Below are 55,487 nucleotides of genomic sequence, written 5' to 3' on the forward strand. Positions count from 1 at the left end.
GCCTCCACTCCAGCCAGCATCTTGAATCACAAAACAGATAAATCTGGAATCCCCTTTGATTCCGTCAAAGGGGGAACCGCTCTAGGCCGGCCTGCCCGCAACAGTGCCAAGTGGCGAACCAACTCTCAGGCCGCTTCCGACAGCGATTTGTGAGCGTCGGCCAGAATCTCGAACGAGCGCACCCGCGCCGCATGGTCGAAAATCTGCGCCGTGACCATCAGTTCGTCGGCCCCTGTGCGGCGCACAAACGCCTCGATGCCTTGCCTGACCGTTTCGGGAGAGCCGACGACGGCGCAGGAAAGCGCTTGGCCGAGCATGGTCTTGGCCATCGGATCGAGGTCGCGCTCATATCCTTCGACGGGCGGCGGCAATCGGCCGGGCCGGCCGGTGCGCAGATTGACGAAGGCCTGCTGCAGCGAGGTGAACAACAGCCGCGCCTCGGCATCGGAAGGAGCGGCGAAGACGTTGAGGCCGAGCATCACATAGGGCTTGTCGAGCTGCTCCGAAGGCTGGAAACGCGAGCGGTAGATCTCCAGCGCATGGTCGAGCTCGGCCGGCGCAAAATGCGAAGCGAAGGCGTAGGGCAGGCCGAGCATGGCGGCAAGCTGCGCGCCGTAGAGGCTGGAGCCCAGGATCCAGATCGGCACTTTTTCGCCTTCGCCGGGCACCGCGCGGATGCGTTGGCCGTCTTCGGCCGGCTGCAAGTAACCGATCAGCTCGACGACGTCCTGCGGGAAATTGTCGGCGCCAGCCTCGAGGTTGCGGCGCAGCGCCCGTGCCGTGGCCATGTCGGTGCCGGGCGCCCGCCCGAGGCCGAGATCGATGCGGCCGGGATGCAGAGCGTTGAGCGTGCCGAACTGCTCGGCGATGACTAGCGGCGAATGGTTGGGCAGCATGATGCCGCCGGCGCCGACGCGTATCGTCTTGGTGCCGCCGGCGACATGGGCGATGACCACCGAGGTGGCGGCGCTGGCGATGCCCGGCATGTTGTGGTGCTCTGCCAGCCAATAGCGCCGGTAACCCAGCCGCTCGGCATGACGGGCGAGATCGAGCGAATTGGCGAGTGACTGCGAAGCGTTGCTGCCTTCGACGATCGGCGACAGGTCGAGAACGGAAAGAACGGTCATCGGCGCGGGTTTCCTGTGGGCCGAAGGGATGTAGGAAGCCGTTGCCGAGGCGGCAAATTCAAAATGTTGATGGAGCACTGGGGGCACACAACGGACGTGCGGCCGATGCAAGGTCGTGATCTGCCCCAATCGGGGGACGCTTTTGACCCTTTAAGTCGCTACTTTTTCACCTCGGGAATCTCTTCGTCCTCGAGCACCGTCGTGTGTTGCGCCGCCAGGAAATTGCCGACATGGCTGAGACCGTCGAAATGATCGCAGAACACCTTGATGACGACCAGCAGCGGCACCGCCAGCAACGCGCCGACGAAACCCCACAGCCAGGACCAGAAGGCGATGGCGATGAGGATCGCCACTGCGTTGATCTCGAGACGGCGGCCGACCACCGTCGGCGTCACGAACTGGCCTTCGACGACATCGCACATAAGGACGAAGGCCGGCGCCAGCAGCGCATAGGAAATCGTGTCGAAGCTTATCAGCGCGATGATCGTGACCAGCGTGATGGTGGTCAGCGCCCCGATATAGGGTAGGAAATTGAGCAGAGCCGCTGCCGCGCCCCAGACCTGCGCGTTGGGCACGCCGAGCGCCCACAGGCCGAGCCCGATGACCACGCCGAGACATGTGTTGATGACCGTGACAGTAAGCAGATAATGCGAGATTTCACGTTCTACGTCGTAGACGACGCGCAGCGCCCGCTTCTTTTCGCTGAGACTGGGGAAGGACTGGACAATCTTTTCATAGAACATCGTGCCCGAGGCGAGCAGGAACAGCGACAGGACGAAGACGATGGTAACGCTGGCGCCGGCCGACAGCACATTGCCGGCGGCCTGCGAGAGAATACCGGATGGCGCCATCGCCACCCTCTGGACGCCCGGCTCCTGGGATGTCTGTGTCAGGCCCTCGATCTGGCGTGAAATCTCCACGATCCTTTCGAGCGGACGGCGCAGTTGTGCCAGACGTTCGGTAAGCTGCTGGCCGATCGTCGAGGTGTTGTTGATGAGGTCGATGACCGGGCCGCTGAGCAGATATCCCGCGACGGCGACGAGGCAAAACGAAAGCAGCACCAGCAGTGTCGCCGAAATGACATCGGGCATGCCATGCTTGCGCAGGAAGCGAACGATCGGCGTCAGCGTCAGCGCCAGCAGGAAAGCCAAAATGACCGGCATGAAGAAGGCGCGGGCGAAGTAAAGCGCGTAGATCGCCATGAGGATGAAGATGCCGACGAGCAGCGAACGCATCAGATGCGCATCCGCCCGCGCCTCGGCGCGCGGATCCGGGCTTTCGGCAGCGCTTGCGCCCGAAGCGGCGGGTTCGGCTTTCATTCTGACCCTCGGCGGTACACCGCGATTGGTGCAGACCGTTGGCGAAAACGCCTCTGTGGCTTCAAGGTTCCGTTAGCCGGCGTCACCGGAAGGGCTGCCTCGCGGCCTTGCCGGTGAATCAGGCAACCGGCGTCGCCACGGCGGGAACGGCCTTCGCCGTTTCCCGGCGCACGATCGGCGCCACCTTGGTGCCGTAGAGTTCGATGGCCTTCATCACCTTGGCGTGCGGCATGGCGCCGATCGCCATTTGCAGCAGGAAGCGGTCGTTGCCGAATATCCTGTGCTGGGCAATGATCTTCTCGGCCACCTGTTCTGGATTGCCGACGAACAGCGCGCCGTTCGGGCCGCGCGATTGGTCGAAATGCGCCCGCGACGTCGGCCCCCAGCCACGCTCGCGGCCGATGCGGTTCATCGCCTCGGCCTGCGGCCCGTAAAAATCGTCGGCTGCCTGGTCCGGGGTCTCGGCGATGAAACCGTGCACGTTGAGGCTGGTGGCAAGGCTCGCCGGATCGTTGCCGGCCCGCCTGGCTGCATCCCTGTAGATGTCGAACAGCGGTGCGAACCGCGCCGGCTCACCACCGATGATCGCCAGCGCCAGCGGCAGCCCGAGCACGCCCGCGCGGGCGACAGATTGCGGTGTTCCACCGATCGCGATCCAGATCGGCAATTTGTCCTGCAAGGGCCGGGGATAGACGCCGCGATCGTTGATCGGCGCGCGCAGACTGCCCGACCAGGTCACCTTGACATGATCGCGGATGGCGAGCAGCAGGTCGAGCTTCTCGGCGAAGAGCTCGTCATAATCTTCGAGATTGTAGCCGAACAGCGGAAAGGATTCGATGAACGAGCCGCGCCCGGCCATGATCTCGGCCCGGCCGCCGGACAGAAGATCGAGGGTGGCAAACTGCTGGAAAACGCGCACCGGATCATCGGAGGACAGCACGGTGACGGCGCTGGTCAGCCTTATGCGCTTGGTCCGTTCGGCAGCCGCCGCCAGCGCCACCACCGGAGCCGAGGCAGCATAGTCGGGACGGTGGTGCTCGCCGAGACCAAACACGTCCAGCCCGACCTGGTCGGCCAGCTCGATCTCCTCGATCAGGTTGCGCAGCCGCTCATGCGCACCGATCGCACCGGGACCCGGTTCCGGGCTGACGTCGGCGAAGGTGTAGAGACCGAGTTCCATAGTGTGTCATCCCAGCGTTTGTCTTGGCGCTACAGGTAGCGATCAGTCCGTCGCCCCGCCAGAGGCCTGGATGGTGAACAGTGCGGGTGGCTTTCAGTCGAATTCAATCGAAATGGCGTCTCCCGGTTGCAACAGATCAGAATTTCATGGCTGGCATACCGTTTTGGCGCTTGAACTCTCGGTTTTCACGCGTATGTAAGCCTCGCAAATTGACTCCAGGGAAGTGGACTTGGCTATCTACAGGGAAAAAGACGTTTTCGAGCGGCGCAATGCCGCAAACGAGGCAAAGAAGGCGCTTCTGGAGCGCTTTAAGGCAAAGCCGGCGGCAGATGATCCAGCGGTGCTGGCACGACAGGCGGAGCGCAAGGCGATCCTCGAGGCCCGCGCGATACGCGAGGCCGAAAAGGCCAGGCTGAAGCAGGAAAAGCTGGCGCGCGAAGCAGCAGAAAAGGCCGAGCGCGAGGCAGCTGCCGAAGCGGCACGCATCGCCGCGGAAGAAGCCGCACAGGCCGAAGCGAAGATCCGGGAAGCTGAAGAGAACGAGCGCATCGCCCGTTTTCTTGCCGACGAGGCCGAACGCAAGGCCAAGCGTGATGCGCGCTATGCCGCGCGCAAGCAGCGCACTGGCAGGACGCCGCCCGGCTTCTCCGCCCGATAGCGCCTTCCGGCGCTGATCAGCCGAATTCAAGAATCAGGGCCGCCTTGCAGCGGCCCCGAGCGCGTTCGTCTGTCAGAATCGGCTAAGCCGCGAGCTTCAGTCCCATGATGCCGCAGACGATTAGCGCGATGCAGGCCAGCCTGATCGCCGTCGCCGGCTCCCCGAGCAGCCATATCCCCAACAGCGCCGTGCCGACGGTGCCGATGCCGGTCCACATCGCATAAGCGGTGCCGACCGGCAACGCCTTCAGCGCCAGGCCGAGCAAGGTCAGGCTGACGATCATCGAGGCTACCGTCAGGACGGTCGGCAGCGGCTTCGAGAATCCGTCGGTGTACTTGAGGCCGATCGCCCAGCCGATCTCGAACAGGCCGGCGAGGAACAGGAAAATCCACGACATCGGAACGCTCCGTTTCGATGGCTTCCGGCCGATTTCTTGAACGCGCAAAACTGTCTTCGCCCCATCCATAGGGGATGCGCGTGCGCTTAATGAACAATCATACCGGCCGCGTTTGCGGCCGGTCGAAATCAGCCGAAACGGTAGCTGCGGCCCTACTTGTCCTTCAGCTTCATCGCCTTCACCGGCGGTGCCTTCAGGGCCGGCGCCGGAGCGGGTTTCTTCGCGTCCTTCTTCGGCTTGCGGGCTTCCTTGCCTGCCTTCATCGCACCCTTAGCCATGATTCGTTCCTCCAGTTGATGTCTGGCGAAGTGAAACAAGAGAAAACGCTCGACTGCAAGAGGCCGCTGCCGTGCAGTCGCCCTGGCCGATGGCTGTCAACCGGTTTCTAATTCCCTCGTAAACCGCAGCGGTCCGTGCCATGGTCTTCTTCGCCCTGCAGCATCAGCCCTTGCGATTCGCCGGCTGATGATCAGGCAGGCCGGTCAGGACGACAATGCGGATCCACATCGGTTGCCAGATGAGCTTCGATTTCCCGCAGGAAACACCGCTGATCGCGATGCTAAATGTCCATTATTCGCGCGCATCCGATCTTGAGCGGCCGGACTTCCTGACGTCGAACCCGCCGGTGCCGATCGAAAGCTACCGCGACAGTTTCGGCAATTGGTGCAACCGTCTCGTTGCGCCGGCCGGGCGCTTTGCGTTCGGCACGGACGCGGTCATCCGCGACCCCGGCTCCTTCGAGACGCGCGAGCTGACGGCGTGGCAGCACGAGGTGCGCGATCTGCCGTCGGAGACGCTGCTGTTCCTGCTGCCCAGCCGTTATTGCGAGAGCGACGTGCTGGCGAATGAAGCGTGGCGGCTGTTCGGCAGCACCCCGCTCGGCATTCCGCGCGTCCAGGCGGTCTGCGACTTCGTCCACAACCACATCGTCTTCAACTATTTCAATGCGCGCCCGACGCGCACCGCCGCCGAGGCCTATCGCGAGCAGAGTGGTGTGTGCCGCGACTTTGCCCACCTCGCTGTTGCCTTCTGCCGCGCCCTGAACATTCCGACCCGCTACTGCACCGGCTATATCAGTGATATCGGCCTGCCAAAGCCGTGGTCGGACATGGATTTCGCCGCCTGGATGGAGGTCTATGTCGGCGGCCGCTGGCACGCGTTCGACCCGCGCAACAACGCGCCGCGCATCGGCCGTATCCTGATTGCCTCCGGACGCGATGCCGCCGATGTGCCGCTGACCCACATTTTTGGGCCGGGCGCGCTGGCTGGCTTCAAGGTCTGGACGGACGAGGTCGTCGAATAGCCCCGCGCCGCCCTTTTGAACAACTGACCTTTTGAACAACTCGACACTTCGGGCGTTGTGGGAACTGTGGAGCGTGGGCGGGCGCTCCGCCAATCTCGGTGCATCAACCAAGGCAGCACACCATGGCGGCGCATGGCGGGTCGAAAAAAGTGATCTATGCGGCGCTCGCCGGAAATCTTGCGATCGCACTGACCAAATTTGCCGCTGCCTTGTTCACGGGCAGCTCGGCAATGCTCTCGGAAGGCGTCCACTCGCTCGTCGATACCGGCAATGGCAGCCTGCTGCTTTACGGCATGCACCGTGCCGCCCGGCCGGCCGACCGCACGCATCCGCTCGGCCATGGCCGCGAGCTGTACTTCTGGAGCTTCATCGTCGCGCTCCTCGTCTTTGCACTGGGCGCCGGCATATCGTTCTACGAAGGCGTGACGCACATCATGGCGCCGGAGCCGATCGCCAACGCCAAGGTGAACTACGCTGTCCTTGGCCTTTCCTTCCTCTTCGAAGGCACCTCTTGGCTGGTGGCGCTGAAGGAATTCCGCCACCAAAAAGGCAGCCACGGCTGGCTCGAGGCGGTGCAGCTCAGCAAGGATCCGAGTGTCTACACCGTACTCTTCGAGGACAGCGCGGCACTTCTCGGCCTCGTTGTCGCCTTCGCCGGCATATTGGCGGCGGAACGGCTGGACATGCCGAAGCTCGACGGCGCCGCGTCGATCGGCATCGCGCTCATCCTGGGCGCGACCGCGATCTTCCTGGCGCGCGAAAGCAAAAGCCTGCTGCTCGGTGAGCCGGCCTCGCCCGAGGTGCAAACAAAGGTGCTGGCCATCGTCCAGCAGGACCCGGCGGTGCAACGCGCGAATGGCGCACTGACGCTGCATATGGGTCCGCAGGAGATCGTCGCCGCTTTGAGCATCGAGTTCGAGGACCATTTGTCGGCGCCCGAGATAGAGACCTGCGTCGAACGCCTCGAGACGCGGCTGAAGGCAGAGATGCCGGAGGTGACGCGGCTCTTCGTCAAGCCGCAGACCACCGGCACCTGGGAACGCCGGAGCAAGGCCTTGGCGGCGTGGGGAGGGGAACCGGCCTGAGGAAAATGGCTGCGCCATCGGGCAGTCCCGGTTATGATTGCGGGCAAAAGCTCCAGGAGGAACGAAGATGAAAATCGACGGCGGGTGTCATTGCGGCGCCATCACTTACGAGGCCGAAGTCGATCCGGAAAAGACCACCATTTGTCACTGCATCGATTGTCAGAAGCTAACCGGAACGGCGTTTCGCGTCACCGTGCCGGCGTCAGAGAACAATTACAGGATTACCAAGGGCACGCCGAAAATCTACATCAAGACCGGCTCGAGCGGCGCCAAGCGCGCCCAGGCATTTTGCGGTGAGTGCGGCTCGCATCTCTACGCCACGTCGGCGGGCGAGGGACCGAAGGTTTACGGCATCAGGGTCGGCACGGCGCGGCAGCGCGATCAACTGGTGCCGAGAAAGCAGATCTGGCATCGCTCGGCGCTGCATTGGCTGCCGGAATTCGAAGGCACGACCATCATCGAGGAACAGTAGCGCCGGACCCGGGCGAAGCGCTCGCCTCCGGTTCCGGCGTAGCTCTCAATCGTCGCCTTCGACGACCCTTAACCTCAACTGCCCGGTTTTCGAATCGGCGACGCGCGGGCTGCTTTCCGCTTTTGCTCCGCTGCCATTCGAACCAGCGGTGTCCTCCGCCGGCTGCACGCCAAACTCCAGCGCCTCGATCTTTTGTCCGCGCCTGGTCACCTTCGATGTCGAGACCAGAATGTCGTCGATATCCTTGGCCGATTGACCGAAATGCGTCTGCAATTTGCGCACCCGCTCGTCGAGCCGAGAGACGTCTTCCATCAGCCGGATAACCTCGCCCTGGATCAGGTGCGCCTGCTCGCGCATACGGGCATCCTTGAGGATCGCCTGAATGACCTGGATCGACAGCATCAAAAGCGATGGCGAGACGATGACGATCCGCGATCGATGCGCCTTTTGGACAACGGCCTCGAAATTCTCATGGATTTCGGCGAACACCGATTCCGAGGGCACGAACATGAAGGCGGTGTCCTGCGTCTCGCCCTGGATCAGGTATTTTTCGGAAATATCCCGGACATGTACCTCGATGTCGCGGCGGAAAGCCTGTGCGGCGGACTTCTGCAGGTCGGCGCCTTCGGCGGCCCGAATGGCATTCCAGGCCTCGAGCGGAAACTTTGCATCGATGGCAAGCGACGGTGCGCCGTTCGGCATCTTCACCAGGCAGTCGGGCCGGCTGCCATTCGACAAGGTCGCCTGGAATTCATAGGCGCCGTGCGGCAATCCGTCGGCGACGATGGCTTCCATGCGCGACTGGCCGAAGGCGCCGCGCGTCTGCTTGTTGGAAAGGATCGCCTGCAATTGCACGACCTGGCCGGCCAGCGACTGGATGTTGCCTTGCGCGATATCGATAATCGCCAGCCGTTCCTGCAGCTTGGCGAGGCTCTCATGCGTCGATCTCGTCTGCTCGGTCATGGTCTGGCCTAGGCGGCCGGTCATGGCATCGAGGCGCTGGCCGATCGACTGTGTCAGTTCCGCCTGGCGCGCCCCGAACACTTCTGCGATGGCGCCCATGCGGCCCTGCATTTCCGCCTGGCTTGCCAAGATGCCGGCCATCCGCACCTCGGCGTCGCGGGCGTGGTCGGCGGCTTCGGCGGCCGCCACCGCACGCGCCTTGGCCGATCGCCAGAGCGCAACGACGAGCGCCACGAACAGTCCGAGGAACAGCATTGCGCCGAAACCCAGGGCATGGCCGAGCGTGATCGTGGTGGCGCCGAGCCGGGCGACAGGTTCGGACAGGATGGTGGCCAGATCGTTCATGCCGACAGCATAGATGATTCGGTCTACCGGCACAGATCAAAACGTGAACGACCCGAAGGCGCCCCGGTTGACGCTTTTCCTGCGAGGTCTTAGGTGAGACGCCATGTCGATCAAGCCGCTTATCATCCTCCCCGATCCCGTCCTGCGCCAGGTTTCAAAACCGGTCGAGCGTGTCGACGGCGACTTGCGCAAACTGGCCGGCGACATGCTGGACACCATGTATGACGCGCCCGGCATTGGCCTCGCTGCCATCCAGGTCGGCGAACCCTTGCGCATGCTGGTCATCGACCTCGCCAAGGAGGACGAGACGCCGGCACCGCACGTCTTCATCAATCCCGAAATCCTCGAAAGCTCCGACCAGCGTTCGGTCTATGAGGAAGGCTGTCTGTCGATCCCGGACTACTACGCCGAGGTCGAGCGTCCGGCAGCGGTGCGGGTGAAATATCTCGATCGCGACGGCAAGCTGCAGGAGATCGAAGCCGAGGGGCTGATGGCGACCTGCCTGCAGCATGAAATCGACCATCTCAACGGCGTGCTGTTCATCGATTACATCTCCAAGCTGAAGCGCGACATGGTGGTCAAAAAGTTCAAGAAGCTCGCCAGGGACAAGGCGCCAGGCAAGATGGTGGGATAGGGGTCGACGAATGCCCCTGCGTGTCATCTTCATGGGTACGCCTGAATTCTCCGTGTCGACGCTGCGGGCGATTGCCGAGGCCGGGCATGAATTGGCAGCCGTCTACACGCAGCCGCCGCGCGCCGGCGGCCGGCGCGGGCTCGAACTGACGCCGTCGCCGGTGCAGCGCGAGGCGGATCGGTTGGGCGTCGAGGTTCGCACGCCGGTGTCGCTGAAGGGCGAGGCGGAGCAGGAGGCGTTCCGCGCGTTGGGTGCCGACGTCGCCGCGGTAGTCGCCTACGGGCTGCTTCTGCCGAAACCCATTCTCGGGGCGCCGCGGCTCGGTTGCCTCAATGGCCACGCATCGCTGTTGCCGCGCTGGCGCGGCGCCGCCCCTATCCAGCGCGCCATCATGGCCGGCGATACCGAGACGGGCATGATGGTGATGCGGATGGAGGAAGGCCTCGACACCGGGCCGGTGGCAATGGTTGAAAAATGCGCCGTTGGACCCGACATGACGGCCGGCGATCTGCACGACCGGCTGATGGTGTTGGGTGCGGCTCTGATGGTGCAGGCGCTCGAACGGCTGGAACGGAATACACTGACATTTACCACACAGGCCGAGGTGGGGGTGACCTACGCCAAGAAAATCGATAAATCGGAGACTCGCATAGACTGGCTGCGACCTGCCGGCGACGTGCACAACCAGATTCGCGGCCTGTCGCCCTTTCCCGGTGCATGGTGCGAGGCCGAAATCGGCGGCCGCATGGAGCGGCTGAAACTGCTTCGCTCGACGCTCTTGCAAGGCGCCGGCGAACCGGGAGGAATTCTCGACGATCGGCTGACGGTCGCCTGCGGGTCAGGCGCGATCAGGCTGGTCGAAGTTCAACGTGCGGGCGGAAGGCCCATTGCCGCGCAGGAGTTTCTGCGCGGGGCCAAGCTCGAAAAAGGAATGAAATTGTCATGAGCATGATGTCCATACGCGCGGCGACGCCGCGGGACCGCGAGGCGATCCGCCTTGTCGAAGAACACGCATTCGGCCAGCAGGCGGAGGCCGGACTGGTCGACGCGCTGGTCACCGGCGGTGATGCCGTCGTCGAACTGGTGGCGGACGAAGACGGGCAAGTGGTCGGCCATATCCTGTTTTCACGGCTCTTCGTGCAGAATGGCGGCAAGAGCTTCCCGGCGGTGGCTTTGGCGCCTCTGGCGGTCGAGCCGTCGTTCCACGGCACCGGCATCGGCGGTGCGTTGGTCCGCGAGGCTCATATCCGCCTGAAAGCTGCCGGCGAGACGCTCGCCGTGGTGCTCGGCGATCCGGCCTATTATGGCCGCTTCGGCTACAACCGCGCCCGTGCAGTAAAATTCGAGAGCGAGTACCAAGGCGAGGCTTTGCAGGCGCTTGCCTGGGGCGAGGCGCCGGAGACCGGCAGGCTGGTCTACGCCTCGGCCTTCGGCTCAGCCCTCGCCGCCTGATTTCGCCTCGATCCGGGAATGCCGCGTTTTCGCCTCGACATCGAATATGACGGCAGTCTCTTCGCCGGCTGGCAGCGCCAGGCCAACCAGCCTTCGGTGCAGCAGGCGATCGAGCAGGCGATCGAGAAGTTCTGTGGTGAGCAGGTTTCGCTGCGCGCCGCCGGCCGCACCGATGCCGGCGTCCATGCGACCGCTCAGGTGGCGCATTTCGATCTGATCAAGGCATGGCCCGGCGACAAGGTGCGCGACGCCGTCAACGCGCATCTGCAAGCGGCCAAGGTGCGCATCGCCATCCTGAAGGCCGCCGTCGTGCCGGATAGCTTCGATGCGCGTTTCTCGGCGATCGGCCGCCATTACCTCTACCGCATCGTCAACCGCCGCGCGCCGGCGGCGCTCGACAAGGGCAGGATCTGGTGGGTACCGAAGCAGCTCGATGCCGGTGCCATGCACGAAGCGGCAAAGGTGCTGCTTGGCCGGCATGATTTCACCACCTTTCGCTCGACCCAGTGCCAGGCCACCAGCCCGGTCCGCACGCTCGACCGGCTGGATGTCAGCCGGGCGGGCGATTTCATCGAAGTCCGCGCTTCGGCGCGGTCATTCCTGCACAACCAGGTGCGCTCGATGGTCGGCTCGCTCAAACGTGTCGGCGAAGGCGGCTGGACCATTGCCGACCTCAAGGCGGCGCTCGAGGCGCGCGACCGTGCGGCCTGCGGTCAGGTGGCGCCGCCCGACGGGCTGTTTCTCGTCGGCGTCGATTATCCTACGCCTGGCTGATCCGGCACGCTGATACCGAGCAGCGCCTGCAGGCCGAACAGGACGATCAGCGACGCCACGAACATACCGGCAAAAACAGCGCTGCCGACAGCCGCACCCCTGCCGATCGCGACGTTGGTCATCCGCCAGGTCAATACCATCGACAGCGCGAACAGCAGCAGCGACACCAGTCCGGAGACTTCGTTGGCCGACGTCAGGAAAAGCCGGATCAACGCTGATGGCAGCATCATCCAGGCGATGATCGCCGAGGCCCAGTTGCTGGCCACGACATAATGGACGAAACGGCCGCCGACGCCGACCCGCGGCGCCACCAGGGCGAGGCCTATGAGCGGCAGCACCCAGGCGCCGATATCGACAGTGGCCAGGCGGATCAACATGCTGAAACGGCCGACGAATGCGTTGGGATCGCCGATCTCGTTGGCAATACCGACCCAGCCGACGATCAGTGCCGGCGCCGCGACGACGATGGCAAAAAAGGAGTTCCAGAAACCGTCCGCCGAAAGGTCGAGCAGGCGAAATCCGTCGGCCTTGCCGAGCATCAGCCGCCAGGCGCCGGCAAGCGAAGCGTAGGTTTCATCCGCTGAAAGCATCACTAGGATATGTCCTGCGCAAACCAGTCTTCAACGAAGCGCAGATAAATCTGCGTCAGCGTCTCGAGGTCGGCAATCGCGACGCGTTCGTCGACCATGTGCATGGTCTTGCCGACAAGGCCGAATTCGACCACCGGACAATAATCCTTGATGAAGCGGGCATCGGAGGTGCCGCCGGAGGTGGAGAGCACCGGCTTCCTGCCGGTCACCGCCTTGATCGAGCCGCCAAGCGTCTCGATCAACCTGTCGTCGCGTGTCAGGAAAACATGGCTCGGCCCGTCGCGCCAAGCGATGTCGTAATCGACCGGCGTCTTCTTGCCGGCGCGGTATTTCTTGCGTTTCGCCGCCCGGTCGAGGCGATTGTGGATCTCGGCCTGGATTGTCTCGGCGGTCCATGTGTCGTTGAAGCGGATATTGAAGGTAGCTGCTGCCTTCGCCGGGATGACGTTGGTGGCAGGATTGCCGACATCGATGGAGGTCACCTCAAGATTGGTCGGCTGGAAATCCCTTGTTCCGTCGTCGAAGACGGGATGCAGCAAGGCGTCGACCAGCGTCACCAGGCCGCGCACCGGATTGTCGGCTAGCTGCGGGTAGGCGGCGTGGCCCTGGCGGCCGTTGACAACGACCGTGCCCGAGAGCGAGCCGCGCCGGCCGATCTTGATCATATCGCCGAGCGCGTCCGGATTGGTCGGCTCGCCGACGATCGCAGCATTCCATTTCTCGCCCTTGGCAGCCGCCCATTCGAGCAGTTTCGTCGTGCCGTTGATCGCCGGCCCTTCCTCATCGCCGGTTATCAGCAGCGAGACCGACCCCTTCGGGCCGCCCTTCTGCGCAATATGTCGCGCTACCGCCGCGACGAAACAAGCAATGCCGCCCTTCATGTCGACGGCGCCGCGGCCGAACATCTCGCCATTGGCGATGTCGGCGGCAAAGGGCGGGTGCGTCCAGGCTGTTTCATCGCCCACCGGCACCACATCGGTATGGCCGGCAAACATCAGATGCGGGCCGTTGCCGGAACGCCGCGCGTAAAGGTTCTCTATGTCAGGTGTGCCGGATTCGGAAAACACCGGGCGCTCGACGGCAAAGCCGAGCGGCTTCAACATTTCTTCCAGCGCGCTCAGCGCACCGCCTTCGGCGGGCGTCACGGAAGCGCAGCGAATGAGAGCAGCCAGATTTCGGGTCGGATCGGTAGGCAGCGTCATGGGCAAAAGCGATAGTCGAAAGCGCAAGGCCTGTCACGGCCAGACATAGGGGCCAGCCATGCCGCCGACATTATGGTTTTCATGTCGTATAACTGCGGCAAGGCCTCTCGACCAGGACAGGGCCATCGCATGGTCACGCGTGGCAAGACGATCGTAATCGCCGGCGCCGGCAGTATCGGATGCTACGCCGGCGGCTGCCTGATACTTGCCGGGCGAAAGGTGGTTCTGCTGGCGCGACCGCGCATCGAGCAGGCGCTGCAAAAAGGTGGATTGCGCATCACCGACCGTGATGGCCGCGAGCGTTCCGTCAAGTCGGAGGCATTGTCGGTCACGGCTGATCCGGCCGCGGCGTTCCCCGGTGCCGATGTCATCCTGGTAACGGTCAAGAGCGGCGCGACGCAAGACATGGCCGGGCTTATTGCCGCCCATGCCCGACCGGATGCGGTGATACTCAGTCTGCAGAACGGCGTCGACAACGCCGATAAATTGCGAGCCCATCTCACCGCCCGGCCGGTGCTCGCGGGCATGGTGCCGTTCAACGTGGTCCAATCGCCGGAGGGCGAATTGCCGCTTCGCCTGCACCGCGCCAGCGGCGGCAAGGTGATGATCGAACAGGGTCCGACAGGCCTTCACGAACTGCTTGACGTCGAGGGGTTTGCCGTCGCCACGCATGGTGACATCGAAGCGGTGCTATGGGGCAAGCTGCTACTCAACCTCAACAACGCGCTGGTGGCGCTTTCCGGCCTGCCGTTGACGGCAGAGCTTGCCGATCGCCGCTGGCGGCTGATCCTGGCCGGCCAGATCGACGAAGCGTTGGCGGCAATGACGGCGACAGGCATCGAACCCGCTCGCATCGCCGGCCTGCGTCCCGCACTGCTGCCAAAGGTGCTTCGCCTGCCCGACTGGCTGTTCAAGTTCTTGGCGCGGCGGATGCTTGCCATCGACCCGGCCGCGCGTTCGTCGATGTGGGATGACCCTTCAGCGCCGCCGGCCGACGGAGATCGGCGAACTGCAAGGCGCGGTCCTGCGCCTGGCCGAAAAGGCCGGCACGCCGGCACCTTTGCTGAAGCGTGTGACGGCACTGGTGCGCGCGGCCGAGCAGGAGAGGCGCGGATCGCCCTGCCTGACGCCGGAAGTCGTCGTCGCGACCGTCAGATCGTAGCCCGCACAGGCGCCCAGTAACGGCCCTTGCCGGTGCGCTTGGCTTCGTAGAGCGCATGGTCGGAACAGCTGAGCAGGATTTCCGGATCGCCGCCGTCGGCGGGTGCGAAGGCGCTGCCGACGCTCAAGCCGACATGGATGGCGGAACCGACCCCGAGGTCGAAAGGCACCGAGACCTTTTCGATGGCCCGCTTTGCCAGGTAGGTGGCCTCGATCTCCGAGGTTGCGGGCAAAAGGATGACGAATTCATCGCCGCCGATGCGGAAGACCACGTCCCCCGGCCGGAAGCCGCGCTTCAATCGTTCGGCCACCTTGCGCAGCAGCACGTCGCCGACGGCGTGGCCAAAACGGTCGTTGACCTGTTTGAAGCCGTCGAGATCCATGCTGAGCACTGCAAACGGCTTGCCGCCATTGGCGGCCGGCGCCGCAAGGTCGCGGCACATGTCGCGCAACTTCTCCTGCAGGAAGATGCGGTTTGGCAGGCCGGTCAGCGCGTCCTTGATCGCCAGGTCGCGATTGTCCAGCTCGGCGCGGATCATGCGGGCGTTGATCGCGTGGTTCTGAAGCAGCACGATGATGACGCCGGCAACATAGAACGGCGTCTGAATTCCGACGATCGGCATTCCGGGCGCCGCAGAAAACAATGCACCGACCACGTAAGGCAGGCTTACGGCCAACATGACGAATATGGCGAAGCGCGGGGTCGCCGCATTGCGTGACGACACCACGCCAACGACACCTGCGACATTCAAGGCAGCCAGTACGGACAGCGCCATATTCCCGCTGGCAACACAGCCATAGCAGCCGAGGCCGAAGACGACCGACCAGACGCCGCTGGCTGCCATCAGGCCTGCCAGCGGCCCTTTCGAGCCGCGCCTGCGGGCCCGCTCGCATTCCCGCATCAGCAGAACGCGGACGACGAAAAGCATCAGGTCGGCTGCGATCCAGGCGTAGGGCCACCAAACCTTGGTGGCAAGTGCGGCGCTGACCGCAACCACCAGAACGCTGATGGTGCCGAACAGGACTGCGAATTTGCGGTCGAAAGTGGTGTCGAGCAGCCGGGCGCGGACGGCTTCCGGTTCCAATCTCATCGGCGAAGAGAACCAGGCAAACAGGCGAGCGCCGGCGGTCCACGTTTTGCGCGGCTCCTTGGTGGTCAGAGATAGGTCGCTTGTCAGTCGAGCGCTCCGTGCCGGTCGACACAGTCTTCGCCGGCATGCTGGGCGAGGGTGATTAACATTCGCTTAGAGCATCCGGCGCAAAACCGGGGTTTCGGAACTCCCCGCTCTGCCGCTCTAGCGGATCTGCCGCCGGCTCGCGGGTTTTAGCTTGCCGGCCCCGGTTGTTTGCGGACCGCAGGCCGACGCGGCGGACCCGGCTCGGGATCGGTTTTCGCCGCACGTGCCGGCTGCCCATGAGGGGTTTCGATCAGCGTGATCTTCTGCCAGATCTTTCGCGACAGGTTCGAAGCCAGGTTCTCGATGTCATTGACGCCGTCGATGACCACGGCGTCGTTCACCGATTGCGCGAACAGCGCGGCGATCTTGCCGGTGATCGACAGCATTTCGGAGCAATAGTCGAGATAGCGGGCAAGGTCGGCGGCGTTGGTGATGCGGGCTGGCGAATGCGCAGTCGGCTTGAAACTGGCTGAAAGTGCTGCCGGATCCTTGGTCAGCTGGTGCATGTCGATGACGTGGATCAGCGACCGCAGCCCGTGGAGCTGGCGGAACACCCGCTTGCGCTTGATCCGCTCCTCGGAGCGAATCAGGGCCAGGAAGCCCAGCACGGCGAGGATGATCATGTTGAGGGAGGCTTCGATGCCTTGCACCGACTGGAAGGCATCGTGGTTTCCCGAGATGCGGCCAAGCGGCAGGATTGTGCCGACGAACAGGAACATCAGCGCTCCGACGACGAAGGCGGCGATGATGAGGCCGCGCAGCCACCAGATCGGCGCCTCCAGCGCCTTGGCTGCCTTTGCCAGATCGCGCGACAGCGACACGAGCTCGGCGGCGACGCCGCGCAAGCCTGCATCGGGAAAGCGCTCGGCGACACGCCCTTCCAGCCGTTCGGCGGTTTCGAGGATCAGTTTCGGATCAAGCGAGCGGTAGCGCATGACGAAATGTCCAATCGGCGCTCAGGGTTCGGCCGGTGCATTGGTGCGCTTGCCATAGCGGTTGGGGCCGGGTTGCCCCGGAAACAGGCAAAGCACGAGGAAAGCGATGATCGAGACAACCGGTACGAACAGCACCAGCGCCGCAACACCCGGCTTGTCGAGGTCATGCAACCGCTTCACCGCCAACACGACGTTCGACCAAAGCGAGGCAATGAAGGCGATGAAGAAAATGAAGGACCACATGTTGCTCTCGGCAGTGCCTTCCGGCACCAGCGTGAAACGATAGAGCGGGAAGGCCTGGATGATGGCCACCAGCAATCCTCCAAGAAAATAGGCCGCACGGCTGACGCGGCCCGAAGCTCTAAAGAAAAGCCAGATGAGGTCTGATCTGTAAGGCAAGCGAATTCCGTCCGTATTCGTTGAGAAAGATCAATCGCGCAGCAATTCGTTGATCGAGGTCTTGGAACGGGTCCTGGCGTCGACCCGCTTGACGATGACGGCGCAGTAGAGGCTGGGGCCGGGCTCGTTGTTTGGAAAAGGCTTGCCCGGCAGCGAGCCGGCGACGACGACGGAATTAGGCGGCACCTCGCCGTAAAACACCTCGCCAGTGGCGCGGTCGACGATCTTGGTCGACTGGCCGATGAAGACACCCATGCCGAGCACCGAGCCCTCGCGCACGATGCAGCCTTCGACCACTTCGGAACGGGCGCCGATGAAGCAATTGTCCTCGATGATGGTTGGGCCGGCCTGCATCGGCTCCAGCACGCCGCCGATGCCGACACCGCCCGACAGATGCACATTCTTGCCGATCTGGGCACAGGAGCCGACCGAAGCCCAGGTGTCGACCATGGTGCCGCTGTCGACATAGGCGCCGACATTGACGAAGGACGGCATCAGCACGGCGCCGGGCGCGACATAGGCGGAGCGGCGCACGATCGACGACGGCACGGCGCGGAAGCCGGCCTTCTCGAAATCGACGGCGCTCCAGCCGTCGAATTTCGAGGGCACCTTGTCCCACCATACTGCCTGACCGGGACCGCCCTTTATGATCTCCATCGGGGTAAGCCGGAAGGACAGCAGCACCGCTTTCTTCAGCCACTGGTTGACATGCCATTTGCCGTCGGCCTGCCGCTCGGCAACGCGGGCGACGCCCCGGTCGAGCAGGTCGAGCGCCGATTGGATGGCCTCGCGCGTCTCGCCGCGGGTTGCGGTCGAAATCGTGTCGCGTTCCTCGAAGGCGTTCTCGATAATCTCCTCGAGGCTCGCGAGATCGGGCTTCGACATGAATTCGCTCCATTACCAAGCTGTTAAGGGCCGGCGCCTTAACCTGTTTGAAAGTCGCGCGGACCCTATGTGAAGGCTTGGGGAGGGTCAATCGCGGCAGCGTCACGGGACGGCGCAAGTGAATGATTGGACGGGTAAAGCAAATATGACTCCCATGGAAAAGGCGGGATGGACGCCGCTGCCGCATTCGGACGAGGATCTGGAGCGGTCGAGAAGCGTGCCTGACACGCCGCAAACGCGCGCGGAGACATATCGGCTGGCCTGGAACGATCCCGATTTCATGACGCGGCGCGAGTTGCGCGCGGTCAGGCTGCAGCTCGAACTGCTGAAACCGGAGATGATCCTGGCCGAGCGCGGCATCCAATCGACCGTCATCCTGTTCGGCGGCGCCCGCATTCCCGAACCCGGCGGCGAAGCCTGGGCGGCCAAGAACGAGACGCAGAAGAAGAACCTCGAGCAAAACAGCAAATACTACGAGGAGGCGCGCAAATTCGCCCGCCTCTGCTCACAGCAGTCGGCCACCTCGTACTATCGCGAATTCGTCGTGGTGACCGGCGGCGGGCCCGGCGTCATGGAGGCCGGCAATCGCGGCGCCGACGATGTCGGCGCGCCGTCGATCGGTCTCAACATCGTGCTGCCGCACGAGCAGGCGCCAAACGCCTATGTGACGCCGGAACTCTGCTTCAACTTCCACTATTTCGCGGTCCGCAAGATGCATTTCGTCATGCGTGCCAAGGCCGTTGCGGTATTTCCCGGCGGCTTCGGCACGATGGACGAGTTCTTCGAAACGCTGACCCTGATCCAGACCGGCCGCATGGAACGCGTGCCGGTCATTCTGTTCGGCAAGGCTTTCTGGGCAAGGGCAATCGACCTCGATTTCCTCGCCGAGCAAGGCACGATCACCCCCGGCGACCAGGATATCATCGATTTCGTCGACACCGCCGACGAGGCCTGGGGGATCATTAGCCGCTTCTATAAACTTTGACATGCAAGCAAGGACTTGAAGCGCGCCGGCTGCCTCAAGCAGGGACTTCGACGATCGCCGTGAGAAAGCCGGCGAGATCGTCGGTGACGAAGTCCACATCGTCCTCGTTGGCCGGGTCGCGTTCCCAGATTTCCGAGAAGGTCGGCTCGAAATTGCGCGGCACCACCAGCACCGTGGTCATGCCCAGCGATTTCGGCACCGACAGGTTGCGGGCGAGGTCTTCGAACATCACCGCATTTTGCCCGGTAACGGCGTGGAGTTCGGCAAATTTCTCATAGGATTGCCGCGCCGGCTTGGGGTTCAGTCCGGCTGCGACGATATCGAAAATATCGTCGAAATGCTCAAGAATGCCCAACTGCCGCGCGGTGCGTTCGGCATGCCGGCGATCCCCGTTGGTGAAGATGAATTTACGGCCGGGAAGCTGGCGTATGGCGGTGCCGAGGACGGGATCTGGAACCAGCCAGGAATAATCGATGTCGTGGACCTTCTCGAGAAAATCATCGGGGTCGATGCCGTGGCGCGTCATCAATCCGTTCAGCGTCGTGCCGTATTCGCGGTAGAGCTCCTTTTGCAGCTTGCGTGCTTCCTCGCGCGGCAGCGTCAGCAATTCTCCGACGTAGGCGGTCATCTTCACATCGATCTGCGAGAACAGATTCGAATGATGCGGATAAAGCGTGTTGTCGAGATCGAACACCCAGTCGGTGACATGGGCAAAGCGGGCGGGGTCGGGAAGTGTGGTCATACCGTCCTTATGGCACGAAACGATCTTTCTAACAGGAGGTTTATCCACAACCTATGCGCGCCCTGGGTGGTGAAAATGGTGCCATAATTAAAATCTTAAGCATCGCCGAAAGGCGACATTCAGCGCTTGCTGTGACCAAGACGGATCAGTGGGAGCCAGCGATGAATCGCATATTTCTAAAGTCTGCCGCCATCGCTTTCGCCTCTGTCGCGGTCTCGCTTTTGCTGACGCTGATCGTCGTGCCGGCAATGGGTTTTCCGATCAATCGCACCATCTGGCTGACATCCACCGTCTGCCCGCTGGCGCTTGCCTGGGGCGTCGGCGCCTATACGTTCTGGCAGGGCGAAAGCTTGCAGACCGCCCATCGCGAGCTCGCCCGCGCCCATGCCCAACTAGCCGCCGCGCACAGGCGCTTGGCGGAAAAGGCGAGCCGCGACGACATGACCGGCATGCTCAACCGCGAAAGCTTCTTTGCCGCGCTCGACGGCTCCCGGCGTAATTTCGATCGCGGAGCATTGCTGATCATCGATGCCGATCATTTCAAGACCATCAACGACAGCTACGGCCATCTGATCGGCGACGATGCGCTGCTCCTGATCGCAAACGCGATAGAGCGTGGCGTGCGCAGCGGCGACGTGCTTGGCCGCATCGGCGGCGAGGAATTCTGCGCCCTTCTGATCGGCGCTACCGAACACGAGGCCAGGCGCGTCGCCGAGCGCATCCGCCGTGAAGTCGAGCGTATCCGTTTCCGGCCCGTCGACGAACGAACGGTTCCGCTGACAGTCAGTATTGGCGGCATCACCTGCGACAAGGACGCCGCAGTGTCGGAGCTGATGCGCGCCGCCGACCAGCGGCTTTACGAGGCCAAGCATCGCGGCCGCAATCTGTCGATCATCGACCGCGATATTTCCGAAGCCGCCTGAGCCTTGGCGGTCGCTAACAAGAACTAACCTTTCAGACCTTTGCCGGATCGAGCGCCGGCTCGCCTTTGCGGCGCGCCACGATCGCCGCAAGATCGGCGGTCTCGAAAGCATCACGCAGGGCGTCGAACGACGGCAGCACGAAATAAGCACGCTGAAACTTGTCGATCTCGTAGCCGGTGCGCATTACGGTTTCCAGGTCGAAGGCGACATGGTGCGCCTCGCCGCTTTCCACCGCGAACTGAAGCTCCGTGAAGGATGACATCAGCCCAGCGCCGAACGCCTTCAGCGGCTGGCCGGGTTCGCGCATCAGCCCGTATTCGACGGTGTACCAGTAAAGCCTGGTGATCATCTCGTCGCCGCCGAGCGCAATCACGCTGTCGGCCTTCTTGCCATACATCTGCATGAAGTCGGCAAAGACCGGTTGCGTCAAGATCGGCACGTGACCGAAGAAATCGTGGAACATGTCGGGCTCGACAATGTAGTCGAGCTCCTTTTGGGTTCGCAGCCAGTTGGTGACCGGGAAACGGCGGTTGGCGAGGTGGTCGAAGAACGGCTGGGCGGGAATGAGCCCCGGCACGGCGACGATCTCCCAGCCGGTGAGCTTGCGCAGCTTCTCGCTGACCTCACCGAAATCCGGGATCTTGTCGAGAAGGCCGAGAGCCGCAACGCCATCGAGATAGGAATGATGGGCGAGCTTCCTGGTCAGCTTCGTCTGGCGGTCGCACAGCGTGCGCCACACCGCCTGTTCTTCGTCGCTATAATTGTAGCCCTGCGCCACGGTGAAATCGGCACGGCAGACCGAATAGTCGCCGCGAAGGCCTCGCGCGGCGCATTCGCGGGCATAGTCGGCAACGTTCATGGTCATGGCTGCTCTCCCTGGAAATCATGATCAGCGGATTGCCGGCAATTCTAGCGGAATGGCGGGAGGCAAATCAGCTTTGATGGTGGCTCAAATGCGGGGTTGGAGGTAAAAGACTCCACGATCGAGCTTTGGGAGAGTGAAAATGCCTCAGTTTGACGAATTCGAGATCAAGATGCTCGACATCCTGCAGCGCGACGGGCGCAAGCCGGTATCCGAACTGGCGCAGCAGATCGGCCTGTCGACGACACCTTGCGCGCGGCGCTTCGAGGCTCTTCAGCAGGCGGGCATCATCAAGTGCTTCGCCGCGGTGCTCAGCCGTCGCGCTGTCGGGCTGATGGTCGAGGTGTTCATCCAGGTGCGCCTGACCAGCCACAGCGACGGCTCGCCCGAAAGCTTCATCGCCGCCGTCCAGCGCATGGACGAGGTGTCCTCATGCTGGACCATGACCGGCGACCATGATTTCCTGCTGCACGTGATGGTGCCGTCGGTCGACGAGCTCAATGCTTTCGTCATGCACCGTCTGATGCGGCTCGAAGGCGTGCGCGACGTCCACACCCAGCTTGTGCTGCAGAACATCAAGGGGCCCGGCCATGTCCCGCTTGCACATCTCAGACGATAGGCATTTCTGCGGAAAGGCTGCACAAAAACTGCTGAAGCTGGCCAATCTCCAGAGCTAGATCGCCGACTACGACATGCGGACCGCCATAGCACAGGGCCCGCCATGAAAATCGTCCTGATCAACCCGCCACATACAGCCATCGGCAGCCGTGTGCCGGACGACCATCTGCCGCCGCTCGGTTTGCTGGCACTGGGCGGTCCGCTGATCGACGCGGGACATCAAGTGCGGCTTGTGGACGCCGAATTCGGGCCGATGGCGCTTGCCACGCTGGTCCGGGACGCCTTGAGCGACCATCCCGACTGCATTCTGATCGGCCATTCCGGCTCGACCTCTGCACATCCGACAGCCCTGCTGATCGCCGGCATGGTCAAGGACATCGAGCCGGCGACAATCCTGATTTATGGCGGCGTGTTTCCGACTTATCACTGGCGCGACATACTGGCCGAAACAGATGCCTTCGACTTCATCGTGCGCGGCGAGGGCGAGGCGACAATCGTCGCGTTGGTCGAAGCGCTGGAAAAACGCAAGCCGCTGTCGGATGTGACGGGCATTGCCTTTCATGATGATTTGCGCCGGCCTTTTGCCACCCGGCCGGCAAGGACGATCGCCAATTTCGACGATTACCGCATCGGCTGGGAACTGATCGACTTCAGTCGCTACAGCTATTGGGGAGGCAAGCGCGCGGTGGTCATGCAGTTCTCGCGAGGCTGTCCGCATCTGTGCAACTATTGCGGCCAGCGCGGCTTCTGGACGCGCTGGCGGCACCGCGACCCCCTGAAGTTCGCGCGGGAGATTGCCTGGCTATACCGCGAGCATGGCGTCGAGCTGATCAACCTTGCCGACGAGAACCCGACGTCGTCCAAAAAAGCCTGGCGCGCCTTTCTCGATGCGATGATCGCCGAGAACGTGCCGGTGCTGATCGTCGGCTCCACCCGCGCCGACGACATCGTCCGCGACGCCGACAGCCTGCATTTCTATCGCAAGGCCGGCGTCATCCGCTGGCTGCTTGGCATGGAAAACACCGACGAGCAGACGCTCCAGTTGATCCGCAAGGGCGGCAGCACCTCGTCCGACCGCGAGGCGATACGGCTGTTGCGCCTCAACGGCATCTTGTCGATGGCGACCTGGGTGGCCGGTTTCGAGGACGAAAGCTTTCGCGACCTCTGGCGCGGCTTCCGCCAGCTGATCGCTTATGACCCCGACCAGATCCAGGCGCTCTATGTGACGCCGCATCGCTGGACGCCGTTCTTCAGGATTGCCAGGGACCGCAAGGTAGTCCAGTTGGACGCCCGCCTGTGGGACTACAAGCACCAGGTGCTGCAGATGACCCGCCTCAAGCCGTGGATGCTGTTCTTCGCCGTCAAGCTGATCGAACTGGCCGTGCAGTCGCGGCCCAAGGCCCTGGTGCGTATCCTGTTCCACAAGGATCCGGAGCAACGGCATTCGATGCGCTGGTACACCAAAATGGGCCGCCGCGTCTGGTTCCGCGAAGTCTGGGGCTTTCTGGTCCGCGACCGCCGCCTAAAAAATGGCCCGACGCTCGCCGAATTCTGGGGCGCGCCGCAAGACGAGGAAGAGGAATCGATGGTTGTCGAACGCCTGTCGCGTAAGTCCGTGACCGCTATTTCGCCAAACGCTTGAGCCCCTCAGACACCCGGCCTCACGGCACGATCAGCGTGCCGGCGCCGTGTTCGGTGAACAGCTCGAGCAGCACCGCATGCGGCGTCTTGCCGTTGAGGATGACGACGCCTGCGACGCCGCGCTCGATTGCCTCGATGCAGGTCTCGACTTTGGGGATCATGCCGCCCGAGACAGTGCCGTCCTTGATCAGGGCCTTGGCCTCGGCCACGGTCAACTCGTCGATCAGCTTCTTGTCCTTGTCGAGCACGCCGGGCACGTCGGTGAGGAACAGCAGGCGCGTCGCCTGGCAGGCGCCTGCGATGGCGCCGGCAAAAGTGTCGGCGTTGATGTTGTAGGTATGGCCGTCGCGGCCGGGCGCCACCGGCGCCAGCACCGGGATCATTTCGGACCGCGCCAGGAGGTCGAGCAATGTGCGGTCGACCTCGACCGGTTCACCGACGAAGCCCAGGTCGAGCACCCGCTCGATGTTGGAATCAGGATCGATCATGGTCTTGCGCGCCTTTTCGGCAAACACCATGTTGCCGTCCTTGCCGCACAGGCCGATCGCCCACTCGCCCTCGGCATTGATCAGCGCGACGATCTCCTTGTTGATCGACCCGGCCAGCACCATCTCGACGATCTCGACGGTCTTCTGGTCGGTGACGCGCAAGCCGCCCTCGAATTTGGATTCGATGCCCATCTTGCTGAGCATGGCGCCGATCTGCGGCCCGCCGCCATGCACGACGATCGGGTTGACGCCGGATTGTTTCAAAAGCGCGATGTCGCGGGCGAAAGCCTTGCCGAGCGCGATGTCGCCCATCGCGTGGCCGCCATATTTCACCACGACCGTCTTGTTTTCGTAGCGTTGCATATAGGGCAGCGCCCTTGAAAGCAGCGCGGCCTGCATTTCGGCGGTGGCGGCGACATCCGTCATCGGCGTGGTTCCCAGCTTGGCATGAACGGCGGCGTCTTAGCGGGAATTGGACGAGGGGGCAAACGGCTTTGCTGTCACGATCGATCAAATCACCGCCTATGCCGGCACCTGCAGCGGCGCCCGCCGGCCCAGCCATCCCGAGATCTTTTCCATCTGCGCGGCGAACGACAAAAGCGTCTCCTCGTCGCCGGGGCGGCCGGCGGCCTGGACGCCGAGCGGCAGGCCGGCATCGGTCATGTAAACCGGAAGCGTGATCGACGGTTGCCCGCTGACGTTCTGGATCGCCGGCCAGTGGGTGAACCAAAGGCTCTTGTCCATCAGCTGGCCGAATAGCGGCTTGAACTTCAGCAGGCCGGCGAGGCGCAGTCTGTCCAGGACATTCTCGATGAATTCGTCGGCGCCTTTCGGGTCCATGGTGCCGCAGGCGAGCGGCGGGTGCGCGATGACAGGCATCAGCACTGCATCATAATGCGCGGTTTCGGTGATAAGCCGGCGCGAGGTTGCGTGCAGCCGCTGCAGGCCGGCATAGATTTCGCCGGCCGAGAGGATTTCACCGAATCGGCTCATCACGCGCGTGGCGCGTTCGATGTCGCCTGAGATGGAGCGGCCGACGCGTAAGGCCTCGCCACGCATCGTGCCGGCCACCGCCGCGGCGACGGTTCTGGCGAAATCGGCGATGAAATCGCGATCGATATAGGGCAGGTCGATCTCCTCGACGCTGTGCCCACCTTCGCGCGCCAGCCCGATCGCCGCATCCAGAGCTTTCAACGTCTCTTCCGATATCGGCAGGCCGAGCGGCGATTTTCGATAGAAGGCGAGCTTGAGCTTGCCCGGATCGCGCCCGGCCGCCGCAGCGAAACTGCCGTTCGGCGACGGTGCCGCGTAGGGCGACAGTGGGTCGGGCCCGTGGGTCAGGTCGAGCAGCAGGGCCGTATCGCGCACCGAGCGGGCCAACGCATGGTCGACGACAAAGCCGTACCAGCTTTCGGTGATGAGCGGCGTCAAGGGCACGCGGCCGCGCGAGGTTTTCAGCCCGACCAGCCCGGTGCAAGCCGCAGGCACCCTGATCGAGCCGCCGCCGTCCGAGGCATGCGCCACCGGCACGACACCGGCCGCGACCAGCGCAGCCGCACCGCCCGAGGAACCGCCGGTCGTGTGCGCGGTGTCCCATGGATTGCGGGTGACGCCGTAAGCCACCGACTCGGTCACCAGTCTCAGCCCGTGTTCGGGTGCGGTGCTGGTGGCGATCGGGATCAGGCCGGCGGCCAGATAGCGTTCCGTCATGACCGAGTTGAAATCGGGGGTGTAGGCTGGGATGCGGCTGCCGCCATGCGTCGGCACGCCCTTCATGGCAATGCCGAGGTCCTTCAGCGCAAAGGGCACTCCGGCAAGCGGCAGCTTGTGGTCGACGGTTTTCGCTCGCGCCCGCGCCGCCTCAAAAAGCGGTTCGGCGATGGCGTTGATCTCCGGCCGGGTGGCCTCGGCTCGGGCGATCGCCGCATCGACGAGATCTTGCGGTGTGATCTCTCCCTTGTGCACGAGTGCGGCCTGGCCGGTCGCGTCATACTCCCACAGAACCCGCTCGATCGACATGGTCGCCCTCCCTCTCATGGCAAGCTAGCGGGCGGCGATTTCCTTGGCAATCGAGGCCGGCGCTGCCGGTGCGCAAGACCATTTCAGTCGTTGCAAATACATTGCAATCGCCTAATTTGGCGGCCGATGACGCCGCAGGACATCAGCAACCTGATTGTCCGGACTTCGATGAAGGACCGGGCTGCGTTCGATCTGCTGTACCGGCAGACCAGCGCGAAACTTTTCGGCGTCTGCCTTCGTGTATTGAAGGATCGGGGAGATGCAGAAGAGGCGCTTCAAGAGGTCTTCGTCAAGATATGGACGAAGGCGGACCGTTTCGCAGTTTCGGATCTGAGCCCGATCTCCTGGCTGGTGGCCATTGCGCGCAATCACGCGATCGATCGGATCAGGGCGCGGCGAGAGCCTGCCGCCTATATCGATGCCGCGCTCGACGTGGCCGATCCGGCGCCGGGGCCGGAGGCCATGGCCGTGGCGGGCGGTGAGTCCGAACGCATTTACCATTGTCTCAAAGAATTGGAGAAGGACCGGGCGGCGGCCGTCCGGGGCGCCTATCTGGATGGCAAAAGCTATGCCGAACTGGCGGAGCGCTATGGCGTACCGCTGAACACGATGCGGACCTGGCTGCGGCGCAGCCTGTTGAAACTGAGAGAATGCCTGGAAAGATGACGCTGGCCGACGACAATGGACCGGAACGTGGGGGCGACGACCTGTTCGCCGCCGAATACGTTCTTGGCGTTCTGGCCGCCGATGAACGCGAGATCGCGTCGCGCCGCATCGATGCGGACGCCGCCTTCGCGCGCCTTGTCGATGCCTGGGAGGCGCATCTTTCGCCGATGGCCGCCGCCTATCCGGAGACAGAGCCTCCGATCAGGGTCAAGGAAGCATTGGACCGCCGGCTGTTCGCTGCAGAGCCGCGCGCCGGCCTATGGTCGAGCCTTGGCTTCTGGCGCGCTCTTGCCGCCGCCGCCATTGCGGCGCTGGCGATCTACATCGCCGTGCCTTACTTCCGCCCGCCCACCGAACCGCCGCAGACTCGGCTTGTCGCCTCCCTGGCGGCCGAAGGCAGCGACGTCAAATATCTCGTCGTCTACGATGCCGTCCGTCACGATGTCGGCCTTTCCCACGTCTCCGGCGAGCGGGCCGCCGGCAAGGACTTCGAGCTGTGGATGATCGAAGGCAAGAATGCGCCGGTGTCGATGGGCGTCATCCCGGCCGGTGCGACCGCGCATTTGGCCATCCCGCCCGCCGTCCAGGAGAAATTGGCGCAAGGCGCCGTGCTTGCGGTCAGCGTCGAGCCAGCCGGCGGTTCACCGACCGGCCAGCCGACTGGACCGGTGGTCGCAGCGGGCGATCTGAAGAGCGTCTGACCGCTTCTTGCCTCTAGAAGCAGACCTGAAATCTATCTCCCGCGATTTAAACGCCTGCAAAGTTTGTTGGCGGCTGCCGATCCGCACTGGGCAAATTGCAGCGACACAATATTTTTTGCGGAGAGGGCGAAACTCCCACATTTCTGTCGCGTATCTCCTTGCGTTCCCGAATGAGGCGAACGATAACCCGAGGAGATTGAAATCATGCGTAAATTCGCCACCCTTTTGCTTGCCGGAACGGTCGCCATTTCTGCGCTCGCCACCATTGCCTATGCCCAAAATCCGATGGTCGGCGGCGCCGCCATGTATGCCCAGAAAAACATCGTCGAAAATGCTGTCAACTCGAAGGACCACACGACGCTGGTCGCTGCCGTCAAGGCAGGCGGCCTGGTCGATACGCTGCAAAGCGCTGGCCCCTTCACCGTGTTCGCGCCGACCAACGAGGCCTTTGCGGCACTTCCAGCCGGCACGATGGGGACGCTGCTCAAGCCTGAAAACAAGGACAAGCTGGTCAAGATCCTGACTTGCCATGTCATCGGCGCCAAGGCGATGGCCGCCGACGTCGCCAAGATGGTCAAGGATGACGGCGGCACCCACAAGGTCAAGACGGTCGGTGGTTGCGAACTGTCGCTCAAGACCGACGGCGGCAAGGTCACCGTGACCGACGAGAACGGCAATGTCGCCAATGTGACGATCGCCGATGTCGAGCAGTCCAACGGCGTCATCCACGTCGTCGACAAGGTTCTCCTGCCGAAGATGTAACAAACGCACGCTGCCGGCGAAGATATCGCTAAGGGCCTCCCTGCGCACACTCCGCGCCGTTCACGCAAGATGTGGATAGGCGCGGAGTCCCGCTTTGAGGACAGCGATCGTCACCGGCTTTTGATTTCCGTGTGGCGGTCGAATTTGGCACAAGCAATGACAGGAGGAATGGCCATGAACCGTCGCGAGCTTCTTTTGAGTGGTGCGGCAGCCCTTGGCGTTGTCGCAGGCGCCACCGCGCTGCGCATGGGCGGAGCCCAGGATGCACGCGCGGCCGAGACTTTCGAGGTCACCAAGACCGAAGCCGAGTGGCGCGCCATCCTGTCCGACGCGGCCTTCAATGTGCTGCGCAAGGAGGGCACGGAATACCCGGGAACCAGTCCGCTGCTCAACGAGCACCGCAAAGGCATCTTCGCTTGCGCCGGCTGCGACCTGCCGGTCTATTCGTCAGAGACCAAGTTCGATTCCGGCACAGGCTGGCCGAGCTTCTGGCAGGAAATCCCGAATTCCGTCGGCAAGACCGTGGACAGGTCGTTGGGCATGACCCGCACCGAGGTCCACTGTCGCCGCTGCGGTGGCCATCTCGGCCACGTCTTCGACGACGGTCCGCCGCCGACCGGGTTGCGGCATTGCATCAACGGCGTCGCCTTGACCTTCAAGCCGGCGACGGCGTGAGGACGGCTGCGCCCTGGCTTTGTCGGAGCGCGCGAGGACTTCGTAATGGTTGATTTTGCGCATGACCCCGAAAATCGCTTTTCGGGGTCATGCGCGAGGGCGCCAGGCGGGGGATCCAGCGCGCCTCAATGGCCTCCGCCACTGCCGCCCTGAGCGGCTGGCTTGCGGATCACCAGGGTGAAGAGCCCAAGCGTCGCGAACAAAACCGTCAGCATGAAGAATACGTCCATGAACGACAGCAGCGATGCCTGCTGCTGGACCATGCCTGACAGTTTGGAGATGGCCGCCTTGGAGGCGTCGAGCCCGGCGGTCTGCTCGAAGTTGAGCGTCATGTTCTGCAGCTTCTGCTGCGCAGCGGCACTTCCCCATTGCACGTGCTCGGAGAGCCTGGCGTAGTGGAAGGCATTGCGGTCGATCAGCACGGTGTTGATGACGGCCAGGCCGACGGCGCCGCCGAGATTGCGGGTCAGGTTGAACAAGCCAGACGCATTCTTCAGCCGCTCCGGCGGCAGGGTTCCGAGCGCAATGTTGTTGATCGGCACCATGCAGAGCATCATCGAGCAACCGCGCAGGATCTGCGGGATCAGCAGTTCATAGAAATCCCAGTCGGCGGTGAGATGCGTCATCCACCAGGTCCCCGTGGCGAAGCCGAAGAAGCCGATCATCATCATGATGCGCGGGTCCATCTTGTTCGACAGGATGCCGGAGATCGGCGCGGTGAAGAACATGGCCAGGCCGCTGACGAACAGCGCCTCGCCGATCATCATCGAATCGTAGCCGCGGATGCGCCCCAGGAACACCGGATAAAGATAGGTCAGACCGTAGAGGCCGATGCCGACGACGAAGGAGAACAGCGAGCCGAAGGCAAAATTGATATTGCTGAAGGCCCTCAGATCGACAATCGGCTCCTCGGCGGTGAACACGCGCCAGAAGAACAGCACCGCGCCGAAGGTCATGATGACGGCGCAGATGAACACCGCCTGATCCTGCAGCCAGTCGTTGTTGGGACCTTCCTCCAGCACATATTCCATGCAGCCCAGGAAGGCGGCCATGCCGGCAAGCCCCCACCAGTCGAACTTGCTGAACAGCTTGAGATTGGGTTTGTCGAAGTCGATCAGCGACCAGGCGGCCGTCGTCACCAGAATGCCGGGCACGACGTTGACCAGGAACAGCCAGTGCCAGGACATGGCATGGCTGATATAGCCGCCGACTGTCGGGCCGATGGTCGGCGCCAGCGTCGCCACCAGGCCGATCATCGGCGAGACGATGGCGCGACGCGACGGTGGGAAGATGGTGAAGGCGGCTGCAAAGACGCTCGGGATCATGCCGCCGCCGATGAAGCCCTGCACCGCGCGGTAGACGATCATCTGGTCGATATTGGTTGCGGTCGCCGCCAGCGCGCTGGCCGCGGTAAAGCCTGCTGCCGAGATCGTGAACAGCACCCGCGTCGACAGCATCCGGCTGAGGAAGCCCGACAGCGGGATCATCACCACCTCGGCAATCAGATAGGCCGTCTGCACCCACGGAATCTCATCCGAACTGGCGCTCAGCCCCGCCTGGATCTCGGCCAGCGAGGCCGAGACGATCTGGATGTCCAGGATGGCCATGAACATGCCGAACACCATCGCCAGGAAGGCGATGACGCGGCGTGTCGAGATGTGGTCGACCGGCACGGGCATGGCTGGCGCCGGCGCCGATCCTGCAGTTAGGGTTGCGGTCGCCATGACCTTTGCTCCCGGTTCCGCTTTACTTCGATGCCGAAGGCGCCGTGCGGCTGTCGACGCCGACGACGACGCTCAGGCCGGCGCGCAGCCTGCCCGTCTTCAGCACATCCGCGGGCACGTCGATGCGAACCGGAACGCGCTGCACCACCTTGGTGAAATTGCCTGTGGCGTTCTCCGGCGGCAGCAGCGAGAACACTGCTCCCGAAGCCGGCGCCAGCGACGACACGGTACCCTCGAAGTCCTGGCCGTCGATCGCGTCGACCGACACTCTGACCTTTTCACCAGGCACCAGCCGGGCAAGCTGGGTCTCCTTGAAGTTGGCGACGATATAGAGCTTGTCCATTGGCACGATGACGGCAAGCTTCTGTCCGGGGCTGATCAGGTCGCCCTGCTCGACCGAGCGGTTGCCGACCACGCCGTCATAGGGTGCGCGCAACACGGTGAAGGACAGGTCCCGCACCGCCTTGTCGTGGGCAAGCTGCAGCGAGGCCAGCGTGCTGGCCGATTCCGCGCGCTGCGCCTGGAGCACGCCGATATTGGCCTGAGCCGCCGCGATCTGCGCGTCGGCGCCGGCAAGTGCGGCATTGGCTTGCTCGACCGCCGTCTGGGCATCGTCCAACTGGGCCTGGGTGCCGACGTGGGTCTTGAGCAGCTGGGCGGCCCGCGCTTGGACGCGCTTGGCATTATCGGCCGCGGCCTGGTCGGCGGTCTTCTGCGCCTGCGCCTGCTTGAGCGAGGCGCGCGCCGCCTCGGTCTGGGCATCGATACGCTCGAGCGTCTTGCTCAACGTGGCGATCTGCGCCTCGGCCTGGGCAACGGCAATCTTGTAGTCGCCGTCATCGACGATCAGCAGCGGGTCGCCGGCCTTCACCTGCTGGTTCTCGGTCACTTTGACCTGATCGACATAACCCGAGATTTTTGGCGAGATGAACGCCGTGTCGGCCTGGACATAGGCGTCGTCAGTCGTGATCATGAAGCGCCCGTCGGTCCAGTAATCATAGCCATACCAGGCGCCGGCGCCCAGCAGGGCCAGGCCGATGATCGGCAACAACATCGAGCGCATCGAGCGCTTCTTTTTGGCGGGAGCCAGCGGGGTGACGTCGGCGGGTTTGACAGGGGCTTCCGGCGCTTCGATCGCAGGCTGGACCTTGGCACTGGGGAAAGGGCGGACTTCGGCACTGGTGGGCGCGTTCGAGGACATGATATCTCTCTAAATTAACTGGCGCTGAATTTTGTCAGACTGAACCGTTCGGTTCGATCTCGACGTTGACTTAGCGCTTAAAGAGGCCCATATCAAGAGCAATCGAACCGGATGGTTCGAATTATTTTACGAGGTGTGACATTATGGCCGAAGCCCCCAAGGCCGCTGCTTTGCCTGAGTCAGGCCCATTGCCCAGCGCTGGCAAGGACCAGTGCGATCTGCTGGACAGTCTGCCCCGCGGCCGCCCGGCCGCGGGACAAGATCCCGTCAAGCGCAGCCAGATCATCGACGGTGCGCGCCGTGTCTTCATCGACAAGGGCTTCGAAGCCGCGTCGATGAACGACATTACGCGCGAGGCCGGCGTGTCCAAGGGCACCATCTATGTCTACTTCGCCAACAAGGAAGAGCTGTTCGAAGCGCTGATCGAGGAAGAACGCGGCACGATTTTCAAGAACATGTATGAGGTGCTCGACCAGATCGGCGACCTTCGCCAGACGCTGGTGAAGTTCGGCATCGTGCTATCCATGAAGATCACTTCGGCGAGGGTCATCCTGGCGCAGCGGACGGTGATCGGCGCGTCGGAACGCATTCCGGAGCTTGGCGCGCGATTTTACGAACGCGGCCCGAAGCGCGGCCATGACAGGGTTGTCGTTTTCCTCAACATGGCTATCGAACGCGGCCTGCTGAAGATCGACGATGTCGAGCTTGCCGCCTATCAGTTCACCGAGCTGTGCCTGGCCGGTCTTTTCCGCCAGTGCATATTCGCCTATCGCACCAAGGCGCCAAGTGCGGCCGAGATCGAACATATCGTCAGGTCGGGCGTCGACGTGTTCCTGAAGGCCTACGGCACCGAACAGCTTGCAGAGCAGGAACGGGCCTCCAGCCCCGCCTGACCAGCCGTCGGAGTCCGTTGCCTATCCGCCATTGGCGGCGAGCACGATCGCCGCACGCAATTCCTCGAGGCCCTCGCTCTTTTCCGACGACGTGGCGAGCACGAAGGGAAAGGCCGCCGGGCGTTTCTTGATTTTCGCCAGCGTTTCCTCGATCAGCTGCGGTATCCCCGCCGCCTTGATCTTGTCGGTCTTGGTCAGCACGATCTGATACGACACCGCCGCCTTGTCGAGCAGCGACAGCACCTCGTCGTCCTTGGCCTTGATGCCATGACGGGCATCGATCAGCACGTAGACGCGCTTCAGCGTCACCCGGCCCTTGAGATAGTCGAACACGAGCTTCGTCCACTCGTCGACCTTTTCCTTCGGCGCCGTGGCGTAGCCATAGCCCGGCATGTCGACCAGGGCCATCGGCGGCAGATCGGCGCCTTCTCCCGAAAATCCGCCCGGCACGAAATAGTTGAGCTCTTGCGTCCGGCCCGGCGTGTTGGAGGTGCGCGCCAGCCCCTTCTGGTTGACCAGCGCGTTGATCAGCGACGATTTGCCGACATTGGAGCGGCCGGCAAAGGCGATCTCGGGTGGACCCTCCGGCGGCAGGAATTTCATTGCCGGCACGCCGCGGATGAAGATCCAGGCTCGCGTGAACAATTCGATGCCGATCGTGGTCTTGTTCAACGCGTTCAAACCGCTGCCTCCAGAAGAAAAATGTTGCTGCCACGAATGGCATCGAGATTGCGGCTGATCTTTTCCACCGGCCAGTGCCACCACGCCAGCGCCAGCAGCCGCCGGATGGTCCTTTCGTCGAAGCGCATCTTCACCACCTTGGCAGGATTGCCGGCGACGATCGCATAGGCCGGCACATCGTGCGTCACCACCGACTTTGCCGCGACGATGGCGCCGTCGCCGATCTTCACGCCCGGCAGCATCACCGCTTCCATGCCGATCCAGACGTCATTGCCGACGATTGTGTCGCCACGCACCTCTTTAGACGATGTCGCCGGGTCGAAACCTTCCTCCCAGCCGTGGCCAAAGATGTTGAACGGATAGGTCGAAAAGCCGGACATGGCGTGATTGGCGCCGTTCATGATGAAGCGCGCACCCTCGGCAATGGCGCAGAACCTGCCGATGACCAGCCTGTCGCCGATGAACGGATAATGATGCAGCACGCATTTTTCGGCGAATTTGTCGGGTCCGTCAGGGTCGTCATAATAGGTGAAGTCGCCGATCTCGATATTCGGCGCCGTCACCAGCGGTTTCAGAAAGCCGACGCGCGTGTGCAACGGGATCGGATGCTTGATCGATGGATTGGGTCCGGTCATATCGAGCTCCATCGGGCAACTGCCAGCCAGGTCAAAATAGCGCGATCCGTCCGGCAGTACCAATCGCTTAATCCAGGCCGGCAACTTGTGCAAAAAGCCCCGGACGAACCGGGGCTTTTGGGTTTCGCATCATCGGAGCGCCGGCTATTCCGCCGGCGACGGTTTCTTGCGGAACAGCGCGACCAGATTATCCCACAATTCGATCTTGGCGCCTTGCCGCTTCATGATCACGCCCTGCTGGAGGATCGACAGCGTGTTGTTCCAGGCCCAGTAGATGACGAGGCCGGCCGGAAAACCCGCCATCATGAAGGTGAAGATCACGGGCATCCAGGTGAAGATCGCAGCCTGCGTCGGGTCCGGCGGCGTCGGGTTCATGCGCATCTGCAGGAACATCGTCACGCCCATGATCAGCGGCCAGACGCCGATCATCAGCATGTGCGGCAAGGTGACCGGGATCAGCCCGAAGAGGTTGAAGATCGATGTCGGGTCCGGCGCCGCCAGATCCTGGATCCAGCCGAAGAACGGCGCGTGCCGCATCTCGATGGTGATGTAGAGCACCTTGTAGAGCGAGAAGAACACCGGGATCTGCAACGCCACCGGCCAGCAGCCGGCGAGCGGATTGATCTTCTCGGTCTTGTAGAGCTCCATCATCGCCTGCTGCTGCTTCATCTTGTCGTCCGCGTATTTCTCGCGGATCTCGAGCATCTTGGGCTGCACCTTCTTCATGTTCGCCATCGACGCATAGGACTTGTTGGCGAGCGGGAAGAACAGCGCCTTGACGATGACGGTGGTGGCGAGGATCGCCAGACCGAAATTGCCGAAGAATTTGTAAAGCGTGTCGATCAGCCAGAACATCGGCTTGGTGATGAAATAGAACCAGCCCCAGTCGATCAGAAGATCGAACTGGCGAATATGACGGTCCTTTTCATAAGCGTTGATCGTCGAAACTTCCTTGGCGCCGGCGAATATCTCCGACTCCACGGTCGTCGATTGCCCGGGAGCGACCGTGACAGGATCGGACAGGAAATCGGACTGGTAGCTGTGCGGATGGGGCCCGCTTTTGAACTCGAAATAAGAGAATTTGGGCTGAAATTCGCGGCCGCTAGGCGGCACGAGGGTCACCGCCCAATACTTATCGGTGATGCCCAGCCAGCCGTCGGTCGACTTGCCTGGCTTGTATTCCTTGTCAGATTCGACGCTGGAGTATTTGTATTCCTGCAGGCCCTCGCTTCCGGTAACGCCGATCAGGCCCTCGTGCAGCACATAGGTGCTGGCGATAGCCGGCTTGTCGAAACGCGTAACGCGGCCATAGTTCGACAACGTCGCCGGCGCCGAGCCGCCGTTCTGAACCGTGTCGGACACGGTGAACATATATTGGCTGTCGACGGAGAAGGTGCGCTTGAAGGTCAGGCCCTTGTCGTTGGTGAAGGTCAGCGTGACCGGCGTCGCCGGTGTCAGCGTCGCCTTGCCGTCGGTCTGCCAGACGGTGTCGGGGCCGGGCAGCGTGCCGACATTCGGCGTGCCGGAAAAGCCGATCTCGGCGAAATAGCCGTTCGGCAGAGACGCCGGGTTGAGCAACGCGATCTCGGGCGAGGTCTTGTCGACCGTCTCCCTGTAGTGCTTGAGCCGGAGGTCGTCGAGGCGCGCGCCGGTGAGGTTGATCGAGCCTTCGAGGCTCGGCGTGTCGATCTTGACGCGGCTGGTCGAGGCAATCGCCTGGTCGCGGCCGGCCGGCGTCACCGCGTCGCCGCCAGGCGCGTTCGGAATGGCGCCCGGCTGCACCGGTGTTTCGCTGGCGCCCGGGCTGGTGCCTTGGGCGGCCTTCTTCTGCTCCGCCACGCGCTGCTCTTCGATGCGGGCGGCTTCGCGCTGCATCTCGCTGCGCGGCATCACATAGAAATATTGCCAAAGCGCCAGGATCAGCACCGACAGTGCGATGGTGATGAAGAAGTTGCGGTTGTTTTCCATCGAAGCCCTTGGCCTATCGTGTTCCACGCAATCTGCGGGAGAGTTCGGCCTTCAACTGGCCGAACGGAGTGGTAAGCACGTCTTCGCGCCCGACGATGACATAATCATTGCCTGGCGCCATGTCATCCGCGGCATGCGTGCGCACGGCCTCTCTCAGCCGCCGCCGGATGCGGTTGCGAACGACGGCGTTGCCGACCTTCCTGGTGACGGTATAGCCGACGCGCGGCGCTTCGCTGTCGCCGCGGCCCAGAACCTCGACGAGGAAAAGCCGCCCGCGGCGCTTCTCACCACGGCGGACGGCCAGGAATTCCGCGCGCTTCAGAAGCCGCTTGGGATGGGCACCCGTTGGCTTGCCGGTTGCGGGCAACGATCTTGTCTCTCGCTTGGTGCTCAGGCGCTGAGACGCTTGCGGCCGCGGTTGCGGCGGGCTGCGACGACGCCGCGGCCACCTTTGGTGGCCATGCGGGCGCGGAAACCGTGCCTGCGTTTGCGGACGAGTTTGGACGGCTGGTAAGTACGCTTCATTTGTTTAAATACCGCGGGGTGCGGCCCTTCTTGATTCTGTCACTTTGTAACAGGAGCTTTGCCGGGCCGGTTTTGGCGCGATCGAAACCGCGCCGGGACGAATGGCCCGAGCGTGAGCGGGCTTATAGAAAGAAGGGTTTTGGAAGTCAATCCAGCGCGTCGGGCCGGTGTTGCCGGGCTGGCAGGGAAGTCTTGCGGCCCTTTGTCCGGCTTCGACCAAAGGATGAATTTGGCAAAAAAGCCGCAATCGCCTAATCTCACCCGATCAAGCGATCGTGAAGACGAGCAGTCCTTAAGACAAGCAGCCGTGATGACAGGCAGCCGTGACGACGAGCATGAGTGAAGTCCCAGCAACCGACGAGAGCATCGCCCAGGCGAAGGCGGCCACCCGCAGGGTGCCGCTGGCGCGCGGCCTGTCGACCAAGTTGCTGCTGCTCACCATCGTCTTCGTGCTCTTGGCCGAAATCCTCATCTTCGTGCCCTGGATCGCCAGCTACAGGCTGAGCTGGCTGAAGGAAAGGCTGAGCACGGCCGCCGCGGTTTCAATCGTCCTGGTGCAGGGCGAACCTGCCTCGCTGTCGCGTGCCGCCCAGAACGACGTGCTGATGGCGATCGGCGCCAAGGCGATCGCGGTGCGCGACGGCGGCGTCTCGCGGCTTCTGGTCGTGGCCGAAATGCCGCCGCAGGTCGACGATCATATCGATATCGCCAATGTCGGCATGATCAAGGGCATGACCGGCGCGCTGGACACGCTGTTTTTCGGCGGCAAGCGGATGCTGCGCGTCTTCGGGCCGGTCGGCGACAGCGACAAGGAATTCGAGCTGATCATGCCCGACCACCGCCTGCGCAATGCCATGCTGATCTATTCGCGCAACGTCGCCTTCGTCTCGCTGCTGATCTCGCTGTTCACCGCCATGCTGGTCTACGCCGCGATAGACCTGATCATGATCGGCCCGATCAGGACGATGACACGTTCGATGCTGTCCTTTTCCGAGGCGCCCGACGACCCCGGCCGCATCATTCACCCCGCCGCGCGGGGCGACGAGATCGGCGTCGCCGAACGCGAGCTGTCGCAGATGCAGGAGCGGCTGCAAAAGATGCTGACCGAGCAGAAGCACCTGGCCGATCTCGGCCTGGCCGTGTCGAAGATCAACCACGACATGCGCAACATCCTTGCCTCGGCGCAGCTGATGTCGGACCGCCTGCGCCAGGTCAAGGACCCGACTGTGCAGGCCTTCGCGCCAAAACTGCTGCGCGCGCTCGACCGCGCCGTGTCCTATTCGGAGGGCGTGCTTGCCTATGGCCGCACCCAGGAGCCGCCGCCGTCGCGCCGCAGGCTGCGGCTGCGCCAGCTGGTCGAAGACGTCCAAGGCCTGCTCGACATCGAATGCGGCATCGAATTCGTCAACGCCATCGATCCGGTGCTCGAGGTCGACGCCGATTCCGACCAGCTGTTCCGCGTGCTCACCAATCTTAGCCGAAACGCCGTGCAGGCGATGGCGGCGGACACCGAGAGCGCCGTGGTGCGCCGCCTGACCATATCGGCCGAGCGCATCGGCAGCGTCAGCCGCATCGTCGTCACCGACACCGGCCCCGGCCTGCCGCCAAAAGCGCGCGAAAACCTGTTCGCGGCATTTCGCGGCTCGGCCCGCAGCGGCGGCACCGGCCTTGGCCTGGCGATCGCCCATGAATTGATCCGCGCCCATGGCGGCACGGTGGAGCTGGTCGAAAGCATCGGCGGCCGCACCACATTCGCGGTCACCATTCCCGACCAGCCGGTCCGGCTCGACCAGGCCCGCAACGGTCTGCGCCGCCCGGCGTAACGAACCGTTTCGTTACGGGCCGTTTCAATTCGCAAATGGTTGGTCCGAGACTACGAGCCATCGGCTCGGCCGCCGTGTGGCGTGAGCTCGCCTTCGCCGGCGGGCGCGTGACGGCAAAACGTGGCGGCAAAACTTTTGGCCAGGATCGGCTTGCTTTTCGCAAATTCAGTCGCTAGGGAACAGCTCACATTCGCGGCCGGTCGCCAGGATCGGATTGCGGGGCTATGCAAAGCATGGCCTGTTGCGCGCCCGTAGCTCAGCTGGATAGAGCACCAGACTACGAATCTGGGGGTCAGGAGTTCGAATCTCTTCGGGCGCGCCATCAATCCAATGCACGGCCCGCCTCATGGGGCCTCTCGGGCGCGGTGAGCTCATAGCCGTCCGACTATGACCGTGACCGGTAGCCGGAAGGTCGCGAGGGCTGAGCGCCATCCCTGCCAAAAAGGGGATCGTCAGCCGATGCTGCTCAGTCGGCCTGCTTAATCTCCGGACCCGGTTCAGTCGGCGGAGCTGGCGTGCAATTCTGGCCGGTGCATTCCTGCACGGGATCGTTCGCCGGCGGGAGACAATTTTGGCCTTCACAATGAACGGGCGGCTGCGCTGTTGCGGCTTTATTGTTCGGCGGCACAGGCCGATCCTCAGCGCGAACGGCCGGCATTCCAAGGTCGATCATGGCCGTGCACAAGAGCGCAATCCGAAGCAAGTTCATTTTCGCCTCCGCAACTGACAGCGAGACGCAGATTATACCTTCGAACTGCGGCCAACATCCTGTCACCCGCGAACGGCGTTAACAGCGCGTTTCATTGCCGGTCGCAAGGGCGTACCGATTGAGATCGAGCGTCGTCCTCTTCCTGGCAAAATAGCGCCAGAAACGGGGCATTCGGCCGGAGGTGACTGAAGCCAACCTTCCGATTTTCCTGTACACGTGTTCGAAGGGTTTGAGTGCCTTAGGGCTTTCGCATATTCGAGCTTCTTCAGGTCTTTCACGGGGGAACGTACATGACGGCATTCAACAGCGTCCGCTTCCAGGTCAAGCCGGGTAGTGAAGACGAATTCGTCGAACTGTTCAGCAGCGCTCCGCGCAATTTCGAGGGATTGCGAAAAATGGCTCTCATCAAATCGGGAGACGGCGCCTTCTTCTCGATTGGAGAGTGGGACACTTTCCAGCACATGGTCGATGCCAGGCCCAAAATGCTAGGCAATCTTGATCGGTTCCGGCATGCGTTGCAGCGGCTTGAGGGCGGATATACGGATGCTGTTTCCGGCGAGGCCGTCTTCGAAACGGACGGCAGGAGCAGCGGCAGGTCGGTATAGGTTCGCACTTCGAAAAGCTTATGCCGTGCGCCACTTCCCGGCTGCCTCACCTAAACCGCACATTCCCCCTGGAAAGCTCTGCCACCGACCTGCATCCCATCAGCCGCATGTCGCGTTCGATCTCGGTTCGCATCAGGCCGAGTGCCCGTTCGACGCCGGCCTGTCCGGCGGCTGCCAGCGGGAAGAGATAGTAGCGCCCGACACCGACGGCCTTGGCACCCAACGACAGGGCTTTCAGCACATGCGTGCCGCGCTGGACGCCGCTGTCGATGATCACGTCTATCTTGTCGCCCACCGCGTCGACGATCTCCGACAGCTGGTCGAAGGGACTGCGCGAGCCGTCCAGCTGCCTGCCGCCATGATTTGACAGAACGATGCCGGTGCAGCCGATGTCGACGGCCTTTCTGGCATCGGCGACGCTCATGATCCCCTTCAGGCAAAACTGGCCGTTCCAGAAGCGGACCATGTCTTCGACGTCCTTCCAATCCAGCGATGGATCGAGGATCTCGGTGAAATAGCGGCTGATGGAAAGCGCTCCGCCACCGAGATCGATATGGCCGTCCAACTGCGGCAGGCTGAACTTTTCGTGCGTCAAATAGTCGATAGCCCATCTCGGCTTGATCGCGAACTGCATCATCCCGCCGAGCGTAAGCCGAAAGGGGATTGAAAAGCCGGTCCGCAGGTCACGCTCGCGGTTTCCGCCGGTGACGCTGTCGACGGTCAGCATCATCACCTCGACGCCGGACGCCTTGGCGCGCTCCATCATGGCGCGGTTCAGGCCGCGATCCTTATGGAAATAGAACTGATAGACCTGCGGCGTCCTGTGCTTGCGGACTTCCTCCAGGCTGACTGTGCCAAGCGACGAGACGCCGAACATCGTGCCGAACTTCTCCGCCGCCGCGGCGACGGCGCGCTCGCCGCTATGGTGAAACAGCCGCTGGAGAGCCGTCGGCGAACAATAGACCGGCATCGCCAGCTTCTGGCCCATGACGGTGACCGACATGTCGACCTGTCCGACGCCGGCAAGGACGTTGGGGACGAGATCGCAGTCCTCGAACGCCGCCGTGTTGCGCCGCAGCGTCGTCTCGTCGTCCGCGCCGCCATCGATATAGTTGAAGATCGGGCCTGGCAGGCGCTGTTTTGCCAGCCGGCGAAAGTCCTGAAAATTATAGCAGCTTTGCAATCTCATGGATTCAATCGGGCCTATGCCGGGCGCGCTGTCAAGCCAGTGCCATTGCGGCTCGCCAGCTATCCCGCCGCCTCGCGTCAGCCCGCCACAGCGCCAACCGACTCCCGCTCCACCAGCGGACATTCGAGCTTCGTGATGGGATAGCGGCCGCGACCGGGTGGGGCGGGGACTTCCAGCTGCTCGATCGCCCATTGCCCCATCGCCATATGCGGCAGGATCGACGTCGTCAGCGGCGGGAACAGATGCCGCGCGATCTCCTCGTCGTCATAACCGACCACCGAAATATCCTGGGGGATGTGCAGGCCGGCCTCCTTCAGCGCCTCGTAGCAGCCGATCGCGGTGCGATCGTTCTGGCAGAAGATGGCGGTCGGCCGGTCCTTCAGCGCCAAGAGCTTGACGGTCGCGGCATAGCCGGCGCTCGCCGACCAATCGCCTTCGACGACCAGCGCCGGGTCGAACGGGATGTCGGCTGTCGCCAGCGCCCGGCGGTAGCCCTTCAGCCGGTCCTGAGCCGCCTGCATCCAGGGCTCGCCGGTGATGGTGGCGATACGGCGATGGCCATAGCTGATCAGGTGCCGGGTCGAGCTCTGCCCGCCGGCGATCTCGCTCGGCACCACGGCGGGGAAGGCATAGTCGGCGGTGTAGCAGTTAAGCAGGATGACCGGAATGTCGAGGCCGTAGAGATAATCCGGCGCGACGATCTCGCGGGTGAAGATGGTCATGTAGATCAGCGCCGAAATGCCCCGCTTGGTCAGCGCCGCGATGGCGCGGGGCTCCATCACCTCGTCGCCCATGGTCTGCGCCACCAGCAGCACATTGCCGGCGTTCCACGAGGCTTGCCGCGCCCCTTCAATGGCGACGACCGCCTCCGGGCTGGTCGCCAACTGGTCGACGGCGAAGCCGATCACGCCATCCAGCCCGTCGAATGCGGCAACCGGGGCTCGCAAGGCAGAAAACACCGGCGGCGAATAGCCCAGCGTTCGCGCGGTCTCGATCACCCGCTCTCGGGTTTGCTGCGACAGCCTGATGCCCGGCGTGTTGTTGAGTACGAACGAAACCGTCGCCTGCGAACAGCCTGCGGCCCTGGCGATGTCGGTCATGGTAACGCGGCCCTTGGGGTTTTTCCCGGACAGCTTGCGCCGCCTGGTACCCTCAACGACGGGATCACGCAGTGGTTCGTTCATGTCATTGGTCCCTCGAATCTCGCATTTATAGGGCGAAGCGATACTAATAGATATAATCGACCCTCTTAGGCCGATTTAGTCCCCGATCCGAAACGGTAGCGACTGGGGAGGCCTCTCTCCTTTGTGGCGAGAATCCCGACCAAACTAATACTCTTTACTAATATCTGGCATCCCTATAACGTCAATCCATCATGCCGGACGACATCGGACCGCCCATGTTCGGAACGCAAGCCAGCCTGGTTCCCGTCAGCCGAAGCTTGCCTGCCGCTCCGGGAAATGTCAGACAAATCGGACTATTTACGAACGGCGAATGAGTCTCTAAAGTCGACGATCGCGGCTGGAATGGCGTCGTTCTTCGCTGCCGGAAACCCTTGAGGAGGAGGGCGTCCAAGCCGCGCCGGCAAGTTCACCATCAGCGAAAATTATTGAGTCAAATGGGAGGTTGAATATGAAATCTGCGATACGAAATGCGTCCGTCGCCGCTGCGGCCCTGCTGCTCGGCCTGTCCGCCAGCGCAATTGCGCGGGCCGACGACAAGCCGACACTGGCCTTCGTCGTCAACGGCGCTTCCGATTTCTGGAAGGCGGCCGAAGCCGGCGTCAAGAAGGCTCAAGGCGAACTGCCCAATTACAATCTGGAACTCAAATATCCGGAGCAGTCCTCGGTCGCCATCCAGCAGCGCCTGATGGACGATCTGGTGACGGCCGGCGTGAAGGCGATCATGGTCTCGGCCGTCGATCCCAAGACGTCGACCGACGGGCTGAACAAGATCGCCTCGGAAACGGCGTTGTTCACCACCGACAGCGACGCACCGCAGACCAAGCGTGTCGCCTATATCGGCTCGTCCAATGTCGATGCCGGCAAGCAGGCGGCAGAGATCGCCAAGAAGGCAATGCCTGACGGCGGCAAGTGCCTCGGCTTCGTTGGCCTGCTCGGCGCCGACAACGCCAAGGAACGTATCCAGGGCATGAAGGACGGCCTCGCCGGTACCAAGATCGAGCTGGTCGACGTGCGCGGCGATGACATCGATCAGGCCCGCGCCAAGAAGAATGTCGAGGACGCGCTGGTGGCCAGCCCCGACGTCACCTGCATGGTCGGCTTCTATTCCTACAACACGCCGCGCATCTATGAGGCGCTGCGCGATGCCGGCAAGCTTGGCCAGATCACCGTCGTCGGCTTCGATGACGATCCGATCACGCTGGGTGGCGTCAAGGAAGGCACCGTTGCCGCCACCGTGGTGCAGCAGCCCTTCGAGTGGGCCTATCAGGGCATGAAGCTGATGGCCGCCTATCTCAAGGGCGACAAGTCGGGCGTCCCGGCCGATGGACTGATCATCATCCCGACCAAGATCATCGGCAAGGACGATGTCGACGCCTACGCCGCCAGCCTCAAGGCGATGTCTGGAAACTGAGCGAATTAGGTTGCGCCGGCTCAAGGTTCGCCTTGAGCCGGCGTTCTATTGACGTGCCTCGCGAGGCTCGTCAGTCTGAGGCCAAACGGCTCACCGGCTGCTGTCAGGCGTGATGAATTATTCCGACCCATCCATCGTTGCATCCACGGACGCTCCGTTCCTGAGCCTCGACGGTGTGCGCAAGACCTATCCCGGCGTCGTCGCGCTAGACGGATTCTCGATGGACGTAAGGCCCGGCGAGGTCATCGGCCTGGTCGGCGAAAACGGCGCCGGCAAATCGACGCTGATGAAGATCCTCGGTGGCGTCACCAGGCCGGATACCGGCACCATCACCGTCGATGGCGTCGCCCATGACGGGCTGACCGTCGAGGCCAGCATCGGCTCGGGCATCGCTTTCGTCCACCAGGAACTCAACCTGTTCGAAAACCTCGACGTGGCCGCCAATATCTTCTTCGGCCGAGAACCGCTGCGCGCCGGGCCGCTCAAGCTCGTCGACCGCGCCAGGCTGCGAGCGCAGGCGGCGCCGCTGCTCAAACGCGTGGGCGCCAATTTCTCGGCCGATACGCCGGTGTCGGCGCTGTCGCTGGCGCAGCAGCAAATGGTCGAGATCGCCAAGGCGCTGTCGATCGAGGCAAGACTGGTTATCCTCGACGAACCGACGTCCAGCCTGCCGATCGCCGAAACAGACAAGCTCCTCGGCGTCATCAAGGCGCTGAAGGCAGACGGCATCAGTGTCATTTTCATCTCGCACCGCCTTCACGAGGTCGAGCGCGTCGCCGACCGCGTCGTCGTCCTCAGGGACGGAATGCTCGCCGGAACCTTGCCGAAGAGCGCCATCAATCACGACCAGATGGTCAAGCTGATGATCGGCCGCATGCTGAAGGAGCGCGAGAAGGCCGCAGAATCGGCGCGCCCGCCGGGCTCAGTCGCGCTGTCGGTCAAGGCCATTCGCACCGCCGCCTATCCTGATCGGCCCGTCGACCTCGATGTCAGGCATGGCGAGATCCTTGGCCTGGCCGGCCTCGTCGGCTCCGGCCGGACGGAACTGGCGCGCGTCCTGTTCGGCATCGACAGGAGCTTTGGCGGTTCGTTCCAGCTTGACGGAAAAGATCTGGTTCTTGGTTCGGCCGCGGATGCAGTGGCCAACGGTATTTTCCTCGTCCCCGAGGATCGCAAGCTGACCGGCATCCTCCTCGACCTGTCGATTGCCCAGAACATCTCGCTGCCCAATCTGCCAATGCATTCGCGGCGCTCGCTGGTCTCGGCCAGCGCCGAGGCCGCCACCGCCGAGAAGCAGAAGACCGATCTCGGCATCAGGGCGCCCTCCGTCCAGACGCGTACCGGCACGCTGTCGGGCGGCAACCAGCAAAAGGTCGTGCTGGCCAAATGGCTGGCGATGAAGCCGAAGGTGATGATCCTCGACGAGCCGACGCGCGGTATCGATATCGGCGCCAAGGCCGAGATCTACGGACTGATGCGGGCGCTGGCCGATGCCGGCGTCGCCGTGCTGATGATCTCAAGCGACATGGAGGAGGTGATCGGCGTGTCCGACCGCATCGCCGTCATGCATGAAGGCCAGATCTCCGGCATTCTCGACAAGGACCGGTTCAGCCAGGAAAACGTGCTGCTGCTGGCGGTCGGCAAGCAGCCGAAGTAGTTCGCAGGCATTGGGAGAAGACGATGAGCAAGAAAGATCTCGGCCTGCTGATCCTGATCCTGGTGGTCGGCGCGGTGGTGGCGATCATCAACCCGCGCTTCCTGCTGCCGATCAATCTCGCCAACACCTCGAACCTGATCGGGCTGTTCGGCATCCTGTCGATCGGCCAGGCCTTCGTCATCATCACCGGCGGCATCGAATTGTCAGTCGGCTCGGTGGTTGCGCTACTCGGTACGCTGTTCATCGATTTCATCGCCGTGCGGGAGATGGAGTGGCCGCTGGCCTTCGTGCTGATCATCGCGCTCGGCGCCATCATCGGCCTGATGCATGGCTGGCTGATCACCCGGCTGAAGTTGCAGCCGTTTGTCGTCACCCTCTGCGGCCTGTTGATCTATCGCGGCGTGGCGCGCTTCTACACCGCCGACGGCACCGCCGGCTTTGCCTTCGGACAGAACTTCCCGGAACTCGAGTTCCTGACGGCGGGGCGGTCCTGGGGCGTGCCGAACAGTTTCATCGCGCTGATCGTCATCGCCGTCGTCATGTGGGTGGTGCTGCACCGGTCGGTGTTCGGGCGCTATCTCTATGCCATCGGCAAGAACGAGGAAGCGGCGAAATATTCCGGCATCCGTACCGGCCGCATCGTCATGGCCGCCTATGTCATCTGCGGCGTGCTGACGGCGCTGTCGGCTATCTATTTCGCCATGTACACACGCTCGATCTCGCCGGCGAGCCACGGTCAGTTCTATGAGCTCTACGCCATCGCGGCAGCGGTGCTCGGCGGCTTCTCGCTGCGCGGCGGCGAAGGCTCGCTGATCGGCGTCCTCCTCGGCACGGTGCTGCTGCAGGAGTTGCAGAACCTCGTCAACCTGCTCGGCATCCCGTCCTCGCTCAACTTCGCCGTCATGGGCGGGGTGATCCTCATCGGCGTGCTGGTCGACCAGCAATGGGGCGTGTTCAGGGCGCGGCGGCGGATGCTGGAAGCCACACGCAAGGGCGTGGCGGGTGCTGCCGCGGAATGACGCAAAAATAGCTGGATGAAATACGCCGACTGCCACGGCAGGTGGCGTGAAAAGGTCAGCCTGAGCTTCGCGACAGCAGTTCAGGTCGGTCTCTATTTGGAACGAAACCCGTATCTGAGCGTTTATTTAAGCTTTGCTACGCGGAGGCGTCCCATGCCCACGAATCCAGTAAGTACCGCAAAGGTAGGAACTCACCCTCTCCACCCGATGCTGATACCTTTTCCTGTCGCGTTTCTTGTCGGCGCCTTTGTCTCCGACCTGGTTTTCTGGGGAACTGCCGATGCCTTCTGGGCACGGGCATCGATGTGGCTGATCGGGGCAGCCATCGTAATGGCCCTTCTCGCTGCGACAGCCGGTTTTATCGACTTCCTCAACGAGCCGCGCATTCGCGCCTTGTCCGACGCCTGGTACCACATGCTGGGCAATCTGACCGCGGTTGTTGTGGCACTGATCAATTTCTATCTTCGATATGCCCAAGGCGCCGAAGCCGCGGTCCGGCCATGGGGTGTGCTGTTGTCGTTCATAGTGGTCTGCATACTGCTGTTCACCGGCTGGAAGGGCTGGGAAATGGTGTATCGCCATCACGTTGCAGTTCTGGATACACCAGCGGATGTGCCAGCGAAGCCTTCGACAACCACTGCCACCGATACTCGTCACACTGGTCGGGACCGGCACGCCGCATGAGGCCATAATCCCGAAAAGTGGATACCGGTTTCCAAAAAAATATGGGTTAGACAAGTAGCGCCCATCCAGAATTCATCGGATGGGCGCTACTTTAGATAAGGCCCGACATGTCGGAGAAGGCCATGGCCTTGCGCAGCACCTCGGCGAAGCGCTCGCCGGCGGCTTCACGAGGACCGCTATTGTCGATCGAGGTGACACCCGGTCCGGACAGCGCCACATTGGCGCTGCGCGCCAGCCGTGCCAGCACTTCGCCGCGCGATTCGCGACCGCGCAACGCCAGCCGCTCGGCCAGGATCTGCGGCGTAGCCGTGATCTCGACGACAGCCAGATTGGCGTAGCGCTCCCGCAGCGCCGGGATGATCGCGCGCGAGACGTTGGCGATCGCGACACGGCCGTTTGAGACCGACCAATCGACTTCGGCCGGGATGCCATAGCGCAGGCCATGCGCCTCCCAGGAAATCGCGAAGGCGCCATCCGCTTCGGCCTCGACGAAGGCCGCGTCGGCGAGCGTGTCGTGATCCTCGGTAGCCGCGTCGCTCTGCCGGGTGATGACCCGGCGCACGAACTCCAGCCGGCTCTCGTCGGCAAACACGGCGCGCGCATAGCCGATCACCGTGTCCTTGCCGGCACCGCTCGGCCCGACGACGGCGACGAAGACGCCGTCGCGGATCGGAAACGCCGCGGCTGACAATTCACGCTCGACCGATGCCGACACCATCATGCGACCCGCCGTCCCTGCCGCCAGACCGTGCGGACGACTGGGACATGGTCGTCGACGCGCACGCGAACCAGATCGGCGCGCCGGCCGGGCTCGATGACGCCGCGATCGGTGAGGCCGACCGCCTCGGCCGGGTTCTTCGAGACCATCGCCACCGCCTGTGGCAACGAGATGCCCTCGACCACGTCGCCGAGGAAGAAGGCCGACTGGATCAGGCTGAACGGAATGTAGTCCGATGACAGGATATCGAGCAGGCCGTCGCCGGCCAGCGTGCGGGCCGAGACATTGCCCGAATGCGACGCGCCGCGCATGACGTTCGGCGCGCCCATCAATACGCCGAGCCCTGCCTCTTTTGAAGCCCGTGCCGCCTCCTCAGTGGTCGGGAACTCGGCGACGCGCACACCTTGCTCGATCGCTTCGTCGACATGGCCGACGGTTGCGTCGTCATGGCTGGCCAGCACGATGCCGCGTTCTTGGCAGGCAGCGGCGATGAAGCTGCGGTTCGGGCTCGAGTTCCTCGCTGATTCCGCCATCCGCTTTTCGCAGAATTTCTGGAAATCGCGATCGGTCAGCTTCAGCTTGCGCTGGTAGTAATAGGCATAGGTTTCCAAATTGACGAATTGGCGCTGTCCCGGTGCATGGTCCATCAGTGACGCCAGCCTGACCCGCTCGTCGCCGTCGAAATTGGCGAAGGCTGTGAGGCAGTCCGGCGCCGAAACCTCGCAGCGCAGATGGAGGAAATGGTCGGCCCTGAGCCGGTCCTGCTGCACACTGTCTTCGATCGCGTCGGCCAGCTTGCGTATGTCGGCGGCCGTCAGGTCGGCATCCTCGTCCATGCCGACACGCAAGGCGTCGAGCACGGTGGTGATGCCGGCGGTCGCCACCTGCGCGTCATGCGCCAGCACAGCTGCGATCGGGTTCCAGCGCACTTTCGGCCGCGGCGCGTAATGGCCTTCGAGATGGTCGGTGTGGAGCTCGACCAGGCCAGGGATGATGAAGTCGCCGCCCATGTCCTCGCCGCTGCGGCCAGCGCCGGGAGCGATGTCGGCGATCACGCCATCGCGCAGCACGATCGACCCTTCGATGATCTGGTCGGCCAGTACGATGCGGGCATTGTCAAGAACGGTCTCGGCGGTCATTTCAGGCAGTCCTCGGAGCATTTTGCAAACCAACTGAAAATGAATCGGCGTCGCACAATGCGGTTAAGGCAAATAGTCATTTAGGCAGTTCTTCTGGTCAGGCAGTTCTTCTGGCCGGGCGGCGCCCGAGCGCGTGATGGGACAGCACCATGAATGGTGCGCCGGGTTCAGTTTCCACAAACAGCGTCAGCGCGTCCACCGCCACCGGCCGTTGCAGCACGCCCGCAAACAGGCTGTCGATTGCTAGGCGAAGACGAGGGCTTTCCTGTGACGAGACCCGGCCGGACAGCGTCATATGGAAGCGAAAGGTCTCGAAGACATAGGGGTAGCCCCACTGGCAGAGATTGCGGAACTCGTCGGGCTTCAGCGAATCGGGGCTGCGCCGCTCGATCTCGGCTTCGGTTAACGGCGCGCGAAAGCGGTCGAAGTCGTGCACCACGTCGTCGGCGAAGCGGTTGAGCGCCGGCAGCGGCGCTTCCGGCACCAGCGCGAAAAAGCCGTCGATCTGGCTGACGATCAGGCGCGGGATGGTCACCACCGGCGTCGCCTCGGCAAAATCGTCGAGTGCTGCGCGAAGCGAGGCTTCCGTCTCGTTGGAAGCCAAGCGGAAAGGCGCCTTCAGCGTCGCATGAAAGCCATAGCGGCGCGCCGAGGCGGTATGGAAGGCAACTTCTGCCGCCGACAACTCGCCCACTGCCTCGACCGGCTTTGTGGCGGCGCCGAATGGGTCCCGGCCGAGCCAGTTGGCGGCGATCCGTGCCAGCGGTTCGTCCTGTCGGGAGGTGAAATAGATCGCGTAGCGCATCGAAAGTCCTCGTCAGCCCCGCTGCCATAGGTGATTTCCATGACGAATTGACGAAGCTTTGCGGCGTTTTCGGTAACAAAACCACACAGCCGGTTCGTTAGCCGACGATTTTTCGCTTGGACCAGCGGTTGGGGCGAAGGGGAAGTGATTAGGCCTTCATCAGCCATTCGTGCTCGGGTGCGTTGTGGAATTTCCACGTCCGCTTCGGTCCGGCCATGACGTTGAGATAATAGAGATCATAGCCGTGGCAGGCGGCGCAGGGGTGATAACCCCTGGGTACCAGCACGACGTCGCCGTCCTCGATCGCCATCGCCTCGTCGAGCGAACGAGCACCGCTCTCGTCAGCATCGGTATAGACGCGCTGGAAAGCAAAGCCCTGCGGCGGGTTGAGGCGGTGATAATAGGTTTCCTCCAGATAGGATTCAGCCGGCAGATTGTCCTGGTCGTGCTTGTGCGGCGGATAGCTCGATGTGTGGCCGCCGGGCGTGATGACCTCGACCACCAGCAGGGAATCGGCCGGCTTGCCTTCCGGCAGGATGTTGGTGACGTAGCGCGTGTTGGTGCCTTTGCCGCGAACCTCCTGGCCGAGATCGTCAGGTCCGATGACACGGACCGGCAGACCGCCGCCCAGTCCTGGCGCCGAACAGACGGCAAGTTCGAGATCGGTATCGGCGCTCACCGACCACTCCGACCCCTGCGGCACATAGACCGACCACGGCTTGCCTTCGAAGGGCGACATGCGCTCGCCGAGCAGGCCGAGTTCCTTGCCGCCGGCCTTGGCCTTACCCTTGCCGGTGACGAACACAAGGCAGACCTCACGATCCGCGGTTTGCCCGGAAGCGCTCTCGCCGGGCCGCAGCCGGTGCAGATCGAAGCCGACATAGGTCCAGCCGGCGCTCTGCGGCGTCACATGGGCGACGCGGCCGTGGCCGTTATTGGCTTTGACGAGCAGCTTAGACATGGTCATTCCTTCGGTTTGGCGTCCGCCGATGGCTTGTCCTCGTCAGCCGGCTTGTAGAGATAGAAGAATTGCCAGATGGCATAGCCGGCGAAGCCGAGCGCGATCACGCCCCAGAACGGCGTGCCGGTAGCGAATTCGATCGCCGACCAGACCAGGCAGACCGCGACAACGGCAACGCGCCGCCACAAAGGCCGGAAAAACGGGTGCTCGGAGTCTTTCATCGGATCACCCCCGGCATCGGATCGGCCCTTCCTCGCGAGCCTCAAGCATTCGGAAAGCCCTGTGTCTCCACCGCATAACCCGCCGCCGTCATAACCCGCATCAATTCCTTGTAGCCGACCTGCGCCATCTTGAGTGGCGGGTTCTTTTTCGGGTCCTGCTCGGCCTCGACCACGAACCAGCCTTCATAGCCATGGTCGGCGAGCCTCTGGACGATGGCGCCAAAATCCAGCGAGCCATCTCCCGGCACGGTGAAGGCACCAAGCGCCACCGCATCGAGGAAGGATTGCTTCTCGCGATCCAGTCCCGCGATCACCTCCATGCGCACGTCTTTCACATGCACGTGGTTGATGCGCCGGTGGTGGTTGTCAATCGCGCGCAGCACATCGCCGCCGGCAAAGGCCAGATGGCCGGCATCGAGCAGTAGGGGAATGCCCTCTCCCGAATAACGCATGAAGGCATCTAGCTCTGGCTCGGTCTCGACCACCGCCGCCATGTGATGGTGATAGGAGAGCGGCATGCCTTGCTCGGCACACCATTCGCCGAACTGCGTGAGCCGCTTCGCATAGGCTTTCATCTCCTCGTCCGAAAGCCTGGGCTTGCTGGCAAGCGGTTTCGAGCGGTCGCCCTGGATGGAGCGGCCGACTTCACCATAGACGATGCAGGGCGCATTCACCGCCTTGAACAGATCGATCATCGGCTGGATACGATCCTTGTTTTTCGCCATGTTTTCGTCGACCAGCGTTCCCGAGAACCAACCGCCGCAAAGCGTCACATCGGCCTGCCTGAGGATCGGCAGCATGATTTTCGGATCGTTGGGAAAGCGGCGGCCCATTTCCATGCCGGTGAAACCAGCCGAACGCGATTGGCGCAAGCACTCCTCCAGCGACACATCATCGCTGAGTTCGGCAAGATCGTCGTTCCACCATGCAATGGGGGACATGCCCAGTTTGGCTTTCAAGTCGTCACTCCAGTTTCAGACATTTCGAGGCGGCGTTGGCGGGCGCTAAAATCGCCGCCCGCTCAGCGCTTCCTCATATTTCTTGCGCGCCGCGTTCACTTGCGGCCGTGCCGAGACTTCCGGCACTGCGACATCCCACCAGCTTCCACCGGCCTCGGTCGAAACCAGCGGGTCGGTGTCGATGACCAGCACGGTCGTTCGCGTATTCTTCTTCGCTTGCGCCAGCGCCGTTTCCAGCCCGGCGATCGACGCCACTTTTTCGGCAATCGCACCCATGCTCGCAGCATGCGCGGCGAAGTCGATCTCGGGCAAGGTTTCGTGACGAGCGTCCTTCAGCAGATTGTTGAAGTTGGCGCCGCCGGTCGCCATCTGCAGACGGTTGATGCAGCCATAGCCTCTGTTGTCGAGCAGCACGATGGTCAGCTTGAGCCCAAGCATCACCGAGGTCGCGATCTCGGAATTGAGCATCAGGTAGGAGCCGTCGCCGATCATCACCACAACCTCTTCGTCCGGCTTGGCCATCTTGACGCCAAGCCCGCCGGCGATTTCATAGCCCATGGTCGAGAAGCCGTATTCGGCGTGATAGGAGCCGGGCGCGCCCGCCTGCCATAGCTTGTGCAATTCGCCGGGCAAGCCGCCGGCGGCATGGAGCAGTATCACGCCGGAGCCCATGGCGCGCTGTACGGCGCCGATCACCTGCGCGTCGGATGGATAGGCGGCATTGGTTGACGCCGTCACCTTGCCGGCATCCGCCTGCCAGTCCTTCTTGCCGCTGATCGCATTGTCGGTCCAGCCTGAAGGGGCTTTCCAACCTTTCAGCGCGGCAGCCAATTCGGCGAGCCCTTCCGCCGCATCGGCGACCAGCGGCAGCGCCTGGTGCTTTCCGGCGTCAAAAGGCTGCACGTTGAGCCCGATGATGGTCCTGCCGGAATGCTTGAACAATGCCCAGGAGCCGGTGGTGAAATCCTGCAGCCTGGTACCGACGGCAAGCACGACGTCCGCCTCTTCGGCCAGCCCGTTGGCCGCCGAAGTGCCGGTGACGCCGACCGCGCCCATGTTCAAGGGATGATCGTCGGGGAGCGAGGATTTGCCGCCTTGCGTCTCACAAACCGGAATGCCGGCGCCTTGCACCAGTTTTGCCAGTTCCTCGGACGCCTGCGAATAGAGTACGCCACCGCCCGCAATCACCAATGGCTTCTTCGCGCTCTTCAGCGCGGCCACTGCAGCTGCTAGCTCTTGGCGGTCCGGGCGCAGCCGGCGCTGGGTCCAGAGTCGCTCGGCAAAGAAGCTCTCGGGGTAGTCATAGGCCTCGGCCTGTACATCCTGGCACAGCGCCAGGGTCACCGGGCCGCATTCGGCGGGATCAGTCAGCACCTGCATGGCGCGGTTGAGCGCCGGCATGATCTGCTCAGGCCGCGCGATGCGGTCGAAATAGCGCGACACCGGCCGGAGGCAGTCATTGACCGTCGCCGTGCCGTCGGAAAAATCCTCGGCCTGCTGCAGGACGGGATCCGGAATGCGATTGGCGAAGACGTCGCCGGGCAGAAACAGGACAGGCAACCTGTTTACATGCGCAAGTGCCGCAGCGGTCACCATGTTGAGCGCGCCGGGGCCGATCGAACTGGTCGCAGCCATGAAGCGGCGGCGGAAATTGGCCTTGGCATAGGCGATCGCCGCGTGCGCCATTGCCTGCTCGTTATGGGCGCGGAAGGTCGGCAGCTCGTCGCGCACCTGGTAAAGCGCCTCGCCGACGCCGGCGACATTGCCGTGGCCGAAGATCGCCCAGACGCCGCCGAAGATCGGCACTTTCTTCCCGTCGATCTCAGTCATCTGCCGGGCAAGAAAGCGGGTCAGCGCCTGCGCCATCGTCAGGCGGATTGTCTTGGTCATGTCGGTTCCTCCGCAGTCCTTATTGCCGCGCCTTCTTATGCTGCTTTGCGGCCGCGCGCGGCAAGCCATGCCTCGGTCAGTCTCTCGAAGCGAGAAGCCATGTCGGCAACCGCCTCATCGTCCGACATCTTGCCGGCAAGCCATTGTTCGGCCGCGTTGATGAAGATGGTGCGGCCGACAGCGAAACCCTTGACGATGGGCGCCTTGGCGGTGGCGGCGAAGGCCGCTTCCAGCTCGTCCTGCGGCGCTTCGAGGCCAAGCAGCACAATCCCGCGGCACCAGGGATCGTTCTTCAGGATCACCGCCTCGATCTTTGCCCATGCGCCGGCCGATGCCTGCGGTTCGAGCTTCCACCAGTCTGGCTTGATGCCGAGCGCATAGAGTTCCTCCAGCGCGCGCGGTATCGTCATGTCGTCGAGTTTGCCGTGCTTGCCGGCGATGATCTCGACCAGAAGTTCTCTGCCCACTTTCCGCGCGGCCTCGAACAAAGCGCGCAGCTTCTGCTGCTGTTCGCTCTTCAGCGCCGCGGGATCGTCGGGATGATAGAAGCACAGGCATTTGATGCAGTGGTCGACCGGCCATTCGGTCAGTTGCGAACCTATGTCTTGCGAGAACTCGAAGCGAAGCGGCCGCGAACCCGGCAACTCGACCGGCCGGCCGAGCCAGGCGAAGGAATGGTGGGCGAATTCGAACATCGCCTCGCGTCCGTATTTTTCGTCGAGCAGCATGCCGTAGCCGGCGCGGCCAGCCGCGACCTTGGCCGCAGCCTTGACCGTCAGCACCTTGAAAGCTGGGATTCGCGACGGATCGGCGCCGGCTTTTGCCGCGACGTCCTCCAGCTGGACGCGGTGGTCGCAGGCGAACGCCATCAGCGAGGGGATGTCGCGCCGGCGCGTGGTCGCCCAATGGATGTGGTTGATCGCCCCGTCCTTGCGCAGCGCCAGATGCTTGCTGCCGTTTTTCAGGAAGAACTGCAATTCCTCGAATGTCGGGTATTCCGGTGCGCAGAGCAGCCGCGACACGGCAAAGGCGCCGCAGGCATTGGCCCAGGTCGCCGCCGTCGCCAGGCTTTCCTCGCCGAGCCAGCCGCGCAGGAAGCCCGACATGAAGGCGTCGCCGGCGCCGAGCACATTGTAGACCTCGATCGGAAACCCCTTGCCGACGACACCGTCCTCGAGGTCGTCACTGATCGGCCCGTCATAGACGATGCAACCCATGGCGCCCCGCTTCAACACGATGGTTGCCGCCGACAGCGAGCGGATGGTTTTCAGCGCGCTCAGGCAATCGTCTGCGCCCGAAGCGATCATGATCTCCTCTTCGGTGCCGACGATGAGATCGCAATCGGGCAGCACCGTCTTCAACTGCGCCGAGACGCGGTCGGATTTCACGTAGCGCTCAAAGCCTTCGGCGTGGCCGGCGAGGCCCCACAGGTTGGGGCGGTAGTCGATGTCGAACACCACCTTGCCGCCCTTGGCCTTCATGGCACGGATCGCCTTGCGCTGGGCGGCGTCGCTGTTGGGTCGCGAAAAATGCGTGCCGGTGACGACGACCGCGCGTGCCGAAGCGATGAACGTTTCATCGATATCGTCTTCCGAAAGCGCCATGTCGGCGCAATCGCTGCGATAGAAGATCATCGGCGAGACGCCTTCATCCTCGACCGACAGCAGCACCAGGGCGGTCAGCCGCTCCGGATCGGTCTTGAGGCCTTGGACCGAAACGCCCTCGCGGGTCAGCTGCTCGCGGAT

The 55,487-nt window shown here is 63.1% G+C and carries 56 protein-coding genes, 1 tRNA gene and 1 pseudogene (1 of these 58 running past the window's edge); 25 read left to right on the top strand and 33 right to left on the bottom strand.

Translation table 11 applies throughout. From position 1 onward, the window contains the following. Nucleotides 1-125 precede the first annotated feature (125 nt). The 3 genes from NKI95_RS12675 to NKI95_RS12685 form a co-directional block, all read right to left on the bottom strand. On the bottom strand, nt 126-1,127 hold the full coding sequence (locus tag NKI95_RS12675; protein WP_352717112.1) for an LLM class flavin-dependent oxidoreductase: 1,002 nt from the start codon (nt 1,125-1,127) through the stop codon (nt 126-128). Between the two features lie 158 nt (nt 1,128-1,285). Next, nucleotides 1,286-2,446, bottom strand: coding sequence for an AI-2E family transporter (locus NKI95_RS12680; RefSeq protein ID WP_352717114.1), 1,161 nt, complete (start codon nt 2,444-2,446; stop codon nt 1,286-1,288). Nucleotides 2,447-2,564: 118 nt separating this feature from the next. Then, a complete protein-coding gene (locus NKI95_RS12685) occupies nt 2,565-3,626 on the bottom strand; it encodes an LLM class flavin-dependent oxidoreductase (protein WP_352717115.1) in 1,062 nt (353 codons plus the stop codon). Between the two features lie 229 nt (nt 3,627-3,855). Here NKI95_RS12685 and NKI95_RS12690 point away from each other — a divergent pair, with 229 nt between their 5' ends. Further along, on the top strand, nt 3,856-4,284 hold the full coding sequence (locus NKI95_RS12690; protein ID WP_023718183.1) for a DUF6481 family protein: 429 nt from the start codon (nt 3,856-3,858) through the stop codon (nt 4,282-4,284). 82 nt (nt 4,285-4,366) lie between these two features. On the opposite strand, the gene sugE is transcribed toward NKI95_RS12690, so the two are convergent. Next, entirely contained in the window at nt 4,367-4,681 is a 315-nt protein-coding gene (gene sugE / locus NKI95_RS12695) for a quaternary ammonium compound efflux SMR transporter SugE (RefSeq protein WP_352717116.1), read from the bottom strand. A gap of 152 nt (nt 4,682-4,833) precedes the next feature. After that, nucleotides 4,834-4,959: a hypothetical protein gene (locus NKI95_RS12700; RefSeq protein WP_013528464.1), complete on the bottom strand. Its 126-nt coding sequence runs from the start codon at nt 4,957-4,959 to the stop codon at nt 4,834-4,836. A gap of 215 nt (nt 4,960-5,174) precedes the next feature. On the opposite strand from NKI95_RS12700, the gene NKI95_RS12705 reads away from it, so the two are divergent. The 3 genes from NKI95_RS12705 (at nt 5,175) to NKI95_RS12715 (ending at nt 7,541) form a co-directional block, all read left to right on the top strand. Further along, nucleotides 5,175-5,984 carry a transglutaminase-like domain-containing protein gene (locus NKI95_RS12705; protein ID WP_352717117.1) on the top strand — a complete coding sequence of 270 codons (810 nt, stop codon included), beginning with the start codon at nt 5,175-5,177 and terminating at the stop codon, nt 5,982-5,984. A gap of 122 nt (nt 5,985-6,106) precedes the next feature. Continuing rightward, on the top strand, nt 6,107-7,069 hold the full coding sequence (locus NKI95_RS12710) for a cation diffusion facilitator family transporter (protein ID WP_352717118.1): 963 nt from the start codon (nt 6,107-6,109) through the stop codon (nt 7,067-7,069). Nucleotides 7,070-7,136: 67 nt separating this feature from the next. Then, complete coding sequence (locus NKI95_RS12715; RefSeq protein WP_352717119.1) at nt 7,137-7,541, top strand: GFA family protein; 405 nt, start codon at nt 7,137-7,139, stop codon at nt 7,539-7,541. 45 nt (nt 7,542-7,586) lie between these two features. On the opposite strand, the gene NKI95_RS12720 is transcribed toward NKI95_RS12715, so the two are convergent. Next, a complete protein-coding gene (locus NKI95_RS12720; RefSeq protein WP_352717120.1) occupies nt 7,587-8,849 on the bottom strand; it encodes a DNA recombination protein RmuC in 1,263 nt (420 codons plus the stop codon). Between the two features lie 103 nt (nt 8,850-8,952). On the opposite strand from NKI95_RS12720, the gene def reads away from it, so the two are divergent. The 4 genes from def to truA are packed head-to-tail and all read left to right on the top strand — an operon-like array spanning nt 8,953 to nt 11,709. Next, entirely contained in the window at nt 8,953-9,483 is a 531-nt protein-coding gene (gene def, locus NKI95_RS12725; protein WP_352455964.1) for a peptide deformylase, read from the top strand. A gap of 16 nt (nt 9,484-9,499) precedes the next feature. Beyond that, nucleotides 9,500-10,429, top strand: a complete 930-nt coding sequence (gene fmt / locus NKI95_RS12730; protein ID WP_352717356.1) for a methionyl-tRNA formyltransferase — start codon at nt 9,500-9,502, stop codon at nt 10,427-10,429. Continuing rightward, entirely contained in the window at nt 10,426-10,935 is a 510-nt protein-coding gene (locus NKI95_RS12735) for a GNAT family N-acetyltransferase (RefSeq protein ID WP_352717121.1), read from the top strand. The genes fmt and NKI95_RS12735 overlap by 4 nt, the downstream gene beginning before the upstream one ends. Before the next feature lie 18 nt (nt 10,936-10,953). Further along, nucleotides 10,954-11,709, top strand: coding sequence for a tRNA pseudouridine(38-40) synthase TruA (gene truA / locus NKI95_RS12740; protein WP_352717123.1), 756 nt, complete (start codon nt 10,954-10,956; stop codon nt 11,707-11,709). Here truA and NKI95_RS12745 read toward each other — a convergent pair. Then, nucleotides 11,691-12,299, bottom strand: coding sequence for a transporter (locus NKI95_RS12745; RefSeq protein WP_254815875.1), 609 nt, complete (start codon nt 12,297-12,299; stop codon nt 11,691-11,693). The genes truA and NKI95_RS12745 overlap by 19 nt on opposite strands. Before the next feature lie 2 nt (nt 12,300-12,301). Further along, the gene (gene dapE, locus NKI95_RS12750; protein WP_352717124.1) at nt 12,302-13,501 is read right to left on the bottom strand and encodes a succinyl-diaminopimelate desuccinylase; all 1,200 of its coding nucleotides are present in this window, start codon (nt 13,499-13,501) and stop codon (nt 12,302-12,304) included. A 129-nt stretch (nt 13,502-13,630) separates the two neighbouring features. Here dapE and NKI95_RS12755 point away from each other — a divergent pair. Next, nucleotides 13,631-14,663 (top strand): annotated as a pseudogene (locus tag NKI95_RS12755) (2-dehydropantoate 2-reductase). On the opposite strand, the gene NKI95_RS12760 reads toward NKI95_RS12755, so the two are convergent. The 4 genes from NKI95_RS12760 to dapD form a co-directional block, all read right to left on the bottom strand. Further along, nucleotides 14,653-15,753 (bottom strand): GGDEF domain-containing protein, encoded by a 1,101-nt coding sequence (locus NKI95_RS12760; RefSeq protein WP_352717125.1) that lies wholly within the window; start codon nt 15,751-15,753, stop codon nt 14,653-14,655. The pseudogene NKI95_RS12755 and the gene NKI95_RS12760 sit on opposite strands and share 11 nt — an antisense overlap. A gap of 233 nt (nt 15,754-15,986) precedes the next feature. After that, nucleotides 15,987-16,775 carry a hypothetical protein gene (locus NKI95_RS12765; protein ID WP_352717127.1) on the bottom strand — a complete coding sequence of 263 codons (789 nt, stop codon included), beginning with the start codon at nt 16,773-16,775 and terminating at the stop codon, nt 15,987-15,989. Nucleotides 16,776-16,796: 21 nt separating this feature from the next. Next, the gene (locus NKI95_RS12770) at nt 16,797-17,174 is read right to left on the bottom strand and encodes a DUF805 domain-containing protein (RefSeq protein ID WP_352717128.1); all 378 of its coding nucleotides are present in this window, start codon (nt 17,172-17,174) and stop codon (nt 16,797-16,799) included. 30 nt (nt 17,175-17,204) lie between these two features. After that, nucleotides 17,205-18,059 carry a 2,3,4,5-tetrahydropyridine-2,6-dicarboxylate N-succinyltransferase gene (dapD, locus tag NKI95_RS12775; protein ID WP_352717129.1) on the bottom strand — a complete coding sequence of 285 codons (855 nt, stop codon included), beginning with the start codon at nt 18,057-18,059 and terminating at the stop codon, nt 17,205-17,207. A 145-nt stretch (nt 18,060-18,204) separates the two neighbouring features. On the opposite strand from dapD, the gene NKI95_RS12780 reads away from it, so the two are divergent. After that, nucleotides 18,205-19,044: an LOG family protein gene (locus NKI95_RS12780; protein ID WP_292655870.1), complete on the top strand. Its 840-nt coding sequence runs from the start codon at nt 18,205-18,207 to the stop codon at nt 19,042-19,044. Nucleotides 19,045-19,078: 34 nt separating this feature from the next. Here the strand turns inward: NKI95_RS12780 and NKI95_RS12785 are convergent, their stop codons facing one another. Then, nucleotides 19,079-19,786, bottom strand: a complete 708-nt coding sequence (locus NKI95_RS12785; RefSeq protein WP_023677476.1) for a pyrimidine 5'-nucleotidase — start codon at nt 19,784-19,786, stop codon at nt 19,079-19,081. Nucleotides 19,787-19,947: 161 nt separating this feature from the next. On the opposite strand from NKI95_RS12785, the gene NKI95_RS12790 reads away from it, so the two are divergent. Further along, the gene (locus tag NKI95_RS12790) at nt 19,948-20,709 is read left to right on the top strand and encodes a GGDEF domain-containing protein (protein WP_352717131.1); all 762 of its coding nucleotides are present in this window, start codon (nt 19,948-19,950) and stop codon (nt 20,707-20,709) included. 31 nt (nt 20,710-20,740) lie between these two features. Here the strand turns inward: NKI95_RS12790 and phhA are convergent, their stop codons facing one another. Beyond that, nucleotides 20,741-21,574, bottom strand: a complete 834-nt coding sequence (gene phhA / locus NKI95_RS12795; RefSeq protein WP_352717132.1) for a phenylalanine 4-monooxygenase — start codon at nt 21,572-21,574, stop codon at nt 20,741-20,743. 139 nt (nt 21,575-21,713) lie between these two features. Between phhA and NKI95_RS12800 the strand changes: the two genes are divergently transcribed. Together NKI95_RS12800 and bchE are read left to right on the top strand one after the other, a co-directional pair. After that, on the top strand, nt 21,714-22,190 hold the full coding sequence (locus tag NKI95_RS12800; RefSeq protein ID WP_352717133.1) for an Lrp/AsnC family transcriptional regulator: 477 nt from the start codon (nt 21,714-21,716) through the stop codon (nt 22,188-22,190). A gap of 102 nt (nt 22,191-22,292) precedes the next feature. After that, nucleotides 22,293-23,831 (top strand): magnesium-protoporphyrin IX monomethyl ester anaerobic oxidative cyclase, encoded by a 1,539-nt coding sequence (bchE, locus tag NKI95_RS12805; RefSeq protein WP_352717135.1) that lies wholly within the window; start codon nt 22,293-22,295, stop codon nt 23,829-23,831. 19 nt (nt 23,832-23,850) lie between these two features. Here bchE and argB read toward each other — a convergent pair whose 3' ends face one another. Both argB and NKI95_RS12815 read right to left on the bottom strand, forming a co-directional pair. Further along, entirely contained in the window at nt 23,851-24,744 is an 894-nt protein-coding gene (gene argB, locus NKI95_RS12810) for an acetylglutamate kinase (protein ID WP_023677482.1), read from the bottom strand. A 96-nt stretch (nt 24,745-24,840) separates the two neighbouring features. Beyond that, entirely contained in the window at nt 24,841-26,337 is a 1,497-nt protein-coding gene (locus NKI95_RS12815) for an amidase (protein WP_352717136.1), read from the bottom strand. Nucleotides 26,338-26,463: 126 nt separating this feature from the next. Here NKI95_RS12815 and NKI95_RS12820 point away from each other — a divergent pair, with 126 nt between their 5' ends. From NKI95_RS12820 to msrB, 4 genes are all read left to right on the top strand, one after another. Further along, nucleotides 26,464-27,003 carry a sigma-70 family RNA polymerase sigma factor gene (locus tag NKI95_RS12820; RefSeq protein WP_023677484.1) on the top strand — a complete coding sequence of 180 codons (540 nt, stop codon included), beginning with the start codon at nt 26,464-26,466 and terminating at the stop codon, nt 27,001-27,003. Beyond that, nucleotides 27,000-27,704: an anti-sigma factor gene (locus NKI95_RS12825; protein WP_352717357.1), complete on the top strand. Its 705-nt coding sequence runs from the start codon at nt 27,000-27,002 to the stop codon at nt 27,702-27,704. The genes NKI95_RS12820 and NKI95_RS12825 overlap by 4 nt, the downstream gene beginning before the upstream one ends. A 204-nt stretch (nt 27,705-27,908) precedes the next feature. Then, nucleotides 27,909-28,466: a fasciclin domain-containing protein gene (locus NKI95_RS12830; RefSeq protein ID WP_352717137.1), complete on the top strand. Its 558-nt coding sequence runs from the start codon at nt 27,909-27,911 to the stop codon at nt 28,464-28,466. Between the two features lie 174 nt (nt 28,467-28,640). Next, nucleotides 28,641-29,141 carry a peptide-methionine (R)-S-oxide reductase MsrB gene (gene msrB, locus NKI95_RS12835; RefSeq protein ID WP_352464747.1) on the top strand — a complete coding sequence of 167 codons (501 nt, stop codon included), beginning with the start codon at nt 28,641-28,643 and terminating at the stop codon, nt 29,139-29,141. Between the two features lie 125 nt (nt 29,142-29,266). On the opposite strand, the gene NKI95_RS12840 is transcribed toward msrB, so the two are convergent. Together NKI95_RS12840 and NKI95_RS12845 are read right to left on the bottom strand one after the other, a co-directional pair. After that, entirely contained in the window at nt 29,267-30,820 is a 1,554-nt protein-coding gene (locus NKI95_RS12840; RefSeq protein ID WP_352717359.1) for a DHA2 family efflux MFS transporter permease subunit, read from the bottom strand. A gap of 67 nt (nt 30,821-30,887) precedes the next feature. Next, the gene (locus NKI95_RS12845; protein ID WP_352717139.1) at nt 30,888-32,066 is read right to left on the bottom strand and encodes an HlyD family secretion protein; all 1,179 of its coding nucleotides are present in this window, start codon (nt 32,064-32,066) and stop codon (nt 30,888-30,890) included. 143 nt (nt 32,067-32,209) lie between these two features. On the opposite strand from NKI95_RS12845, the gene NKI95_RS12850 reads away from it, so the two are divergent. Beyond that, the gene (locus NKI95_RS12850) at nt 32,210-32,959 is read left to right on the top strand and encodes a TetR/AcrR family transcriptional regulator (RefSeq protein WP_352717140.1); all 750 of its coding nucleotides are present in this window, start codon (nt 32,210-32,212) and stop codon (nt 32,957-32,959) included. 21 nt (nt 32,960-32,980) lie between these two features. Here the strand turns inward: NKI95_RS12850 and yihA are convergent, their stop codons facing one another. From yihA to rpmH, 5 genes are all read right to left on the bottom strand, one after another. Beyond that, on the bottom strand, nt 32,981-33,640 hold the full coding sequence (gene yihA, locus NKI95_RS12855; RefSeq protein WP_352717141.1) for a ribosome biogenesis GTP-binding protein YihA/YsxC: 660 nt from the start codon (nt 33,638-33,640) through the stop codon (nt 32,981-32,983). Then, on the bottom strand, nt 33,637-34,275 hold the full coding sequence (locus NKI95_RS12860; protein ID WP_352717142.1) for a CatB-related O-acetyltransferase: 639 nt from the start codon (nt 34,273-34,275) through the stop codon (nt 33,637-33,639). Before NKI95_RS12860 ends, yihA begins: the two co-directional genes overlap by 4 nt. A 144-nt stretch (nt 34,276-34,419) precedes the next feature. Then, nucleotides 34,420-36,243, bottom strand: coding sequence for a membrane protein insertase YidC (yidC, locus tag NKI95_RS12865; protein ID WP_352717144.1), 1,824 nt, complete (start codon nt 36,241-36,243; stop codon nt 34,420-34,422). A gap of 13 nt (nt 36,244-36,256) precedes the next feature. Next, nucleotides 36,257-36,610 (bottom strand): ribonuclease P protein component, encoded by a 354-nt coding sequence (gene rnpA, locus NKI95_RS12870; protein ID WP_352539960.1) that lies wholly within the window; start codon nt 36,608-36,610, stop codon nt 36,257-36,259. Nucleotides 36,611-36,633: 23 nt separating this feature from the next. Beyond that, on the bottom strand, nt 36,634-36,768 hold the full coding sequence (gene rpmH / locus NKI95_RS12875) for a 50S ribosomal protein L34 (RefSeq protein ID WP_008833937.1): 135 nt from the start codon (nt 36,766-36,768) through the stop codon (nt 36,634-36,636). A 335-nt stretch (nt 36,769-37,103) separates the two neighbouring features. Here rpmH and NKI95_RS12880 point away from each other — a divergent pair, with 335 nt between their 5' ends. The 3 genes from NKI95_RS12880 (at nt 37,104) to NKI95_RS12890 (ending at nt 39,905) form a co-directional block, all read left to right on the top strand. Beyond that, entirely contained in the window at nt 37,104-38,591 is a 1,488-nt protein-coding gene (locus NKI95_RS12880) for an ATP-binding protein (protein ID WP_352717145.1), read from the top strand. A 245-nt stretch (nt 38,592-38,836) separates the two neighbouring features. After that, a tRNA-Arg gene (locus tag NKI95_RS12885) sits at nt 38,837-38,913 on the top strand. Between the two features lie 677 nt (nt 38,914-39,590). Beyond that, on the top strand, nt 39,591-39,905 hold the full coding sequence (locus NKI95_RS12890; RefSeq protein ID WP_352717147.1) for an antibiotic biosynthesis monooxygenase family protein: 315 nt from the start codon (nt 39,591-39,593) through the stop codon (nt 39,903-39,905). A gap of 46 nt (nt 39,906-39,951) precedes the next feature. On the opposite strand, the gene NKI95_RS12895 is transcribed toward NKI95_RS12890, so the two are convergent. After that, a complete protein-coding gene (locus tag NKI95_RS12895) occupies nt 39,952-41,094 on the bottom strand; it encodes an alpha-hydroxy acid oxidase (protein ID WP_352717149.1) in 1,143 nt (380 codons plus the stop codon). A gap of 77 nt (nt 41,095-41,171) precedes the next feature. Next, nucleotides 41,172-42,194, bottom strand: a complete 1,023-nt coding sequence (locus tag NKI95_RS12900; RefSeq protein ID WP_352717360.1) for a LacI family DNA-binding transcriptional regulator — start codon at nt 42,192-42,194, stop codon at nt 41,172-41,174. Between the two features lie 532 nt (nt 42,195-42,726). Between NKI95_RS12900 and NKI95_RS12905 the strand changes: the two genes are divergently transcribed. The 4 genes from NKI95_RS12905 (at nt 42,727) to NKI95_RS12920 (ending at nt 47,049) form a co-directional block, all read left to right on the top strand. After that, the gene (locus NKI95_RS12905; RefSeq protein ID WP_352717150.1) at nt 42,727-43,689 is read left to right on the top strand and encodes a sugar-binding protein; all 963 of its coding nucleotides are present in this window, start codon (nt 42,727-42,729) and stop codon (nt 43,687-43,689) included. Between the two features lie 112 nt (nt 43,690-43,801). Beyond that, nucleotides 43,802-45,346, top strand: coding sequence for a sugar ABC transporter ATP-binding protein (locus tag NKI95_RS12910; protein WP_352717152.1), 1,545 nt, complete (start codon nt 43,802-43,804; stop codon nt 45,344-45,346). A gap of 23 nt (nt 45,347-45,369) precedes the next feature. Continuing rightward, nucleotides 45,370-46,365: an ABC transporter permease gene (locus NKI95_RS12915; RefSeq protein WP_352490501.1), complete on the top strand. Its 996-nt coding sequence runs from the start codon at nt 45,370-45,372 to the stop codon at nt 46,363-46,365. A 153-nt stretch (nt 46,366-46,518) separates the two neighbouring features. Next, nucleotides 46,519-47,049, top strand: a complete 531-nt coding sequence (locus tag NKI95_RS12920; protein WP_352717362.1) for a DUF2231 domain-containing protein — start codon at nt 46,519-46,521, stop codon at nt 47,047-47,049. Between the two features lie 91 nt (nt 47,050-47,140). On the opposite strand, the gene phnN is transcribed toward NKI95_RS12920, so the two are convergent. From phnN to NKI95_RS12960, 8 genes are all read right to left on the bottom strand, one after another. After that, on the bottom strand, nt 47,141-47,770 hold the full coding sequence (gene phnN / locus NKI95_RS12925) for a phosphonate metabolism protein/1,5-bisphosphokinase (PRPP-forming) PhnN (protein ID WP_352717153.1): 630 nt from the start codon (nt 47,768-47,770) through the stop codon (nt 47,141-47,143). After that, on the bottom strand, nt 47,767-48,906 hold the full coding sequence (locus NKI95_RS12930; RefSeq protein WP_352717155.1) for an alpha-D-ribose 1-methylphosphonate 5-triphosphate diphosphatase: 1,140 nt from the start codon (nt 48,904-48,906) through the stop codon (nt 47,767-47,769). Before NKI95_RS12930 ends, phnN begins: the two co-directional genes overlap by 4 nt. Nucleotides 48,907-49,003: 97 nt before the next feature. Beyond that, entirely contained in the window at nt 49,004-49,711 is a 708-nt protein-coding gene (locus tag NKI95_RS12935) for a DUF1045 domain-containing protein (RefSeq protein ID WP_352717156.1), read from the bottom strand. 148 nt (nt 49,712-49,859) lie between these two features. Further along, nucleotides 49,860-50,672 (bottom strand): 5-deoxy-glucuronate isomerase, encoded by an 813-nt coding sequence (iolB, locus tag NKI95_RS12940; protein ID WP_352717157.1) that lies wholly within the window; start codon nt 50,670-50,672, stop codon nt 49,860-49,862. A gap of 2 nt (nt 50,673-50,674) precedes the next feature. Further along, on the bottom strand, nt 50,675-50,893 hold the full coding sequence (locus NKI95_RS12945; RefSeq protein ID WP_352717158.1) for a DUF3329 domain-containing protein: 219 nt from the start codon (nt 50,891-50,893) through the stop codon (nt 50,675-50,677). Between the two features lie 41 nt (nt 50,894-50,934). Next, on the bottom strand, nt 50,935-51,852 hold the full coding sequence (gene iolE, locus NKI95_RS12950) for a myo-inosose-2 dehydratase (protein ID WP_352717159.1): 918 nt from the start codon (nt 51,850-51,852) through the stop codon (nt 50,935-50,937). A gap of 45 nt (nt 51,853-51,897) precedes the next feature. Beyond that, nucleotides 51,898-53,742, bottom strand: a complete 1,845-nt coding sequence (iolD, locus tag NKI95_RS12955) for a 3D-(3,5/4)-trihydroxycyclohexane-1,2-dione acylhydrolase (decyclizing) (RefSeq protein ID WP_352717161.1) — start codon at nt 53,740-53,742, stop codon at nt 51,898-51,900. 35 nt (nt 53,743-53,777) lie between these two features. After that, nucleotides 53,778-55,487: the 3' portion of a bifunctional 5-dehydro-2-deoxygluconokinase/5-dehydro-2-deoxyphosphogluconate aldolase gene (locus NKI95_RS12960; RefSeq protein WP_352717162.1), read on the bottom strand. 225 nt of this gene lie beyond the right edge of the window; 1,710 of the gene's 1,935 nt are visible here — the last part of the coding sequence; the start codon falls outside the window, past its right edge; its stop codon occupies nt 53,778-53,780.

Source organism: Mesorhizobium sp. M0306, assembly GCF_040321655.1.
Lineage (GTDB): Bacteria > Pseudomonadota > Alphaproteobacteria > Rhizobiales > Rhizobiaceae > Mesorhizobium.

Coding starts and splice junctions, on each gene's coding strand:
- NKI95_RS12675 (WP_352717112.1), bottom strand. CDS start 1,127: ATGACCGTTCTTTCCGTTCTCGACCTGTCGCCGATCGTCGAAGGCAGC.
- NKI95_RS12680 (WP_352717114.1), bottom strand. CDS start 2,446: ATGAAAGCCGAACCCGCCGCTTCGGGCGCAAGCGCTGCCGAAAGCCCG.
- NKI95_RS12685 (WP_352717115.1), bottom strand. CDS start 3,626: ATGGAACTCGGTCTCTACACCTTCGCCGACGTCAGCCCGGAACCGGGT.
- sugE (WP_352717116.1), bottom strand. CDS start 4,681: ATGTCGTGGATTTTCCTGTTCCTCGCCGGCCTGTTCGAGATCGGCTGG.
- NKI95_RS12700 (WP_013528464.1), bottom strand. CDS start 4,959: ATGGCTAAGGGTGCGATGAAGGCAGGCAAGGAAGCCCGCAAGCCGAAG.
- NKI95_RS12705 (WP_352717117.1), top strand. CDS start 5,175: ATGCGGATCCACATCGGTTGCCAGATGAGCTTCGATTTCCCGCAGGAA.
- NKI95_RS12710 (WP_352717118.1), top strand. CDS start 6,107: ATGGCGGCGCATGGCGGGTCGAAAAAAGTGATCTATGCGGCGCTCGCC.
- NKI95_RS12715 (WP_352717119.1), top strand. CDS start 7,137: ATGAAAATCGACGGCGGGTGTCATTGCGGCGCCATCACTTACGAGGCC.
- NKI95_RS12720 (WP_352717120.1), bottom strand. CDS start 8,849: ATGAACGATCTGGCCACCATCCTGTCCGAACCTGTCGCCCGGCTCGGC.
- def (WP_352455964.1), top strand. CDS start 8,953: ATGTCGATCAAGCCGCTTATCATCCTCCCCGATCCCGTCCTGCGCCAG.
- NKI95_RS12735 (WP_352717121.1), top strand. CDS start 10,426: ATGAGCATGATGTCCATACGCGCGGCGACGCCGCGGGACCGCGAGGCG.
- truA (WP_352717123.1), top strand. CDS start 10,954: ATGCCGCGTTTTCGCCTCGACATCGAATATGACGGCAGTCTCTTCGCC.
- NKI95_RS12745 (WP_254815875.1), bottom strand. CDS start 12,299: ATGCTTTCAGCGGATGAAACCTACGCTTCGCTTGCCGGCGCCTGGCGG.
- dapE (WP_352717124.1), bottom strand. CDS start 13,501: ATGACGCTGCCTACCGATCCGACCCGAAATCTGGCTGCTCTCATTCGC.
- NKI95_RS12760 (WP_352717125.1), bottom strand. CDS start 15,753: ATGAGATTGGAACCGGAAGCCGTCCGCGCCCGGCTGCTCGACACCACT.
- NKI95_RS12765 (WP_352717127.1), bottom strand. CDS start 16,775: ATGCGCTACCGCTCGCTTGATCCGAAACTGATCCTCGAAACCGCCGAA.
- dapD (WP_352717129.1), bottom strand. CDS start 18,059: ATGTCGAAGCCCGATCTCGCGAGCCTCGAGGAGATTATCGAGAACGCC.
- NKI95_RS12780 (WP_292655870.1), top strand. CDS start 18,205: ATGACTCCCATGGAAAAGGCGGGATGGACGCCGCTGCCGCATTCGGAC.
- NKI95_RS12785 (WP_023677476.1), bottom strand. CDS start 19,786: ATGACCACACTTCCCGACCCCGCCCGCTTTGCCCATGTCACCGACTGG.
- NKI95_RS12790 (WP_352717131.1), top strand. CDS start 19,948: ATGAATCGCATATTTCTAAAGTCTGCCGCCATCGCTTTCGCCTCTGTC.
- phhA (WP_352717132.1), bottom strand. CDS start 21,574: ATGACCATGAACGTTGCCGACTATGCCCGCGAATGCGCCGCGCGAGGC.
- NKI95_RS12800 (WP_352717133.1), top strand. CDS start 21,714: ATGCCTCAGTTTGACGAATTCGAGATCAAGATGCTCGACATCCTGCAG.
- bchE (WP_352717135.1), top strand. CDS start 22,293: ATGAAAATCGTCCTGATCAACCCGCCACATACAGCCATCGGCAGCCGT.
- argB (WP_023677482.1), bottom strand. CDS start 24,744: ATGACGGATGTCGCCGCCACCGCCGAAATGCAGGCCGCGCTGCTTTCA.
- NKI95_RS12815 (WP_352717136.1), bottom strand. CDS start 26,337: ATGTCGATCGAGCGGGTTCTGTGGGAGTATGACGCGACCGGCCAGGCC.
- NKI95_RS12820 (WP_023677484.1), top strand. CDS start 26,464: ATGACGCCGCAGGACATCAGCAACCTGATTGTCCGGACTTCGATGAAG.
- NKI95_RS12825 (WP_352717357.1), top strand. CDS start 27,000: ATGACGCTGGCCGACGACAATGGACCGGAACGTGGGGGCGACGACCTG.
- NKI95_RS12830 (WP_352717137.1), top strand. CDS start 27,909: ATGCGTAAATTCGCCACCCTTTTGCTTGCCGGAACGGTCGCCATTTCT.
- msrB (WP_352464747.1), top strand. CDS start 28,641: ATGAACCGTCGCGAGCTTCTTTTGAGTGGTGCGGCAGCCCTTGGCGTT.
- NKI95_RS12840 (WP_352717359.1), bottom strand. CDS start 30,820: ATGCCCGTGCCGGTCGACCACATCTCGACACGCCGCGTCATCGCCTTC.
- NKI95_RS12845 (WP_352717139.1), bottom strand. CDS start 32,066: ATGTCCTCGAACGCGCCCACCAGTGCCGAAGTCCGCCCTTTCCCCAGT.
- NKI95_RS12850 (WP_352717140.1), top strand. CDS start 32,210: ATGGCCGAAGCCCCCAAGGCCGCTGCTTTGCCTGAGTCAGGCCCATTG.
- NKI95_RS12860 (WP_352717142.1), bottom strand. CDS start 34,275: ATGACCGGACCCAATCCATCGATCAAGCATCCGATCCCGTTGCACACG.
- yidC (WP_352717144.1), bottom strand. CDS start 36,243: ATGGAAAACAACCGCAACTTCTTCATCACCATCGCACTGTCGGTGCTG.
- rpmH (WP_008833937.1), bottom strand. CDS start 36,768: ATGAAGCGTACTTACCAGCCGTCCAAACTCGTCCGCAAACGCAGGCAC.
- NKI95_RS12880 (WP_352717145.1), top strand. CDS start 37,104: ATGAGTGAAGTCCCAGCAACCGACGAGAGCATCGCCCAGGCGAAGGCG.
- NKI95_RS12890 (WP_352717147.1), top strand. CDS start 39,591: ATGACGGCATTCAACAGCGTCCGCTTCCAGGTCAAGCCGGGTAGTGAA.
- NKI95_RS12895 (WP_352717149.1), bottom strand. CDS start 41,094: ATGAGATTGCAAAGCTGCTATAATTTTCAGGACTTTCGCCGGCTGGCA.
- NKI95_RS12900 (WP_352717360.1), bottom strand. CDS start 42,194: ATGACCGACATCGCCAGGGCCGCAGGCTGTTCGCAGGCGACGGTTTCG.
- NKI95_RS12905 (WP_352717150.1), top strand. CDS start 42,727: ATGAAATCTGCGATACGAAATGCGTCCGTCGCCGCTGCGGCCCTGCTG.
- NKI95_RS12910 (WP_352717152.1), top strand. CDS start 43,802: ATGAATTATTCCGACCCATCCATCGTTGCATCCACGGACGCTCCGTTC.
- NKI95_RS12915 (WP_352490501.1), top strand. CDS start 45,370: ATGAGCAAGAAAGATCTCGGCCTGCTGATCCTGATCCTGGTGGTCGGC.
- NKI95_RS12920 (WP_352717362.1), top strand. CDS start 46,519: ATGCCCACGAATCCAGTAAGTACCGCAAAGGTAGGAACTCACCCTCTC.
- phnN (WP_352717153.1), bottom strand. CDS start 47,770: ATGATGGTGTCGGCATCGGTCGAGCGTGAATTGTCAGCCGCGGCGTTT.
- NKI95_RS12930 (WP_352717155.1), bottom strand. CDS start 48,906: ATGACCGCCGAGACCGTTCTTGACAATGCCCGCATCGTACTGGCCGAC.
- NKI95_RS12935 (WP_352717156.1), bottom strand. CDS start 49,711: ATGCGCTACGCGATCTATTTCACCTCCCGACAGGACGAACCGCTGGCA.
- iolB (WP_352717157.1), bottom strand. CDS start 50,672: ATGTCTAAGCTGCTCGTCAAAGCCAATAACGGCCACGGCCGCGTCGCC.
- NKI95_RS12945 (WP_352717158.1), bottom strand. CDS start 50,893: ATGAAAGACTCCGAGCACCCGTTTTTCCGGCCTTTGTGGCGGCGCGTT.
- iolD (WP_352717161.1), bottom strand. CDS start 53,742: ATGACCAAGACAATCCGCCTGACGATGGCGCAGGCGCTGACCCGCTTT.